54 protein-coding genes (2 of these 54 only partly in view) are annotated in these 55,170 nt (G+C 66.2%); 32 read left to right on the top strand and 22 right to left on the bottom strand.

Annotation, left to right across the window (positions count from 1 at the left end; all coding sequences use genetic code 11):
* Positions 1–705 carry the 5' portion of an MFS transporter gene (locus ACXAD2_RS10310; protein ID WP_475169572.1) on the bottom strand. Its footprint begins 534 nt before the window's first position, so the window shows 705 of its 1,239 coding nt (coding positions 1–705); it begins with the start codon at positions 703–705; the stop codon falls past the left edge of the window.
* Positions 706–868: 163 nt separating this feature from the next.
* Between ACXAD2_RS10310 and zapE the strand changes: the two genes are divergently transcribed.
* Positions 869–1,936, top strand: a complete 1,068-nt coding sequence (gene zapE / locus ACXAD2_RS10305; protein WP_475169570.1) for a cell division protein ZapE — start codon at positions 869–871, stop codon at positions 1,934–1,936.
* Positions 1,937–2,336: 400 nt separating this feature from the next.
* Here zapE and ACXAD2_RS10300 read toward each other — a convergent pair whose 3' ends face one another.
* From ACXAD2_RS10300 to ACXAD2_RS10290, 3 genes are all read right to left on the bottom strand, one after another.
* Positions 2,337–3,575, bottom strand: a complete 1,239-nt coding sequence (locus ACXAD2_RS10300; RefSeq protein WP_475174814.1) for a bifunctional folylpolyglutamate synthase/dihydrofolate synthase — start codon at positions 3,573–3,575, stop codon at positions 2,337–2,339.
* A gap of 44 nt (positions 3,576–3,619) precedes the next feature.
* Positions 3,620–4,573, bottom strand: coding sequence for an acetyl-CoA carboxylase, carboxyltransferase subunit beta (accD, locus tag ACXAD2_RS10295; protein WP_475169568.1), 954 nt, complete (start codon positions 4,571–4,573; stop codon positions 3,620–3,622).
* 144 nt (positions 4,574–4,717) lie between these two features.
* The gene (locus ACXAD2_RS10290; protein ID WP_475169565.1) at positions 4,718–5,605 is read right to left on the bottom strand and encodes a lysostaphin resistance A-like protein; all 888 of its coding nucleotides are present in this window, start codon (positions 5,603–5,605) and stop codon (positions 4,718–4,720) included.
* A 233-nt stretch (positions 5,606–5,838) separates the two neighbouring features.
* Between ACXAD2_RS10290 and ACXAD2_RS10285 the strand changes: the two genes are divergently transcribed.
* The 4 genes from ACXAD2_RS10285 (at position 5,839) to ACXAD2_RS10270 (ending at position 8,741) form a co-directional block, all read left to right on the top strand.
* Positions 5,839–6,441 (top strand): dihydroxy-acid dehydratase, encoded by a 603-nt coding sequence (locus tag ACXAD2_RS10285; RefSeq protein ID WP_475169563.1) that lies wholly within the window; start codon positions 5,839–5,841, stop codon positions 6,439–6,441.
* Between the two features lie 112 nt (positions 6,442–6,553).
* Positions 6,554–7,330, top strand: coding sequence for a DUF6478 family protein (locus ACXAD2_RS10280; RefSeq protein WP_475169561.1), 777 nt, complete (start codon positions 6,554–6,556; stop codon positions 7,328–7,330).
* A 13-nt stretch (positions 7,331–7,343) separates the two neighbouring features.
* Positions 7,344–7,718, top strand: coding sequence for a hypothetical protein (locus tag ACXAD2_RS10275; protein WP_475169559.1), 375 nt, complete (start codon positions 7,344–7,346; stop codon positions 7,716–7,718).
* 108 nt (positions 7,719–7,826) lie between these two features.
* The gene (locus ACXAD2_RS10270; protein ID WP_224901805.1) at positions 7,827–8,741 is read left to right on the top strand and encodes a DMT family transporter; all 915 of its coding nucleotides are present in this window, start codon (positions 7,827–7,829) and stop codon (positions 8,739–8,741) included.
* Positions 8,742–8,752: 11 nt separating this feature from the next.
* On the opposite strand, the gene ACXAD2_RS10265 is transcribed toward ACXAD2_RS10270, so the two are convergent.
* From ACXAD2_RS10265 to ACXAD2_RS10245, 5 genes are all read right to left on the bottom strand, one after another.
* Positions 8,753–9,466, bottom strand: coding sequence for a GntR family transcriptional regulator (locus ACXAD2_RS10265; protein WP_475169557.1), 714 nt, complete (start codon positions 9,464–9,466; stop codon positions 8,753–8,755).
* A gap of 31 nt (positions 9,467–9,497) precedes the next feature.
* Positions 9,498–10,607, bottom strand: a complete 1,110-nt coding sequence (modC, locus tag ACXAD2_RS10260; RefSeq protein ID WP_475169555.1) for a molybdenum ABC transporter ATP-binding protein — start codon at positions 10,605–10,607, stop codon at positions 9,498–9,500.
* Positions 10,604–11,296: a molybdate ABC transporter permease subunit gene (gene modB, locus ACXAD2_RS10255; RefSeq protein WP_164178718.1), complete on the bottom strand. Its 693-nt coding sequence runs from the start codon at positions 11,294–11,296 to the stop codon at positions 10,604–10,606. Before modB ends, modC begins: the two co-directional genes overlap by 4 nt.
* Entirely contained in the window at positions 11,297–12,085 is a 789-nt protein-coding gene (gene modA, locus ACXAD2_RS10250) for a molybdate ABC transporter substrate-binding protein (RefSeq protein ID WP_475169552.1), read from the bottom strand.
* A gap of 69 nt (positions 12,086–12,154) precedes the next feature.
* Complete coding sequence (locus tag ACXAD2_RS10245; RefSeq protein WP_475169551.1) at positions 12,155–12,550, bottom strand: winged helix-turn-helix domain-containing protein; 396 nt, start codon at positions 12,548–12,550, stop codon at positions 12,155–12,157.
* Positions 12,551–12,770: 220 nt separating this feature from the next.
* Here ACXAD2_RS10245 and ACXAD2_RS10240 point away from each other — a divergent pair, with 220 nt between their 5' ends.
* The 5 genes from ACXAD2_RS10240 (at position 12,771) to ACXAD2_RS10220 (ending at position 17,348) form a co-directional block, all read left to right on the top strand.
* Positions 12,771–13,901, top strand: coding sequence for an ABC transporter substrate-binding protein (locus tag ACXAD2_RS10240; protein ID WP_203595259.1), 1,131 nt, complete (start codon positions 12,771–12,773; stop codon positions 13,899–13,901).
* A gap of 121 nt (positions 13,902–14,022) precedes the next feature.
* Complete coding sequence (locus ACXAD2_RS10235; protein WP_475169548.1) at positions 14,023–14,943, top strand: branched-chain amino acid ABC transporter permease; 921 nt, start codon at positions 14,023–14,025, stop codon at positions 14,941–14,943.
* A complete protein-coding gene (locus ACXAD2_RS10230) occupies positions 14,940–15,923 on the top strand; it encodes a branched-chain amino acid ABC transporter permease (protein WP_475169546.1) in 984 nt (327 codons plus the stop codon). The genes ACXAD2_RS10235 and ACXAD2_RS10230 overlap by 4 nt, the downstream gene beginning before the upstream one ends.
* Positions 15,916–16,665 (top strand): ABC transporter ATP-binding protein, encoded by a 750-nt coding sequence (locus ACXAD2_RS10225; protein WP_475169543.1) that lies wholly within the window; start codon positions 15,916–15,918, stop codon positions 16,663–16,665. Before ACXAD2_RS10230 ends, ACXAD2_RS10225 begins: the two co-directional genes overlap by 8 nt.
* Positions 16,662–17,348 (top strand): ABC transporter ATP-binding protein, encoded by a 687-nt coding sequence (locus ACXAD2_RS10220; protein WP_475169539.1) that lies wholly within the window; start codon positions 16,662–16,664, stop codon positions 17,346–17,348. Before ACXAD2_RS10225 ends, ACXAD2_RS10220 begins: the two co-directional genes overlap by 4 nt.
* A 232-nt stretch (positions 17,349–17,580) precedes the next feature.
* Here ACXAD2_RS10220 and carB read toward each other — a convergent pair whose 3' ends face one another.
* Complete coding sequence (carB, locus tag ACXAD2_RS10215; protein WP_475169537.1) at positions 17,581–20,913, bottom strand: carbamoyl-phosphate synthase large subunit; 3,333 nt, start codon at positions 20,911–20,913, stop codon at positions 17,581–17,583.
* 286 nt (positions 20,914–21,199) lie between these two features.
* Positions 21,200–22,432, bottom strand: coding sequence for a class I SAM-dependent methyltransferase (locus ACXAD2_RS10210; RefSeq protein WP_475169535.1), 1,233 nt, complete (start codon positions 22,430–22,432; stop codon positions 21,200–21,202).
* A gap of 183 nt (positions 22,433–22,615) precedes the next feature.
* Here ACXAD2_RS10210 and aspS point away from each other — a divergent pair, with 183 nt between their 5' ends.
* Together aspS and ACXAD2_RS10200 are read left to right on the top strand one after the other, a co-directional pair.
* Positions 22,616–24,397, top strand: a complete 1,782-nt coding sequence (gene aspS, locus ACXAD2_RS10205; RefSeq protein ID WP_224901776.1) for an aspartate--tRNA ligase — start codon at positions 22,616–22,618, stop codon at positions 24,395–24,397.
* A 5-nt stretch (positions 24,398–24,402) separates the two neighbouring features.
* A complete protein-coding gene (locus ACXAD2_RS10200) occupies positions 24,403–25,134 on the top strand; it encodes a BglII/BstYI family type II restriction endonuclease (protein WP_475169532.1) in 732 nt (243 codons plus the stop codon).
* Positions 25,135–25,348: 214 nt separating this feature from the next.
* Here the strand turns inward: ACXAD2_RS10200 and ACXAD2_RS10195 are convergent, their stop codons facing one another.
* From ACXAD2_RS10195 to ACXAD2_RS10185, 3 genes are all read right to left on the bottom strand, one after another.
* Positions 25,349–25,981 (bottom strand): MT-A70 family methyltransferase, encoded by a 633-nt coding sequence (locus ACXAD2_RS10195; RefSeq protein ID WP_066103008.1) that lies wholly within the window; start codon positions 25,979–25,981, stop codon positions 25,349–25,351.
* Between the two features lie 180 nt (positions 25,982–26,161).
* Positions 26,162–26,638, bottom strand: a complete 477-nt coding sequence (locus ACXAD2_RS10190) for a hemerythrin domain-containing protein (RefSeq protein ID WP_066103005.1) — start codon at positions 26,636–26,638, stop codon at positions 26,162–26,164.
* Between the two features lie 97 nt (positions 26,639–26,735).
* On the bottom strand, positions 26,736–27,455 hold the full coding sequence (locus ACXAD2_RS10185; protein WP_475169526.1) for a response regulator: 720 nt from the start codon (positions 27,453–27,455) through the stop codon (positions 26,736–26,738).
* Positions 27,456–27,654: 199 nt separating this feature from the next.
* On the opposite strand from ACXAD2_RS10185, the gene mce reads away from it, so the two are divergent.
* Positions 27,655–28,059 carry a methylmalonyl-CoA epimerase gene (mce, locus tag ACXAD2_RS10180; RefSeq protein WP_475169524.1) on the top strand — a complete coding sequence of 135 codons (405 nt, stop codon included), beginning with the start codon at positions 27,655–27,657 and terminating at the stop codon, positions 28,057–28,059.
* Positions 28,060–28,068: 9 nt separating this feature from the next.
* Entirely contained in the window at positions 28,069–28,362 is a 294-nt protein-coding gene (locus tag ACXAD2_RS10175; RefSeq protein WP_066102995.1) for a DUF1467 family protein, read from the top strand.
* Between the two features lie 23 nt (positions 28,363–28,385).
* Here ACXAD2_RS10175 and ACXAD2_RS10170 read toward each other — a convergent pair whose 3' ends face one another.
* On the bottom strand, positions 28,386–29,087 hold the full coding sequence (locus ACXAD2_RS10170; protein WP_224901768.1) for an EI24 domain-containing protein: 702 nt from the start codon (positions 29,085–29,087) through the stop codon (positions 28,386–28,388).
* On the bottom strand, positions 29,084–29,662 hold the full coding sequence (locus ACXAD2_RS10165; RefSeq protein ID WP_475169522.1) for a nitroreductase family protein: 579 nt from the start codon (positions 29,660–29,662) through the stop codon (positions 29,084–29,086). Before ACXAD2_RS10165 ends, ACXAD2_RS10170 begins: the two co-directional genes overlap by 4 nt.
* 151 nt (positions 29,663–29,813) lie before the next feature.
* On the opposite strand from ACXAD2_RS10165, the gene ACXAD2_RS10160 reads away from it, so the two are divergent.
* On the top strand, positions 29,814–30,071 hold the full coding sequence (locus ACXAD2_RS10160) for a DUF167 domain-containing protein (protein ID WP_164178759.1): 258 nt from the start codon (positions 29,814–29,816) through the stop codon (positions 30,069–30,071).
* On the opposite strand, the gene ACXAD2_RS10155 is transcribed toward ACXAD2_RS10160, so the two are convergent.
* Positions 30,072–30,317 carry a hypothetical protein gene (locus tag ACXAD2_RS10155; RefSeq protein WP_224901761.1) on the bottom strand — a complete coding sequence of 82 codons (246 nt, stop codon included), beginning with the start codon at positions 30,315–30,317 and terminating at the stop codon, positions 30,072–30,074.
* 242 nt (positions 30,318–30,559) lie between these two features.
* On the opposite strand from ACXAD2_RS10155, the gene ACXAD2_RS10150 reads away from it, so the two are divergent.
* From ACXAD2_RS10150 to ACXAD2_RS10095, 12 genes are all read left to right on the top strand, one after another.
* Positions 30,560–31,270, top strand: a complete 711-nt coding sequence (locus ACXAD2_RS10150; RefSeq protein ID WP_475169519.1) for a M48 family metalloprotease — start codon at positions 30,560–30,562, stop codon at positions 31,268–31,270.
* A gap of 91 nt (positions 31,271–31,361) precedes the next feature.
* A complete protein-coding gene (locus tag ACXAD2_RS10145; protein ID WP_066102981.1) occupies positions 31,362–31,619 on the top strand; it encodes a DUF6455 family protein in 258 nt (85 codons plus the stop codon).
* Positions 31,620–31,623: 4 nt separating this feature from the next.
* A complete protein-coding gene (locus ACXAD2_RS10140; protein ID WP_237220205.1) occupies positions 31,624–31,953 on the top strand; it encodes a DUF6455 family protein in 330 nt (109 codons plus the stop codon).
* Positions 31,954–31,956: 3 nt separating this feature from the next.
* Positions 31,957–32,211, top strand: coding sequence for a DUF6455 family protein (locus ACXAD2_RS10135; RefSeq protein ID WP_224901753.1), 255 nt, complete (start codon positions 31,957–31,959; stop codon positions 32,209–32,211).
* 238 nt (positions 32,212–32,449) lie between these two features.
* Positions 32,450–33,454 (top strand): TRAP transporter substrate-binding protein, encoded by a 1,005-nt coding sequence (locus ACXAD2_RS10130; RefSeq protein ID WP_475169511.1) that lies wholly within the window; start codon positions 32,450–32,452, stop codon positions 33,452–33,454.
* Positions 33,455–33,555: 101 nt separating this feature from the next.
* On the top strand, positions 33,556–34,053 hold the full coding sequence (locus ACXAD2_RS10125; RefSeq protein WP_475169510.1) for a TRAP transporter small permease: 498 nt from the start codon (positions 33,556–33,558) through the stop codon (positions 34,051–34,053).
* The gene (locus ACXAD2_RS10120) at positions 34,053–35,333 is read left to right on the top strand and encodes a TRAP transporter large permease (RefSeq protein WP_475169509.1); all 1,281 of its coding nucleotides are present in this window, start codon (positions 34,053–34,055) and stop codon (positions 35,331–35,333) included. The genes ACXAD2_RS10125 and ACXAD2_RS10120 overlap by 1 nt, the downstream gene beginning before the upstream one ends.
* Before the next feature lie 83 nt (positions 35,334–35,416).
* Positions 35,417–36,934: a 2,3-bisphosphoglycerate-independent phosphoglycerate mutase gene (gpmI, locus tag ACXAD2_RS10115; RefSeq protein WP_475169507.1), complete on the top strand. Its 1,518-nt coding sequence runs from the start codon at positions 35,417–35,419 to the stop codon at positions 36,932–36,934.
* Positions 36,931–38,043 carry a murein hydrolase activator EnvC family protein gene (locus tag ACXAD2_RS10110; protein ID WP_475169506.1) on the top strand — a complete coding sequence of 371 codons (1,113 nt, stop codon included), beginning with the start codon at positions 36,931–36,933 and terminating at the stop codon, positions 38,041–38,043. Before gpmI ends, ACXAD2_RS10110 begins: the two co-directional genes overlap by 4 nt.
* A gap of 7 nt (positions 38,044–38,050) precedes the next feature.
* Positions 38,051–39,415 carry a S41 family peptidase gene (locus tag ACXAD2_RS10105; protein WP_475169505.1) on the top strand — a complete coding sequence of 455 codons (1,365 nt, stop codon included), beginning with the start codon at positions 38,051–38,053 and terminating at the stop codon, positions 39,413–39,415.
* Between the two features lie 151 nt (positions 39,416–39,566).
* Entirely contained in the window at positions 39,567–40,049 is a 483-nt protein-coding gene (locus tag ACXAD2_RS10100; protein ID WP_164178882.1) for an RNA pyrophosphohydrolase, read from the top strand.
* Positions 40,046–40,483, top strand: a complete 438-nt coding sequence (locus ACXAD2_RS10095; RefSeq protein ID WP_475169503.1) for a hypothetical protein — start codon at positions 40,046–40,048, stop codon at positions 40,481–40,483. The genes ACXAD2_RS10100 and ACXAD2_RS10095 overlap by 4 nt, the downstream gene beginning before the upstream one ends.
* Before the next feature lies 1 nt (position 40,484).
* On the opposite strand, the gene ACXAD2_RS10090 is transcribed toward ACXAD2_RS10095, so the two are convergent.
* The 3 genes from ACXAD2_RS10090 to ACXAD2_RS10080 form a co-directional block, all read right to left on the bottom strand.
* On the bottom strand, positions 40,485–41,621 hold the full coding sequence (locus ACXAD2_RS10090) for a lytic murein transglycosylase (protein ID WP_475169500.1): 1,137 nt from the start codon (positions 41,619–41,621) through the stop codon (positions 40,485–40,487).
* Positions 41,622–41,921: 300 nt separating this feature from the next.
* Entirely contained in the window at positions 41,922–44,252 is a 2,331-nt protein-coding gene (rnr, locus tag ACXAD2_RS10085) for a ribonuclease R (RefSeq protein WP_475169497.1), read from the bottom strand.
* A 168-nt stretch (positions 44,253–44,420) separates the two neighbouring features.
* Entirely contained in the window at positions 44,421–45,494 is a 1,074-nt protein-coding gene (locus tag ACXAD2_RS10080) for a Hint domain-containing protein (RefSeq protein ID WP_475169495.1), read from the bottom strand.
* A 217-nt stretch (positions 45,495–45,711) separates the two neighbouring features.
* Between ACXAD2_RS10080 and dapE the strand changes: the two genes are divergently transcribed.
* Positions 45,712–46,869: a succinyl-diaminopimelate desuccinylase gene (gene dapE, locus ACXAD2_RS10075; protein ID WP_475169493.1), complete on the top strand. Its 1,158-nt coding sequence runs from the start codon at positions 45,712–45,714 to the stop codon at positions 46,867–46,869.
* Positions 46,870–46,902: 33 nt separating this feature from the next.
* Here the strand turns inward: dapE and ACXAD2_RS10070 are convergent, their stop codons facing one another.
* On the bottom strand, positions 46,903–48,309 hold the full coding sequence (locus ACXAD2_RS10070) for an SLC13 family permease (protein ID WP_475169490.1): 1,407 nt from the start codon (positions 48,307–48,309) through the stop codon (positions 46,903–46,905).
* A gap of 305 nt (positions 48,310–48,614) precedes the next feature.
* On the opposite strand from ACXAD2_RS10070, the gene ACXAD2_RS10065 reads away from it, so the two are divergent.
* The 3 genes from ACXAD2_RS10065 (at position 48,615) to ACXAD2_RS10055 (ending at position 54,221) form a co-directional block, all read left to right on the top strand.
* Entirely contained in the window at positions 48,615–49,796 is a 1,182-nt protein-coding gene (locus ACXAD2_RS10065) for an aminotransferase class I/II-fold pyridoxal phosphate-dependent enzyme (RefSeq protein ID WP_475169488.1), read from the top strand.
* A gap of 22 nt (positions 49,797–49,818) precedes the next feature.
* Positions 49,819–53,268, top strand: coding sequence for a DNA translocase FtsK (locus ACXAD2_RS10060; RefSeq protein ID WP_475169487.1), 3,450 nt, complete (start codon positions 49,819–49,821; stop codon positions 53,266–53,268).
* 371 nt (positions 53,269–53,639) lie between these two features.
* Positions 53,640–54,221: a LolA family protein gene (locus ACXAD2_RS10055; protein ID WP_066102936.1), complete on the top strand. Its 582-nt coding sequence runs from the start codon at positions 53,640–53,642 to the stop codon at positions 54,219–54,221.
* Positions 54,222–54,279: 58 nt separating this feature from the next.
* Here the strand turns inward: ACXAD2_RS10055 and ACXAD2_RS10050 are convergent, their stop codons facing one another.
* Positions 54,280–54,876 (bottom strand): transglycosylase SLT domain-containing protein, encoded by a 597-nt coding sequence (locus ACXAD2_RS10050; protein ID WP_066102933.1) that lies wholly within the window; start codon positions 54,874–54,876, stop codon positions 54,280–54,282.
* Between the two features lie 251 nt (positions 54,877–55,127).
* Here ACXAD2_RS10050 and hspQ point away from each other — a divergent pair, with 251 nt between their 5' ends.
* Positions 55,128–55,170, top strand: partial view of a heat shock protein HspQ gene (gene hspQ, locus ACXAD2_RS10045; protein WP_066102928.1) — the start only. It continues 284 nt past the right edge of the window; the window shows 43 of its 327 coding nt (coding positions 1–43); its start codon is at positions 55,128–55,130; the stop codon falls past the right edge of the window.

Below are 55,170 nucleotides of genomic sequence, written 5' to 3'. Positions count from 1 at the left end.
GAAGGCCGGGAAATGCGCGGTGACGAAGGCCAGCTGATAGCCGCAGGAGAAGAAGCCGAGGAAGATCAGCGAGAACGAGGGGTCGCGGAATGCACGGTTCAGGATGGTGCCCATGCTCTCTTCGATTTCGGCCTTGCTGGCCGCGGGCGCGCGCATCAGCGGCAGGAACAGCAGCACCGCAAGGATCGCGGCGGTGAACACGAGGAACACTTCCTGCCAGCTCATCAGGCCGAGCATCCATTCCGCAACCGGCGCGCCAAAGATCTGCCCGGCGCTGCCTGCCGCGGTGGCGATGGCAAGGCTCATCGAGCGGTTATCGTCCGAGGAGGCGCGGCCCACAACGGCGAGGATCACGCCAAAGCCGGTGCCCGCGACGCCAAAGCCTACCAGCACTTCGTACATCTGGTGCTGCAGCGGGCTGACCGCAAAGCTCGACAGCACGAGGCCCGCGGCATAGATCACCGCGCCCATGATGATGGCCTTGCGGTCGCCGATCTTCTCGGCCAGCGCGCCAAAGATTGGCTGGCCGATGCCCCAAGCAAGGTTCTGGATGGCGATGGCCAGCGAGAACTCGGCGCGCGGCCAGTGGAACTCTTCGGCGATCGGGATCTGGAACACGCCAAAGCTGGCGCGGATCGCGAAAGAGATCAGAATGATCAGGCAGCCCACCACGAGGACGGGCGTGAAAAGAGGGGTGCGGGTCATGTGGGGAGGCTCCTGCTGCACCGCCGCACCCTCGCGGCATTTGAACGCAGGGTCAATTCGGCTTTCGTGATTTGTGGCATCACGTTGCCTGATGTGTGGGCAATGGGTTGGCAGGGTTGCGCGGCCTCTACACAATCGCGCTGCGGCGCGCTATGGCGCTTCTATGACCACGCTGATGGACCTCTACGACGAGCGTGTGGCGGATGGCCACCTTCTGCGCGACCCGGCGCAGGAAGAGGCGTTGCCGCACTTCGAGCGCATCCGTGCCGAGCTTGCCAAGCCGGTGAAGAAATCGCTGTTCCGCCGCAAGGAGCCGGAGCCGCCCAAGGGGCTCTACCTTTGGGGCGGGGTCGGACGCGGCAAGTCGATGCTGATGGACCTCTTCGTCGACAGCCTGCATGTGCCGGTGCGCCGGGTGCACTTCCATGCCTTCATGCAGGAGATGCAGAGCGAGCTGCACCGCTTGCGCGAGCAGGGGGTCGAGGATCCGGTGGTGCCGATGGCCAAGAAGGTCTCGGACGCGGTGAAGGTTCTGGCCTTCGACGAGATGCAGATCACCGACATTGCCGATGCGATGCTGGTGGGTCGGCTGTTCGAGCAGCTTTTCGCGGCGGGGACCGTGGTGGTGACCACCTCGAACCGGGTGCCCGACGATCTTTATAAGGACGGGCTCAACCGGCAGCTCTTCCTGCCGTTCATCAAGCTGATCAAAGAGCGGCTCGAGGTGCGCGAGCTTGCCTCCGAGAAAGACCACCGGCAGGACCGGCTGAAAGGCGCGCAGGTCTATTTCTGCCCCGTCACCCCGGAAACCCGCGCCGAGATCGACCGCGTCTGGCATGAGCTGACCCATGGCAACGAAGAGGCGCTGACACTGCACATCAAGACCCGCAAGGTAGAACTGCCGCGCTATTGGAACGGCGTCGCGCGGGCGCGGTTCTACGATCTCTGCGGCCAGCCGCTTGGCCCGGCGGATTATCTGGCGCTGGCCGATGCGGTGCGGGTGCTGGTGATCGAGGACATCCCGCGGCTCGGGCGCGGCAACTTCAACGAGGCGAAACGCTTCGTCACGCTGATCGATGCGCTCTATGAGGCCAAGGTGAAACTGATCGTCAGTGCAGTGGACGAGCCCGAAAGCCTCTATGTCGAGGGCGCGGGCGCGTTCGAGTTCGAGCGTACCGCAAGCCGCCTGCGCGAGATGCAGGATGCGGATTGGGGCAAGCCGATCGACTGAAGCGGGCGGAACGGTCGCTTCCTAGCGCGTCGCTTCCTAGCGCAACGCAAAAAGAAGGGTCCCGAAGGACCCTTCAATACTGCTCGTTTTATAAAGTCTTCTGCCTGCGATAGAAATTCCACTTCCGGCCCAAGTAAGGGGCCGTGGGCAAGGCAGAGGTGTCGGTGGTAAGCCGCATCAGATGGTCGATGCCGCCAGTCCTGTCCCTGTAGCGCTGGCTTGGATCAGCGCCGTCCCGTAACGCTCTGTCTGTCCCGTCGCTCGCACCGCGCAGATTGTGGTGAAGCTAAACCTTGTACCCTAATCCTAGGGGAGCGGGAAACAATTCGTCAAGATATAGTTGGTTAAACGAACCCTAAGAGTCCATTTTTCTCGCACCGCCACCAATGGTGCCCCTACGTCAGCCGTTTTCGCGCAGAACCGTGCCCGCGAGGTAGAGAGATCCGCAGATCAGGATGCGCGCGCGGGGCTCTTCGGCGGTGATCGCAGCAAGGGCGGCGGGCACATCCGCAGCGGCATGGGCGCGCAGCCCGGAGGCGCGTGCGGCGCGTGCGGTCTCTTCGGCCTCCAGCGTCGCCGGGGCGTCGGGGATCGACACGGCGGTGAGACTGTCGGCCACGCGCGCCAGCGGACGCAGGTACCCGCCCACATCCTTGGTGTTCAGCATGCCGCAGATCAGATGCGTGGGCCGCCGCGGCATCCGCGTCAGGTGCTCGGCCAGAGCCTCGCCAGCCGCCGGGTTGTGCCCGCCGTCGAGCCAGAGCTCCGCCAGCGGTGCCGCCTTCAGCAGAGGGCCATGGGCGAGGCGCTGCATGCGTGCGGGCCAATCCGCCGAGGTGACGGCGGCCTCGCAGGCCTCTTCGCCGAAGCCGAGGTGGCGCAGTGCCGCCAGCGCCGCACCGGCGTTGGCCAATTGATGGCGTCCGGGCAGGTTCGGCAGCGGCAGATCCAGAAGACCGGTCTCGTCCTGATAGACCAGCCGCCCGCGTTCCTCGGTCACATGCCAGTGCTGGCCATGCGCCAGCAGCGGCACGCCAAGCTTGGCGGCGCGGGCCTCGATCACCTCCATCGCTGCCTCGGGCTGCGGGCCGACGACGCAGGGCACGCCGCGCTTGAGGATACCGGCTTTCTCACCGGCGATCTCGGCGAGGGTCTCGCCAAGGTACTGCTGGTGGTCGAGCGAGATCGGCGTCAGGATCGTCAGCGCGGGCTTTTCCACCACATTGGTGGCGTCGAGCCGCCCGCCAAGGCCGGTTTCCAGCAGCGTGTAATCCGCAGGCGTGCGGGCAAAAGCCAGCAGCGCGGCGCAGGTGGTGATCTCGAAGTAAGTGATCTGCGCGCGCTGGTTCTTCTCCCAGCATTCGTCGAGCACGGCGCTCAGCGCGTCTTCGGAGATCAGCTCGCCGGCCAGCCGGATCCGTTCGTGGAACCGCACGAGATGCGGCGAGACATAGGCGTGTACGCGCTTGCCCTGCGCCTCCAGCCCGGCGCGGATCATCGCCTGCGTCGAACCCTTGCCGTTGGTTCCGGCAAGGTGGATCACCGGAGGCAGCGCGCGCTCGGGATGGTCCAGCGCCTCGAGCAGCCGCCAAACGCGGTCGAGCGTGAGGTCGATGATCTTGGGGTGCAGCGACATCATCCGGTCGAGGATGGCGTCGGAACTGGCGGCGCTGCTCACGCTGGTCACTTGGCAGATTTCTTCTTCTTGTCAGCTTTGGCCTCTGCCTTGGGCGCGGCTTCGGCAGGCGCGTCAGCAGCGGGCGAGGGCAGATCACCCGCGACGGCGGGCGGCATGCCCATCAGCATGCGCAGGATGGTGGTCAGCTCGCCGCGCAGTTCGCGGCGGTCGGTCACCCGGTCGAGCATGCCGTGCTCGAGCAGGTACTCGGCGCGCTGGAAGCCCTCGGGCAGCTTTTCACGGATGGTCTGCTCGATCACCCGCGGACCGGCGAAGCAGATCAATGCGCCCGGCTCGGAGATTTGCACGTCGCCCAGCATCGCGTAAGAGGCGGTGACGCCGCCCGTGGTCGGATGGGTCAGCACGACGATATAAGGCAGGCCCGCCTCGCGCAGCATCTGGATCGCCACGGTCGAGCGCGGCATCTGCATCAGCGACAGGATGCCTTCCTGCATCCGCGCGCCACCGGCGGCAGAGAACAGGATCAGCGGGCGCTTGAGCTTCACCGCTTCTTCGGCTGCGGCGACGATGGCGTTGCCGACATACATGCCCATGGAGCCGCCCATGAAGGTGAAGTCCTGCGCGCAGGCCACCACCGGAGTGCGGTTGATCTCGCCGGAGGCGACGAGCATCGCGTCCTTCTCGCCGGTCGAGCGCTGTGCGGCCTTCATCCGGTCGGGGTATTTCTTCTGGTCGCGGAACTGCAGCGGATCGGCGATCGGCTCGGGCACGGCGACCTCGTTGAACACACCGCCATCGAACAGCGCGTCGAAGCGCGCGCGCGGGGTGATGTTCATGTGGTGGCTGCAGTTGGTGCAGACGCCGAGATTGTCCGTCACCTCGCGGTGAAACAGCATCGTCCCGCAGGAATTGCATTTGGTCCACAGATTGTCGGGGACCTCGCGGCGCGAGAAGATCGAGTTGATCCGGGGACGGACGTAGTTGGTGATCCAGTTCATTGCGGTGCTGCCCTTGTTTTCCGAGCGTGCCCTGCGGCGTCAGGGGCTTTGGGTTGGCGCTGACTTAAGCAAGCGGCAAGGGAAATGCAATCACGGCCTGCTTTCCGCTCGGGTCGGGCCGCAGGTCGGGGTGAGCCGGGGGCTTCAGCGGCGCAGCGCCAACCGCGCGGCAAGCCAGGTGATCAGCAGGGTGATCAGATCGAGCGGCAGCATCCGCATCAGCATTGTGGTGTCATCCAGCGCGAAGGGCCAGCGCATCAGCGCTAGGCCCGACATCTGCCCTTCGGGCGCAACCAGCGCCAGTGCCACAAGATTGTTGGCAAAATGCAGCGCCATCGCCGGACCCAGCGTGCCCGAACGCGCCGTCAGATCGGCGGCGGCAAGGCCAAAGAGAAAGGCCCAGAGCGCCACATAGATCGCCGCGCTGCCATAGGTTCCGGGCGCGTAGTGCCCCAAGGCAAACAGCGCCGAAGGCAGGCTGAGCCAGACCCAAGGCTGCGGCAGCCGCGCGGCAAGCTGGGTTTGCAGATAGCCACGAAAGAACACTTCCTCGCTGGCGGTCTGCAACAGGATCGCCGGAAGCGTCAGCGGCAGAAGCGCCAGCCAGCGCAGCGGCGCGAGCCCCGGGGTCAATGGTGTGCTCTGCGCCCAGATGGTGACCGCCGCCGCGACAAGCGCCGCCACGCCCGCCGCCAGCCCGACACGGATGAACTGATGAAGCGCCACGGGCGGCGGGCCGACAAGAGTGATCGCGCTGCGCCCGTGCAGCGCGCGCGCTGCGGCGATGGCCCCAACGCCCATAGTGACCATCGAGGCCAGCAGCAAAAGCATTCCCGCCGGCGCATCGGCGCGGCGGATCGCATCGGCCAGCGCGCTGTTGCTGCCCGGCGGCAGGAAAAGCGTGACGATGGCAAAGAGCATCTGGCCCAGCACAAAGCTCACCGCGATCGCGACGCACAGTCCGAGGGCGAGGCGCCAAAGTTCGGGGCGGCGGGCGGTGGCGGTCAGCATGACGAAAGGGCGATAGCTCATCGCTGCGATCCGTGCCGCGATCTATGTCGCGGCGCGTCATTGTCGGTGAGCGAGCCCAATATCGTGGCTCTGGTTGCAAAAATGGTCGAGCGAAACACTTTGGTTGTCCGATTTTTGCCAAGTTTCCAGCGCGCGGCGGATTCTGTCAATTCCCGGGCGCGTGACGGGAAGGTGAACTCCGGGCTTTCATTCTTGTGCACTCGCAGGGGCTTCGCTAACCCAAGGGGATGATTTTGAGCCCCGCAAAACCCCGCGCCCGGCGCTGGCGATCCTCTGTGCTGCTGCTGGCGGCGGGTCTTCTGACTGCCTGCGAGGGGCAGCTCGGCACCCCGCCGACGCCGCTCCGGCAGGCGCAGTTCGAGGGCGGCGCCATCGTTGTCGCCGGGCCCGAAGGCTATTGCATCGACCCGGTCACGCTCGAGCGGCGCGCGGGGCAGGGCTTTGCGCTGCTTGCCTCGTGCCAGATCCTGAGCGGCGGCGAAGGCGCGGTGGTCGAGCCGATGATGCTGACGGTGACCATCGGCTCGGCGGGCGCGGGGCGCCGCCTGCCATCGCCCGAGGTCATGGCCGCCGAGGCGGGCCAGTCAGAGATTTCCGGTGGCGGTGTGCGGGACGGTCTGTCGCTGGTGCATCTTGCGGCAGGCGGCAACCGGGTGCTCGACGCGGGCGATCCGCGTTACTGGCGCGGGGCTTTCCATCAGAACGGTCGCCTGGTGATCCTCGCACTTTATGCGCCGAAGGGCAGCGCCTTGGCGGGCTCGGACGGCGCGGGGATGCTGCAGGCGGTTCGGGCCCGGATCGCCGCGCTCAGCCCCGAGGCGACCGCGCAACGCTGAGCCGGTCACGCGCAGCGCCCCCGTTTATTCGATCTTCGGGATTTGCCATAACAACGCGGGCAGTTGCCCCGGTATCGGGGCCAAGGAGACGCGACGCTATGGGACAGGGCAGATGAGCGAGAAGACCAGCAGCCGCTTGGCGCGCCGCGCGCTGCAGGCGATCGTTCTGCGCCGCTGGACACGGGCCGCCGCCGCCGCGCCGGACACGCCGCTGCCCGAATTGCGCAACCTGCGTGGCGCGGCCCGCCGCCTGCGCCAGCAACTCGACAGGCTGCTTTATGTGGCCGAGGAACGGCTGGCGCTGCCGCTGATCGGCAATCAGAGCTTTCCGCGCCCGGCGGATGCCGATTGGGCATGGCGGCCCGAGCTTTGGCGCGGCCCGCTGCCGCAGCCCGGCATCGCCTCGGTGCCCGGCAAGGCGCCGCTTGGCGAAGAGGCAACGCTGTTTCACGATTGCCCGCGTTCAGAGATCACGCTGCGCCAGATCCGCAACCTGCGCGAATCCGATCTTGCGCCCTACGGGCTGCGGCTCGACGTGTTCCGCTTTCGTGGCTCGTATCTGTCGCTGGCGGTGACCCTGCCGCAGGAGGCCTGCGAGGGGCTCACCCGGCGGCATCTGCTCCGGGTCGAGACCATCGCCGAGATGGAAAAGCCGCTGGAGCTTTTTGCGCGGCTGAACATCCGCCACGGGCCGAACACCGAGCAGGTCGTGCGGGAGCTGCCGCTGAACGCCGAAGAGATCAACGTCGAGTTCGACCTTGCCTATACGCGGCTGAACGAGAAGCGGGTCGATGCCATGTGGCTTGACCTGATCTTCGAGGGGCCGGAGATGAACGAGGTGATCCTGCGGGACCTCACCTTCAGCCGACGCCCGCGGGCGGACCTATGAGCCGGGGATGCAGATGAGCGACTACACGCTGACCAAGACGCGCTTTCGCGAGGGGATATGGCAAGGGCTGCTGAGCGGTCCGGCGGACGGCCAGCCCGAGATCTCGGTCACCCTCGAAGGGGCGGCGGTGCGCGGCGTGACGCTGGCCGCCATGGGCGCGCCCGGACAATGGGCGCTGGATGTGCCAGTGCCGGTCGAGGCGGTGGGTGACGGGGTGCAGACCTTCATGATCCGCGAGGCCAACTCGGACCAGATGCTCGACAGTTTCACGCTGATCGCCGGCGAGGCTTTGGGCAGCGACTTCCGGGCCGAGATGTCGCTGTTGCGGGCGGAACTCGACATGCTCAAGCGGGCGTTCCGGCGCCATTGCCTCGAGACCGGTGGATAAGACCTTACTAAACGGGTCTGCGGGCCCGTCCGTAGGTTGACCTTCCGGGCGCCAGTGGCCAGTCTGCGCGGGATTTTATCCTTTCGGCGCGTCGCCGCGGAGTCCTTCATGTCCCCCTTGCGCGGCATTGCGCTGAAACTCACCTCCGTGGTGCTCTTTGTCATCATGTCCGCACTTATCAAGGCCGCCTCGGAGCAGGTGCCCACGGGCGAGGCGGTGTTCTTCCGCTCGTTCTTCGCCATTCCGGTGATCCTCGGCTGGCTGATGTGGCGCGGAGATCTGGGTTCGGGGCTGCGGGTCGCGAGCCCAATGGCGCATTTTTTGCGCGGCATCGTCGGCGTCGGCGCCATGGGCTGTACCTTCGCCGCACTGGGGCTGCTGCCGCTGCCCGAAGTGACCGCGCTCGGCTATGCCGCATCGCCGCTCACCGTGCTTTTCGCGGCGCTGCTACTGGGCGAGAAGATCCGGCTTTTCCGTACCTCGGCGGTTCTCATCGGCTTGCTGGGCGTGACCATCGTCATGGCGCCGCTGCTGACGGTCTCCGAAGTGAGCCCGGCGGTGCTTTGGGGGATCGGCTTTGTGATGACCGCGGCGGTGCTGCGGGCGCTGGTGCAGATCCACATTCGCCGCATGGTGCAGAGCGAACAGACCTCGGCCATCGTGTTCTATTTCTCGCTGACCGCGACGGGGCTGTCGCTGCTGACCCTGCCGTTCGGCTGGGTGATGCCAAGCCCGACCGAGGCCGCCATGCTGATCGGCGCGGGGCTGTTGGGCGGGGTGGCGCAGATCTGCCTGACCTCGGCCTATAAGGGCGCCGAAGCGGCGCTTCTGGCACCGTTCGACTATGCGTCGATCCTCTTTGCCATTCTCATCGGTTACGCGGTCTTTGGCGAGGTGCCGACGCCGCTGATGCTGCTGGGCTCGGCGGTGGTGATCGCCTCGGGCATCGCCATCATCCTGCGCGAGCGCGCGCTTGGGCTGAAGCGTTTCAAGGCGCGCCCGGGGATGACGCCGCAGGGCTAGGGAGGTGCAGTTTAAGCGGGGTCGGGTCGGGGCGGCGCTTCGCGCAAGAGTTCCGCCAGCAGCCGCAGCGCGTCTTGCAAATGGTAGCGCATCGCCGCCGCCGCGCCGTCGCCATCGCGCATGGCGAGGCAGTTGACGATGGCGGCGTGCTGCCCGATCGCGGCCTCGGGAGAGGAATTATAGGTGCCCATGGTGAAATGCACCCGGTCTGTGCAGCGCTTCCAGCGCTCCAGTTGCGGCCAGAGACTGCCATAGCCAGCGGCCTCGCACAGCGTCAGGTGAAACCGGTCGTCGAGGCGCAGCAGGTCCTGCGGCCCGCGGGCGCTGACCAGCTTTTGCCGCATGATCTGCTCGCGCAGGTCGGTCAGCAGCGCCGTGTCGGCGATCTCGGCCACCCGGCGCAGGATCGCGACCTCGGTTTGCTCGCGCAAAAAATGGGCGTTGCGCACGTGGATTTCCGAAATCGCCCGCACCCGGACGTCGGTCGCGGTAAGGCGGGCCACAAGCCCTTCGTCCTCGAGCAGCAGCGCCGCGGCTTCGATTGATTCACGTGAAAAACTGGTGGTCTCGGCAAGCTCGGTCAGGTTCAGCCGCAAACCGGGGCTGAACCGATTTCGCGAGATCGCATCCCGCAGGGCCCGGACCAACTCATGCGCAGAGGAAAGCGCGCAGGCGTCACCCGGGGAGAACTCCACCCGGAAATCCATCATTACAAAATCACCCATTACACGGCTCGATGCTAACCTGAGGTAAGCATTACGACAATGGTGTTCGCTTTCGTGCCGGGCCGCCGATGTCTTCGGGCGCGACAGCGACGCTTTTCATCACCGCGTGGCAGGGTACACCCGGCGCCAGACCGAGCGCTTCGGCAGAGCGGCGGGTGATCCGGGCCAGGATGCGTCCGGCGCCGGTGTCGAGCGAGACCATCATGCCCGGCCCGTCGCCGGGACGGATCTCATGCACCCGGCCACTGACGATATTGAGCGCCGAAAGCCCCTCTGGGCGCTGCCGGGACAGGATCACCTCATGCGCCGCGATGCGCACCCGCACCCGCGTGCCCGGCGCGGCAGCAAGGCGCGGGATCAGCAGCGGCGTGTCGCCCGCGCGCAGTTCGGTCAGCCCGTCCTCGTGGTGACAGGCCACATGGGCGGTGAGCAGCGCGCCGGCGGCCCGCGCCCCGAGCGGCGTGACCGCCGGATCGCCCAGCACTTCGGCGGCGGGGCCTTGCCGCGTCACCCGGCCCTTTTCCAGCGCCACGACGGTGGTGGCCAGCCGTGCGACCTCGGCGGCGGAATGACTGACGAAAAGGATGGGCACCGAGGCGGCGTCGCGCAGCCGCTCGAAATAGGGCAGGATCTCGGATTTGCGCGCCTCGTCGAGCGAGGCCAGCGGCTCGTCGGCAAGGATCATGCGCGGCGCTGACAGCAGCGCGCGCCCGATGGCGACGCGCTGTTTCTCGCCGCCCGAGAGCGCGCCGGGGCGGCGCGACAGCAGCGGCCCGATGCCCAGCATCTCGACCACACGCTCGAAGCTGGCCGGGGAGGCGCCCCGCGGCGCGAACCACTGGCCGTAGCGCAGGTTCTGCCGCGCCGTGAGATGCGGAAACAGCCGCCCTTCCTGAAACACGTAACCGATGCGGCGGCGGTGCGGCGGCAGCCACAGGCCCTGCGCGCTGTCCATCAGCACCAGATCGCCCGACGCCACGCGCCCGGCCTCGGGGCGCAGCAGCCCGGCGACGGCGTTGACGATGGTGGTCTTGCCCGACCCCGAGCGCCCGAACAGCACGGTGATGCCCGGCGGCGCCTCGAACCGCGCGTCAAGCTCGAACCCCTCGAACCGGTGCTGCAAGGCGACCGACAGCGTCATGCGCCCGCCACCCGCCGCTGGGCCCGCCGCGCCAGCCATTCCGACAGCAGCAGCGCTGACATCGCCACGGCGACCGAGACCGCCACCAGCCGCAGCGCCGCGCCCTCGCCGCCGGGCACCTGCAGAAACGCATAGATCGCCGAGGGCAGGGTTTGGGTCTGGCCCGGGATGTTCGACACGAAGGTGATCGTCGCGCCGAACTCACCCATCGCTTTGGCAAAACCGAGTACCGCTCCGGCGATGATACCCGGGGCGATCAGCGGCAGGGTGACGGTGACAAAGACCCACGCGCGCGGCGCGCCCAGCGTTGCCGCCGCCTGTTCGAGCTTGGGATCCACCGCCTCCAGCGACAGGCGGATGGCGCGCACCAGCAGCGGAAAGGCCATCACACCGGCAGCCAGCGCCGCACCGGTCCAGCGGAAGGCAAAGACCACGCCGATCTCTTTCAGCACCGAGCCCACCGGCCCCTGCGTGCCGAAGGTCAGCAGCAGCAGATAGCCTGTCACCACGGGCGGCAGGATCAGCGGCAGATGCACCAGCCCGTTGAGCAACTGGCGGCCCGGAAAGCGCCAGCGCGCCAGCGCGTAGGCGGTGAACACCGCCAGCGGCAGCCCGCCCAGCGTGGCCCAGAAGGAGACCCGCAGCGAAAGCTGCACCGCCTGCCATTCCTCGGGGCCGAGCCAATCCATTCAGCCGCCCGTCTTTGCAGGACCGGCCATGACAAAGCCCTGCCGTTCAAAGGCGGCGCGGGCCTCGGGGCCGTGCAGATAGTCGAGGAAGGCCGCCTCGGCGGGCGTATCGCGGGTGGCGATATCGGCGACCGGGTAGATGATCGGGGGATGGCTGTCTTCGGGAAAGGTGCCGATCACGCTGACGGTGTCGTCGGCGGCGGCATCGGTGGCATAGACAATCCCGAGCGGCGCCTCGCCGGTCGAGACCAGCGCCAGCGCGGCGCGCACATTGTCGGCCTGTGCCACGGCGGGGGCGGTCTGCTGCCACAGCCCGAGGCTCTCGAGCGCGGCCTTGCCGTAGATGCCTGCGGGCACCGCATCGACCAGCGCCATCGCCAGCCGCCCGCCCTCAAGCAGCGCTTGCAGGTCGAGGCCCGGGCCGATCTCGACCGGGGCGGTGTCATGTCCATGCGCGATCAGCACGATGGAATTGCGCAGCAGGTCGCTGCGCGTCTCCGGCTCGAGCAGCCCTTCGGCCTCCAGCTTGTCCATCCACTGCTCATTGGCCGAGATGAAGATATCCGCGGGCGCGCCCTGTTGAATTTGCCGGGCCAGCGCCGAGGACCCGGCGAGGGAAACGGTGATCTTATCGTCTGATCCGGCCTCATAGGCGGCTTTGATCTCGTCCATCGCGTTCTTCAGGCTGGCGGCGGCAAAAACCGTCACCTCATCCGCCTGCGCGGTAAAGGGCAGGCTGGCAAACAGGGCAGACCCCACGAGGCGGGCAAAAAAGCGGGAAAAGGGCATAGGGGGAAATCCTGAGGGCCTGATATGTTTGGCAAAACATATCGCAATCAAGGACCGCCCGGGCAAGCGTTATTTCCCCTCGGGAATATCGGGCGGACCGTCTTGCCCACGCAGCAGGCTTTGCAGCGTCTCGATCCGGTCGGCCCCGGCTTCGGCAATGGTCTCTTCGAGCGCGCGGTAGTTGGCCAGCACCTCCTCGCCGGTCTCGGTAAGATGCGCGCCGCCGCCCTTGGTGCCGCCGCGGCTGCTGGCCACAAGCGGGTCTCGGAACGCATGGTTCATTTCCTCGACAAGGCTCCACGCGCGCTTGTAGCTCATGGCCATGGCGCGGCCCGCGGCGGCGATGGATCCGGTCGAGCGAATATGTTCCAGCAGGTCGGCCTTGCCGGGGCCGAGCATGGCGTCGGTGCCGAAGAGGATGCGCAGCCGCAGGCGCGGCGCGCTGTCTGGAGGTGTCTCGCTCATGCGCAAGTCATCCCGCATCCAAACGAAGCTGGCAAGCGGCGGATCGGGCTGCGCTTCAGGGTATTTCGGGCGTTTCGGGCGCGCCGGTGCAACGATCCCGCCTTGACGCGCGCGCCGCGTTCACGCGCACTTGTCTTTCCCCGACGTCTGTCCAAGACTGGCCGCAATCAAGAACGGCAGCCCGCAAGAGGCCGCCCGAAGGGACAACAGGGAGATACCCATGCTCAAACAGCTTCTCGCCTCGGCGGCGCTTGTCGCCTGCGCGACGGCAGGTTCCGCCGAGACCAAGGTCGGGCTCATCACCACGCTTTCGGGCGGCGGCGCGGGCCTTGGCATCGACACGCGCGACGGCTTCATGCTCGCGATCGAGGAAGCGGGCCGCGACGATCTGGAAGTGGTGGTCGAGGACGACCAGCAGAAACCCGATGTGGCGGTGCAGATCGCCGACCGGATGATCCAGTCGGACAAGGTCGACGTTCTGACCGGCATCGTCTGGTCGAACCTTGCCATGGCGGTGGTGCCCTCGGCGACGGCGCAGGGGCTGTTCTACCTCTCGACCAACGCCGCGCCGGCGCAGCTGGCGGGCCGTGGCTGTAACCCGAACTATTTCTCGGTGTCGTACCAGAACGACAACCTGCACGAGGCGGCGGGGGCCTATGCCACCAGCGCCGAGTTCAAGAACACTTTCATTCTCGCGCCCAACTACCCGGCGGGGAAGGATTCGCTCAACGGCTTCAAGCGCTTCTACGAGGGTGAACTGGCGGGCGAGATCTATACCAAGCTCGGCCAGACCGACTATGCCGCCGAGATCGCGCAGATCCGCGCCTCGGGCGCCGACAGCGTGTTCTTCTTCCTGCCCGGCGGCATGGGGATCTCTTTCCTCAAGCAATATGCCGACAGTGGTGTGGATCTGCCGCTGGTTGGCCCCGCGTTTTCCTTCGACCAGAACATCCTGCAGGCGGTGGGCGACGCGGCGCTTGGCGTGAAGAACACCTCTTCGTGGAACAAGGACCTCGAGAACGAGAGCAACGCGCATTTCGTCGAGGCCTATCTGGCCAAATACGACCGCCTGCCGTCGCTCTATTCGGCGCAGGGCTATGACACCGCGCTGCTGCTGCTCTCGGCGCTGGATAAGGCCGAGGTCAGCGACAAGGACGCCTTCCGCGCGGCGCTGGAAGAGGCCGATTTCGCCTCGGTCCGCGGTGAGTTCGAGTTCTCGGCCAGCCATCACCCGATTCAGGACATCTATGTCCGCGAGGTGGTGAAGGAAGGCGATATCCTCACCAACAAGATCGTCGGCACGGCGATCGAGGATCGCGGCCACGCCTATGAGGATGAGTGCAAGATGTGACCCTGCCGGGCGCGGCCCCTCGGAGCGATCCGGGGCAGGCCGCGTTCGACCTTGGTACATCTCGGTACATATGCCGGGCGCGCGGACCACGGCCCGCCGCCGACCTGAGACGGACTATAGAATGACCCCCATCCTCATCGCCGAGCAGGTGCTGAACGGGCTGCAATCCGGCGTCATGCTGTTTCTCATGGCCGCCGGGCTGACGCTGATCTTCGGCGTCATGGGGCTGATCAACCTCGCCCATGGCTCGCTCTACATGGTCGGCGCTTTCGCCGCTGCCGCGACCGCCGCCGCCACAGGCTCGTTCGTGCTGGCGCTGGTTGCCGCGCTGGCCGCCGCCGCTGCTGCGGGCGCATTGGTCGAGCGGCTGGTGATCCGGCGGCTCTATGATCGCGACCATCTTGATCAGGTGCTGGCCACCTTCGCGCTGATCCTGATCTTCTCGGAAGGCACGCGCTGGATTTTCGGATCCTTCCCGCTCTATCTCGATATCCCCGAGGCGCTTTCGGGGCCGGTCACCCTGCCGGGCGGCATCCAATACCCGCTTTACCGGCTGTTCATCATCGGCATGGGCCTTGTGGTGGCGGCGCTGCTGTTCTGGCTGATCGCGCGCACGCGGCTCGGCATCCGCATCCGCGCCGGTGAGAACGACCGCGAGATGATCGCCGCGCTCGGCGTCGACATCGCCCGGCTCTACACGCTGGTCTTTGCCCTCGGCGCGGCGCTCGCCGGACTGGCGGGCGCGCTGGTCGGGGCGATCCAGTCGGTGCAGGTGGGTATGGGCGAGCCGGTGCTGATCCTAGCCTTTGTGGTGATCGTGATCGGCGGCATCGGCTCGATCGAAGGGGCGCTGGTCGGCGCGATCCTCGTGGGGCTGACCGACACGCTGGGCGGCATCTTCCTGCCGCAGATCTTCGGGCTGTTCATGGACCCCGCCGCCGCCACGCAGACCGGGGCGGCGCTGGCCTCGATGGCGATCTACGTGCTGATGGCGGCGGTGCTGGTCTGGAAACCCACCGGCCTCTTCGGAGCGAAATCATGAGTCGCGAACGTATCCTTGGCGCGGTGGTGCTGCTGGCGCTCGGCCTCGTGCCGCTGGCGGCGCATGTCATGGGCGAGCCCTTCACCATCACGCTGGCGACCCGCGCGGCGATCCTCGCGCTGGCCGCGGTGGGGCTGAACAACGCGCTGGGGATCGGCGGTCTGGTGAGCCTTGGCCACGCCACCTTCTTCGGCATCGGCGGCTATGCCATGGGCATCCTCGCCAGCCATGTGCAGAACTACGAGCCGATGTTCGAATGGCCGTTCCTGTTCGAAGGCTCCACTTCCATGCCCTTCATCTGGCTGGCGGCGGTTCTGGCCTCGGCGCTGGCGGCATGGCTCATTGGCCTCTTGGCGCTGCGCACCTCGGGCGTCTACTTCATCATGATCACGCTGGCCTTCGGGCAGATGTTCTACTTCTTCTCGATCTCGTGGAGCGCCTATGGCGGCGAGGACGGGCTGTCGATCTATGTGCGCAACGGCTTTCCGGGGCTGAACACGCTCGATCCGATCCAGTTCTTCGGCCTGTGCTACGCGGTGCTCTGCACGGTGCTGTTGGGCGCGCATCTGGTGGCGCGCAGCCCCTTCGGCCTCGCGCTCGGCGCGGCGCGGCAGAGCCCCGAGCGGGTGCGTGCGGTGGGCCTCGACCCGAAACGCCTGCGGCTGGTGGGCTTCGTCATCTCCGGCGCGATCACCGGTCTGGCGGGGGCGCTGTTCGCCGATCTCAACCGCTTCGTCAGCCCGACGATGTTCAGCTGGCAAACCAGCGGCGAGATCATGGTGTTCATCATCCTCGGCGGCGTCGGGCGGCTCTTCGGCCCGGTGGTAGGCGCGGCGGTCTTTGTGATGCTGGAACATTTCCTCGGCGATATGTCCGAGTTCTGGCACATCTGGCTGGGCATCCTGCTGCTGGCGGTGGTTCTCTTTGCGCGCGGCGGTCTGGTCGGGCTGCTGGTCGGGCGGGGGAAGGCGCATGACTGAGCCGGTTCTGGAAACCCGCGGGCTGGTGAAAGCCTTCGGCGCGCTGCGCGCTTCGGACGGCATCACGCTCGACCTGCGCCCCGGCGAGATCCACGCGGTGATCGGCCCCAATGGCGCGGGCAAATCGACGATGATCAAGCAGCTCTCGGGCAATATCGCGCCCGATGAGGGCACGGTGCAGTTCCTCGGGCGCGATGTCACCGGGCTCAGCACCATGGCCCGCGCGCGCATGGGGCTGGCGCGGACCTTTCAGGTCTCGGCGCTGGCGATGGAGGATACGGTGCTGCAGAACGCGCTCTTGGGCGCGCTGGGGGCGACGGGCTCGCCCTACCGGTTCTTTCGTCCTGCGCTGAAACGGGCCGAGCTTAGGGACCGCGCCATGGCCGCGCTCGAGCGCATGGGGCTGGCCGATCACGCCGCCACCGTGGTCAGCGAGCTGAGCCACGGCCAGCGCCGCCAGCTTGAGGTCGCGGTGGCGCTGACCCTGCAGCCCAAGGCCTTTTTGATGGACGAGCCGATGGCGGGGCTGGGCGGTGAAGGCTCCAAGGAATTGACCGGCGTGCTCTCGGCCCTGCGCGCCGAGGCGCCGATCCTGCTGATTGAACATGACATGGACGCGGTGTTTGCCCTCGCCGACCGCATCTCGGTGCTGGTCTACGGGCGCATCATCGCCACCGGCACGGTCGATGAGATCCGCCGCAGCCCCGAGGTGCGTGACGCCTATCTGGGGGATGCCACATGAGCCTGCTGGAACTGCACGACATCACCGCCTCTTACGGGGCTTCGCAGGCGCTCTTTGGGGTGTCGCTGGAGATCGAAGAGGGCGAGGTGCTCGCGCTCATGGGTCGCAATGGCATGGGCAAAAGCACCACGGTGCGCTGCCTGTGCGGGATGATGCCCGCCGGGGGCACGCGCCGCTTTGCCGGGCAGGACATCGCGAAACTGCCCTCGCACCGGGTCGCGCGGCTGGGGGTGGGGCTGGTGCCCGAGGGGCGGCGCTGTTTCCGCGATCTTTCGGTGACCGAGAACCTCATCGCCGCGGCGCGCCCCGGCGCATGGGATCAGGCGCGCGTCGAGGCGCTGTTCCCCCGGCTTGCCGAACGGCGCGGGCAGGTGGCGGGGACGCTTTCGGGGGGCGAGCAACAAATGCTGGCGATCGGGCGCGCGCTGATGACCAACCCGCGGCTCTTGGTGTTGGATGAGGCGACCGAAGGGCTTGCGCCACTGGTACGGCAGGAAATCTGGGACGCGCTGGCGGTGCTCAAGCGCGACAGCGGGCTGTCGATCCTCGTGGTGGACAAGGCGCTGGCGGAACTGGCGCAAGTGGCCGACCGCGCGGTGATCCTCGAGCGCGGGAAATCCGTCTGGGACGGGGTGTTCGCCGAGGTGAAAGGCGAGGTCGCGGAGCGCTATCTCGGGGTGTGAGGACGCCCGGAATCAAGGCCGAAGGCCGCCGGGCGAGCGCCTGCCCGTCCCGGCGGGCTGGCGCTTCTTCATCGTCAAGCAACGCTCGCATGTCGTCCGGATGCGGCTGACATAAAGCGCGCAACTCCGGCCTTGCAGCGCCACCCCACGGGCAGGCGCTCGCCCGGCTGCGGTGGGACAAAAAAAGGGGCGGGAAAACTCCCGCCCCTTTCAGAACCTTGATCCCGCTGGCTTATGCCTGCAGCGACTTCACGACCAGCTCGCCTTCTTCGCGGGCCTTCATCGCCAGCGCAGCAGCGTGGGCACCTGCGGCGGTGGTGTAGTAGGGGATCTTGTCATAGAGCGCGACCGAGCGGATTTCGCGCGAGTCCGAGATCGACGCCGCGCCTTCGGTGGTGTTGAGCACCAGCTGCACGCCGCCATCCTTCAGCAGATCGACCACATTCGGACGGCCCTCGTAGACCTTCTTGACCACCTCGCAGGTGATGCCCGCTTCTTTGAGGAAGCTGGCGGTGCCAACGGTGGCGAGGATCTTGAAGCCGAGCCCGGCGAGCGTCTGCGCGGTCTCGATCATCTGCGGGGTCTTGTCCTCGTCGCGGATCGAGATGAACACCGCGCCGCCGGTCGGCAGATGCGTGCCTGCGCCCATCTGCGCCTTGAGGAAGGCGCGCGGGAACGAGCGGTCCCAGCCCATGACTTCGCCGGTCGAGCGCATTTCCGGCCCGAGGATCGTATCGACGCCGGGGAAGCGAGCGAAGGGCAGCACCGCTTCCTTCACCGAGAACCACGGCATGTTCGGGTCGGCCAGCGTCATCGGATCGGCCAGCGGCAGCGCCGTGTCGTAATCGGCATCCGCCGGATAGGCTTCGCGCAGCGGGAAGGCCGAGAGCTTCTCGCCCGCCATGATGCGCGCGGCGATCGAGGCGATGGCGCTGTCGGTTGCCTTGGCGACGAAAGGCACGGTCCGCGAGGCGCGCGGGTTCACCTCGATGAGGTAAATCTCGCCGCCCTTGATGGCGAACTGCACGTTCATCAGGCCCACGACGTTGAGCGCCTTGGCCAGTGCCTCGGTCTGACGCTTGATCTCGTCGATGGTTTCGGCCGAGAGCGAGAAGGGCGGCAGCGAGCAGGCGCTGTCACCCGAGTGCACGCCAGCCTCTTCGATGTGCTGCATGATGCCTGCCACATGCACACCCTCGCCGTCGCAGAGCGCGTCGACGTCAAGCTCGATGGCGCCCGACAGGTAGCTGTCGAGCAGCACCGGGCTGTCGCCGGAAACCACCACGGCCTCGGCGATGTAGCGCTCGAGGTGTGCCATGTCGCGGACGATTTCCATCGCGCGGCCACCCAGCACGTAGGAGGGGCGGATCACCAGCGGGAAGCCGATCTCGTCGGCGATGGCCAGCGCCTGTGCGTCGGTCGAGGCGATGCCGTTGCGCGGCTGCTTGAGGCCAAGCTGGTTGACCAGAGCCTGGAAGCGCTCGCGGTCTTCGGCGAGGTCGATGGCGTCGGGCGTGGTGCCGAGGATCGGGATGCCCTCTGCCTCGAGCGCATTGGCCAGCTTCAGCGGGGTCTGGCCGCCGAACTGCACGATGACGCCATGCAGCGTGCCATTGTCCTGCTCGACGCGAAGGATTTCCATCACGTGCTCGAAGGTCAGCGGCTCGAAATACAGGCGGTCCGAGGTGTCGTAGTCGGTCGACACGGTCTCGGGGTTGCAGTTGACCATGATGGTCTCATAGCCCGCGTCGGTCAGCGCAAAGCAGGCGTGGCAGCAGCAATAGTCGAACTCGATGCCCTGACCGATGCGGTTGGGACCGCCGCCGAGGATCACAACCTTCTTGCGGTCCGAGGGGCGCGCCTCGCATTCCACCTCGCCCATCATGGGCATCTCGTAGGTCGAATACATATAGGGCGTCTGCGCCTCGAACTCGGCGGCGCAGGTGTCGATGCGCTTGAAGCTGGCGACGACGCCAAGCTCGGTGCGGCGCTTGCGCACATCCTTCTCGGCAAAGCCGGTGAGCGCGGCGAGACGGGCATCGGTGAAGCCCATGATCTTCAGCGCGCGCAGGCCTTCGGCATCGGTCGGCAGACCGTTCTGACGCACCTGCTCTTCGGCCTCGACGATCTCGCGGATACGGGCGAGGAACCACGGGTCGAACATGGTCACGCCGTGGATCTCGTCATCCGACAGGCCGTGACGCATCGCCTGCGCGATGGTGCGCATGCGGTCGGGGGTCTGCTGGCTGATCGCCTTGATCACGGCCGATTTCTCGGGGGCGCCGGGGATGTCCACCTCGTCAAAGCCCGAAAGGCCCAATTCCATCGAGGTCAGTGCCTTTTGCAGCAATTCGTGGATGGTCCGGCCGATCGCCATCGCCTCGCCCACCGATTTCATCGCGGTGGTGAGATAGGGTTCGGATCCGGGGAACTTCTCGAAGGCGAATTTCGGGATCTTGGTGACCACATAGTCGATGGTCGGCTCGAAGGAGGCCGGGGTCACCTTGGTGATGTCGTTGTCCAGCTCGTCGAGCGTATAGCCCACGGCCAGCTTCGCGGCGATCTTGGCGATCGGGAAGCCGGTGGCCTTGGACGCCAGAGCCGAGGAGCGCGACACGCGCGGGTTCATCTCGATCACAACCATGCGGCCATTCTCGGGGTTCACCGCCCACTGCACGTTGGAGCCGCCGGTCTCGACGCCGATCTCGCGCAGCACGGCGATCGAGCCGTTGCGCATGATCTGATATTCCTTGTCGGTCAGCGTCAGCGCCGGGGCCACGGTGATCGAATCGCCGGTGTGGACGCCCATGGGATCGACGTTCTCGATGGCGCAGACGATGATCGCGTTGTCCGCCTTGTCGCGGACGACCTCCATCTCAAACTCTTTCCAGCCCAGCAGCGACTCGTCGACGAGGATCTGGTTCACCGGCGAGGCATCCATGCCCGAGCGGCAATAGTGCATGTAATCTTCGCGGTTATACGCAACGCCGCCGCCGGTGCCGCCGAGGGTGAAGGCGGGGCGGATGATCGCGGGCAGGCCGACGGTTTCAAGCGCCTCGAGCGCGATCTGCACGCCAGCGTCGAGATCGGCCTTGCCGTCGGGCTTGGTGGGGGCGGTGACGATGGTCGCCGCCGGGTTTTCAAGGCCGATGCGGTCCATCGCTTCGCGGAACAGCGCGCGGTCTTCGGCCATCTCGATGGCTTCGCGCTTGGCGCCGATCATTTCGACGCCGAATTTTTCGAGGACACCCATTTCCTCGAGCTTGAGCGAGGTGTTGAGGCCGGTCTGGCCGCCCATGGTGGGTAGCAGCGCGTCGGGGCGCTCTTTCTCGATGATCTTGGCGACGACCTCGGGGGTGATCGGCTCGATGTAGGTGGCATCGGCGAGCCCGGGGTCGGTCATGATCGTGGCCGGGTTCGAGTTTACCAGAATGACCCGGTAACCCTCTTCGCGCAGCGCCTTACAAGCCTGAGCACCGGAGTAGTCGAATTCGCAGGCTTGCCCGATGATGATGGGCCCCGCTCCGATGATCATGATGGATTTGATATCGGTTCTTTTAGGCATGGGGGCACCTTTATGTCATGTCGATCACGGTCGGGCAGGGGGCAGCACGCGACGGAGTCGCCGCTCCCCGCAAATTGTCGTGCGTTATAGACAGAAGCTTTGCCCACGCAACCCCAGATCCGCCTTGTTTTCCTCCTCAGAGCAAAACTCGGTGACAGCCGCGCGACATCACAGGTGTCGCGGCGTCATGCCCTCCGCTTTTCAGGGGCGGGGTCTGGTGCACGGAATCAGCGAGACGTCCCGCCCGGTTAGGCAAGATGTTCCCAAGGCCGAAGACGGCGCGGACTCACTGCGCGGCGTGCAGCAGTTCCTGCGCGTCGTGGCCGTAAAGATAGTCGCGGGTCGTCGGCACGGCATACTGCTTATGCGCGATCTGCAGGTGGAAGACGCCCTGCCGGGTTTCCTCGAAGGCCGCCTCGCAGACCGCAAGGTAAAAGCGCCACATGCGGATGAAGCGCTCGTCATAGCCCATCTCGCGCACCTTCGGCAGCGCCGCTTCGAAACGCCGCCGCCAGTGGTTGAGCGTCGGGCCATAGTGGCCGCGCAGCACCTCGACATCGGCCGCCCAAAGACCGGATTTTTCGATCGAGGCAGACACCTCCGACAGGCTGGGGATATAGCCGCCCGGGAAAATATACTTGTCGATCCACGGAGAAGTGGGCGCCGGCGGCGCGGTGTGGCCGATGGTGTGGATCAGCGCCACGCCCTCGGGCTTCAGCACGTCCTGCACTTTCGCGAAATAGTCCTGCAGATGCGGGAAGCCCACGTGCTCCAGCATGCCGACCGACACCACGCGGTCGAATTTGTCTTCGATCTTACGGTAATCGAGCAAGCGGAAGTCGGTCTTATCGGCCAGTCCCGCCGCTTCGGCGCGTTGCTTGGCGGTGGCCAATTGGTTCTCTGACAGGGTGACGCCGGTGACATGCACGCCGTAGTCGCGGGCCAGCGTCAGCGCCATGCCGCCCCAGCCGCAGCCGATATCCAGCACCTTCATGCCCGGCTTGAGCAGCAGCTTATGGGCGATGTGGTCTTTCTTGGCGCGCTGCGCGTCTTCAAGGCTCATGTCTGGGTCGCGGAAATAGGCGCAGGAGTACTGCATATCCTCATCGAGAAAGAGCCGGTAGAGGTCATCCGAGATATCATAATGGTGCTGAACGTTCGATTGCGAACGCAGCGGGTTGTTCCGCTGTTCGAGACCGCGCAGTCCCACACGCATCCTGTCCATCGCAACGAACCACGTTGGCATCTGTCCGGATTGCTGATTGCGGATCAAAAGCGCGAGGAAATCGTAGAGCTTATGCGGCGGACAGTCGATGCGGCCATCCATATAGCCCTCGCCAAGCGCCATCACCGGATGCTGGCACAGATCCTTGATGATCGAGGTATCGGTGATCGTGACTTCGGCTTCTGGGCCGCCTCCCGGTCCGAACTCATGCAGCGCTCCGTCGGGGGCCGTGATCTTCAGCCGACCCTCAACGATCAGCCGTTTCAACATTCTTTCGAGTATGGATACCCACATGATCAGACCCCCTTAACTCGGATTTGTTTGAAAACGGTTGAAAACGTTTGGAATCGAAAAAAGGTTCCCAGACGTTACAACACGAACGAAATATGGCAAATCCAAGTGGCGTCCCTTGACTTCCCCACGCTCTAGCGGTGTATCGGCGCCTAACTTTCCAGCAGTTTCCGAAGGGCAAGACCCATGCATGCCTATCGCAGCCATACCTGCGCAGATCTGACCAACGCCAACGTCGGCGAAACCGTCCGCCTCTCCGGTTGGGTGAACCGCATTCGCGATCACGGCGGCATCCTGTTCATCGACCTGCGCGATACCTACGGGATCACGCAGGTGCTCTGTGACCCCGACAGCGCCGCCTTCGCGGATGTCGAGAAGGTCCGCGCCGAATATTGCATCCGTATCGACGGCGAGGTGAAAGCCCGCGATCCCGAGCTGGTGAACCCCAAGCTGCCCACCGGCGAGATCGAGGTGTTCATCCGCGAGATCGAAGTGCTGGGCGCCTCGAACGAACTGCCGCTGATGGTGTTCGGCGAGCAGGAGTACCCGGAAGAGACGCGCCTGCGCTATCGCTACCTCGACCTGCGCCGCGAGAGCATGCAGCGCAACATGACCCTGCGCTCGGATGTGGTCGCCTCGATCCGCCGCCGCATGTGGGACAAGAACTTCCGCGAGTTCCAGACGCCGATCATCACCGCGTCCTCGCCCGAAGGCGCGCGCGACTTCCTCGTGCCGTCGCGTCTGCATCCGGGCAAGTTCTACGCGCTGCCGCAGGCACCGCAGCAGTTCAAGCAGCTGATCATGGTGTCGGGCTACGACAAATACTTCCAGATCGCGCCCTGCTTCCGCGACGAAGACCCGCGCGCCGACCGCTCGCCCACCGACTTCTACCAGCTCGACATGGAGATGAGCTTTGTCACCCAGCAGGACGTGTTTGACACGATCTCGCCGGTGATCGCGGGCATCTTCGAAGAGTTCGGCGGTGGCCGGAACGTCGACGCGCCCGGTGAGTGGCCGCAGATCTCCTACCGGGACGCGGCGCTGTGGTACGGCACCGACAAGCCCGACCTGCGCAACCCGATCAAGATGCAGGACTGCTCCGAGCACTTCCGCGGCTCGGGCTTTGCGATCTTCGCCAAACTGCTCGAGCAGGAAGGCACCGAGGTCCGCGCCATCCCCGCGCCCACCGGCGGCTCGCGCAAGTTCTGCGACCGGATGAACGCCTTTGCCCAGAAAGAGGGTCTGCCCGGCATGGGCTACATCTTCTGGCGCGATCAGGGCGAAGGCATCGAGGCTGCAGGCCCGCTCGCCAAGAACATCGGCCCCGAGCGCACCGAGGCGATCCGCCAGCAGCTTGGTCTGGATGTCGGCGACGCGGCCTTCTTCCTCGGCGGCAAGCCCTCGAGCTTCGAGCGTGTGGCGGGCAAAGCGCGCGACGTGATCGGTGCCGAGCTGAAGCTGACCGACGAGAACCGCTTCGCCTTTGCTTGGATCGTCGACTTCCCGATCTACGAGAAGGACGAGGAGAGCGGCGAGATCGACTTCGAGCACAACCCGTTCTCGATGCCGCAGGGCGGGATGGACGCGCTCAACGGCGATCCGCTCGACGTGCGCGGCTTCCAGTACGACCTTGCGTGCAACGGCTACGAGCTTGTCTCGGGCGCGATCCGGAATCACAAACCGGACGTCATGCTGAAGGCTTTTGAGATCGCGGGCTACGGCGAGGAAGAAGTGAAGAGCCGCTTCGGCGCGCTCTATCAGGCCTTCCACTACGGCGCGCCGCCGCACGGTGGCTGCGCCGCGGGCATCGACCGGATCGTGATGCTGCTGGCGGATGAACAGAACATCCGCGAGGTCATCATGTTCCCGATGAACCAGCGCGCCGAAGACCTGATGATGCAGGCGCCCTCCGAGCCCAGCTCGGACCAGCTGATGGAACTGTCGCTGCGGGTCATCCCGCAGGAGTGATCCAGATGCTCGAGACGCTCAGATCCCGCGGCTTCGATGTCGAAGTGCGCAACCACGCCGCGGCGATTCTGAGCGTCGACTTCCCCGAAGAAACCGCCGAACTGGTCGAGACGCTCTCGGAGTTCAGCATCGAACTTTCCGAGCTGATCGCCGGTGGCGGTGGCGAGTCGGGGCAGACCCAGCGCTTGCGGCGCGCGCTCAGCGCCCGCGGCTGGGAAAAGCACAACTTCCTTGTCCAGACCATCGTCGACGGCGTGGAGCGCAATTCGATCTCGCATGAGATCGACCACGTGCGTCGCGCCGGGGCGGGGCGGCTGGCGCTCGAGATCGAGTGGAACAACAAGGATCCGTTTTTTGACCGCGATCTCGAGAATTTCCAGCGCCTGCACGCGCAGTCGGCGATCTCGCTGGGCATCGTGGTGACGCGCGGCTCGACGTTGCAGGACCGCATGCTGCCGCGCATCCGCAGCTGGCTGGAAGCGAACGGGTTGCAGTCGGAAGAAGACCTGCAGCGGCTCGGCATCGGCGATCGCACCGCCAAGCAGCGCGCCGCGGTTGAGGCGCAGGTGGCCAAAGGCATGACGTTCCCCGAAGCCTTTGCGCGCAAGTTCGTCGCCGATAAATTCGGCACCGCCACCACCCATTGGTCCAAGCTCGAAGAACGCGTGCGCCGCGGCGTCGGCAATCCCTGCCCGCTGGTGCTGATCGGTCTGCCGGACGCGATTCTTCAGGGCTAGGGGCCGGATTTTTCTAAGATCGAAGTGCTGATCCGCCCGGAACAAGGCCGAAGGCCGCCGGGCGAGCGCTGGCCCGTCCCCACGGGCTGGCGCTTTGTCATTTCAGCACGGCGTTCGGGGGGTGCACGGACTTGGCTGGAATAAAGCGCAGATCACAGCCGTCGCAGCGCCACCCCACGGGCCAGCGCTCGCCCGGCTCGCGTTGCGCCGCGGATTACTCCGCCGCGACGCCCGAGTTGTAGGAATAGGTCTTCCATGTCGGCTTGTAGTCGGCGTCGGCCTGATTGCCCCAGACCGTCCAACCCTCACGCACACCGCGGCCGAACATCTCCAGATACGGCCCTTTCGAGCAGCTCTCGATGACTTCGTACTGCTCGTCCGGCTTGCGCGAATGTTCGCGCTTGCGGGTCTGGATCATGTTGACCTGACGGCGGCCCGGCGCTTCGGTCCGCGCGTTCTTGCCGCGGGTGCCGAAGAGCAACAGCTCGGTCACATTGCGGAAGTAGAAGCCCACGCCGCGCCCGTCAGAGCCGCCATCCTTGCGGATTTTGTGCCAGACGATGTTCGACTTATACTCGAAGCCCCAGGAACTCAGCACCTGCAGGCCTTCGGGCAGCAGCGCGTTCGGCACCCAAAGATAGCAATGCGCCATATCCTGCAGGTGGTCGGCCACCGGCAGCGCGCAGATATCCTCGAGCGTCATCGTGGGGTAACGCGCAAGGCGCTTGTGTTCGGGGGCGACTTTTCCGGTGCGATTGGTGAAACGCCACGGCGGATCCGCCATGACGGTCCCAAACCGATCATCCCCCAGAAACTCGGACAAATGTTGCGCTGCGCTTTGTGTCATTACCGAAATATAGCCTTCCAGACGCCCCCTTGTCACGCGGCTTTCGTGCCTCGCATGGCGCATTTGCGCGTTGTGCGGCATTGCGAACAAAAATGGAACGGCTTGAGCCGGGGTTGGGCATGAAAAAGGGGCGCGACGCCGCAGCGTCGCACCCCCGAATGGCGCCGCAAAAGCTTGCGTTCAGTCTTCGAGGTGATCGGCCTTTTTCTTCTCGATGAGGCCAAGTTCCTTTTCCTTGCGGGTGAGGAACCGCTTGCCGTAGGCGTCGTTCTCCTCCTCGCCGACGACCTTGCGGGCGCGGGTGAAAACCTCGTCCTCTTCTTCTTCCATATGATGCTCGTAGTCGTGTTTGAGCGTGCGGAAGCGGGTGAGCCAGCCCGAAGACGACATATCCATCTCGTTCAGCTCTTCGAGGATTTCATCCATCTCGGCATGTTCATGCACCGAGTGGCGCGCGGCGTCCTGACCCCAGGTCTCTTTCATCAGAGCCGAGTAGAACTCTTCCTCTTCGGCGGCGGAATGGGATTTGATCTCGCGGTAGAACTCTCCCCAAGCTTCGCGCCGCTCGGGGCTGTCGCCCTCGGTCTTGTCGATGCGGTCCAGCAGAGTGCGATGGTGTTCATGGTCCTTGGTGATGGCGTCGTAGATCGAGGTCATGTGGCTCTCCGCGTGCAGGTGGCTGAGTGACTAGCTGGGTGACTAGGTGTTCGGCCCAGCAACGCGGAAAGAGGGGCGGGGGTTCCCCGCGATCACCTCAGATCGCCATGCGCCTGTCGAGCCGTTCGCGCAGCACCTGCGCCAAATGGGCCAAAGCGCTCTCCATGGGGCGCTCTTCTGAGCGGGCCTCGGCAAGATGCGCCGCGGCACTCTCGAGCGCGGCATCCCCCGCGCTGCGGGCGAGACCACCGAGAAATTGCGCCAGATAATCGGCAAGCTGCGGCGTTGGCGTCCCGTCGAGCAGGCTTGCCGCATGGGCGATATCGTCTTGATACGCCAGCGGATCCGGGCGAATCGGATCATCGGGCACCAGCCTGATGCCGCCAGGGCGGCGACCGGGCGGCAGCGCCGCGATGATGGCATTTTGAAAGTGCAGCAGGCTGTGCAGGGGCTTGTCGAGGAACCCGTCGGCGCCCGCAGCCTCGACCAAGGGTTCGGCGAAAGGATCGCCACTGGTGCCCAGCAGCACCGGCAGGCGCGGGCTTTGTTCTGCGAGGTCTTTGATAAGCTCGGCGCCCGACCCGTCCGGCAGGCCAAGATCGACCACCGCGATGGTCGGCCTGTAGAGCGACAGGTGCCGGCGCGCGGCCTGCAGGCAATCGGCGCGGCGGATGCGGGCTCCGCTGCGCAGCGCCATCAGGCGCAAGGCGTCGCAGGCATAGCGGCTGTCCTCCACCGCCAGCAGCGTCATCCCCAGCAACGGTCGGGTCGCGGTGGGGCGAGGAGGTTGAGGCGGGAGGCGGTCACTGTCACTCATGGCTGGCACTCATGGTTGTCGCTCATAGTCACTGTCCCTCTAGGTCACGCTCGCTGCTGGCACTGTCGCAGATACTCACTGGTGGTCTTTGCCATCCTCACCCGCCGTAGCTAATGGGCGGTTAATGGACGCACCCGCTTGCGGCAGGGGGCTCGGGCGCGCGATAACCGGGCGACGCGAAGATTCGAGGGAGAGTGTCATGATCGGTCGTCTCAACCATGTCGCCATTGCCGTGCCCGATCTGGAGGCGGCCTCGGCGATGTACCGCGACACGCTGGGTGCAAAGGTCGGCGCGCCGCAGGATGAGCCGGACCACGGCGTGACGGTGGTGTTCATCGAACTGCCCAACACCAAGATCGAATTGCTCTATCCGCTGGGAGACGAGTTGCCGATCAAGGGGTTCCTCGACAAGAACCCCTCGGGCGGCATTCACCATGTCTGCTACGAGGTGGAGGACATCCTTGCGGCGCGCGATCACCTGAAAGCGCAGGGCGCGCGGGTGCTGGGCAATGGCGAGCCGAAGATCGGCGCGCATGGCAAGCCGGTGCTGTTCCTGCACCCCAAGGATTTTCAGGGCACGCTGGTCGAACTGGAACAGGTCTGAGGGCGCATCATGGCGATCACATCGGGCATCGTTCTCTTCGCGGTCATCTGGTTCATGACCTTCCTGTGCGTGATTCCCCTGCGGCTGAAGACCCAAGGCGACGTCGGCGAGGTGGTGCCGGGCACCCACGCGGGCAGCCCGGAGGTGCATAACCTCAAGCGCAAGGCATGGATCACCACGGGGATCTCTGCCGTGCTATGGGCGATCTTCGCCTCGATCATCCTCAGCGGGATGATCAGCGTGCGCGACATCGACAGCTGGATGTTCAACCGCATGGGGCCGCCGGTGACGGCTGGCGACTGAGCCGCCAGCCCTCAGACGAGCCCTCAGCCCACGGGCCGTTCGCCGTGGATCCGGTGATAGATGTGGGTGAATGTCGCCGCCCCTAGGATCGGGATCAGCAGGTTCACCAGCGGCACCGAAAGCGGCAGCGCCATCAGCACGCCCGCGACCCAGATCGTCGGCAGATGGCGGCGGCGCAGCACGGCGGCCTGTTCGCGCCCGACCCGGCGCATGGCGGCCAGCGTGAAATATTCCCGCCCCAGCAAAAAGCCGTTCAGCCCCCAGAAAATGAAGGGCGCGAAGGGCGCAAACAGCACGTAGAGCACCAGCGCCACGAGGTTGGCGGCGATCATCACACCGAGAAAGCTGAGCGTGTCGCGCAGCGCTTCGCCCCAACTCACTTCCATGGCGGGGCCGAGCGCGGGGTAATGCCGGTCTTCGACCGCCTGCGCCACGTCGTCGAGAAAGAACGAGGTGATGGCCGAGGCCACCGGCACCATCAGCACGACCGACAGCAGCAGCATCAGCGGCACCGCGCCCCAGCTGATCGCGGTGTCGACCCATGTCACATCGCCGATCCACGGCAGGGTGACGGTGTCGCCGACCAGCCAGCCCACGACGGTGACGAAGACGAAATAGATCAACACGAAGAGCCCGACCGTCAGGCCGAGCCCCTTGATCAGCACCGAGCGAAAGCGCGCGTCGCCGATCTGTCCTATGGCGGCGAGGAAAGACGCCGGGATCATGCGTCCATCCACGTGGTGATCGTGTCTAGGTCGGGGCGCGGGCGTTCCGGCGGGGCCGAGGTTTCGGTGCCGATATGGATGAAGCCCGCGACGCTTTCGTTTGCGGCGAGCCCCAGCGTTTCCTCAATAAATCCGCGGTCATGCGACGCCCAGCCGGTCAGCCAGTTGGCCCCCCAGCCCGAAGCCAGCGCGGCATTGAGCAGCGCGAGGCAGACGGCACCGGCGGAATAGGTCTGTTCAAGCGGCGGGATCTTCGGGCTTTCTTTCTGCACCTCGATTACCGCCACGCAGAGCGGGCTGTCGGCGAAGGCGGCGCGTGCCTTCGCGGCCTGGTCCGGGTCCACGCCGAGCGCCTCTGCGCGCAGGCCGACGGCAGCTGCCAGCCGGTCGAGCGCGCCGCGCTCCAGCACGATGAAGCGCCACGGCTCCAGCTTGCCGTGATCCGGCGTGCGCGCGGCGGCGGTGAGCAGCGGCAGCAGCGCCTCGCGGTCGGGGGCGGGGCCGGTCAGGGTCTTGGCCGGGCGCGAGCGCCGGCTGAGCAGGAACTCCATGGCCTGCGGATTGGGGGTGGGCATCGCCGTCTCCTCGTTCAGTCGCCTCCTATGTCTGCCTTTGGCGGCGCGGTTTCAACCGGTTGCGATGCGTGCCGACCCCAGGTGTGGCGGGGGATGCGCCGGGCGCGATGACTTGATAGGAAGAGCGGAAAAGCTGCGAGGAGCCCCCGTCATGGCCAAACCCGACCTCACCCATCTCGCCGCGCCCGGGGCGGTGCTGGAGGTCCGCGTGACCCCAAAGGCCTCGCGCAACGAGATCCGCGAGGAGGATGGGCAGATCCGCATCTATGTCACCACCGTGCCGGAGAACGGCAAGGCGAATGACGCCGTGGTCAAGCTGCTGTCAAAGGCGCTGGGGGTGCCGAAATCCCGGCTGACGCTGATCCGCGGCGCGACGTCGCGCGACAAGGCTTTCCGGGTCGAGGGTTGATCACTCGTCGGTGTCGCTGCCCTGCCTTGTATAGACGCCCTCGGGAAGGCTGATCGCGGCGGCGAGGTCGCGCATCTGCGTCATCGAAAGGGTGATTTTATTCACTTTGTCGGTGCGCGGGTCATATTGCTCGACCGTGACGCATTCCTCAAAGCTCGAGACGACCACGTCTTCCTGAAGATGCGGATCGCCCTCGTCCACGAGGGTTACAACGGTGGCGTCGAATTCGTGCTCGATACTGAACATGGTCTCAGCCTAGACGCGTAATGCACCGGCAGACAATCCGGAATTTTGGTCGCGTCACGGAAACTTGCGCAGGCGGGGCCGGGTGGGCCTTTGAACGGCGCAGCGCCCAGCTTGCATGGGTCCGGCGGCGTTGGGGAGATACGTTTAAGGCACAATGCTGCCATCTGTTGACGGCCGCACTGGCGCGCCTCGCCGCTGGCCCCTATCGTGACCCTATGTCCAGACCCGGAGCGAGCCGCCACATGCGCCGAATTCTGCCCCTTCTGTTTGTCCTGATCTCTGCCTGTACGGCGGTGCCGATCTCGTCGGTGCCGGGGGGCGGCGATCCGCTTGCCGGGACCGGATCGCGCGCGGCGCAGCAATTCGTCGACGTGGTGGATCGGGTCGAGCCGGTGGCCGAGCAGCAGTGCCGGTCGATCTCTTACAAAGGGTCGAACTGCGATTTCCTGATCGTGGTCGACGACCGCCCCGGCGAAGAGCCCAACGCCTTTCAGACCCGCGACAGTCAGGGCCGCCCGGTGCTGGCGTTCAACCTTGCGCTGATCCGCGATGCGCAGAACGCGGACGAGCTTGCCTTCGTCATGGGGCATGAGGCGTCGCATCATATTCTTGGCCATCTCGATCGGGTGCAGGAAGATGCCGCCATCGGCGCGATCATCTTTTCGGGCATCGCCGCGATGACCGGAGCCGACGAGGCCTCGGTGCGCAGCGCCGAAGAGTTCGGCGCCTCTGTCGGCGCACGCACCTTCACCAAGAACTACGAGCTGGAAGCGGACGAGTTGGGCACGGTGATCACCATGCGCGCGGGCTTCGATCCGATCCGCGGTGCGCGGTTCTTCGAGCGTCTGCCCGATCCCGGCAACCGCTTCCTCGGCACCCATCCGCCGAATGCCGCGCAAATCGACGCCGTGCGCCGCACCGTCGCGGCGGTTCAGGCCGGCGGCGGGGTCTGACGTTGATGTGCATCAAGGGCGGCAGCGGCAGTCTTTGATAGGATCACCCCGAGGAAACGGCCATCAGGGCCGAACAACGGGGAGATATGCCATGCCCGGAGCAAGGGATTTCAAACGCCACGCCGCGCTGGTCGACCATATGGCAAGCGCTGTGGGGGTCGATCTTGAAGAGCAGATGATGCGCGGCAAGCTCAGCTTCAGCGCGCTGGAGGATGCGGTGTTTGCCTGCACAGGCTGCACCCATCCCGATACCTGCGAACATTGGATCGCGGCACAGAAGGGCAAGGCCGAGGCCACGCCCTCTTATTGCCGCAACGCCGATCTCTTCCAGCAGCTTGCAGGGAGGTAAGGCGATGATCTCTGCCTGCATGAAACGCGGTCCGCGCCCGATGCCGCTGGGTGATGAGCGCGCGCATTTCTGGCGCGTGCAGCGGATGGCCCGCGCCACCGGCGTCGATCTGGTGGCGGCGCAGGATCATGGGCTGCTGCCGCAGAGCGACTGGGCCGCGATGGTCGGGCGCTGCCGGGGCTGCCTCTGGGCCGAGGGCTGTGACCGCTGGCTTGGTCATCTCGAACCGATGGAGGCCGGATCCGAGGGCGATGCGCCGCGGGCCTGCCCCGAGGACTGCGTGAACAGCCGCACTTTCGCGGCGCTGCAGGGTGAACTCGTCCAAGAGGTGTGAGCGATGCTTGGAGACACGGCGCGGCATTTCTGGATGACCCGCAGCGTGGCACGGGTCATGGGCGTCAACCTCAGCGCGGCGCTGCGCGAGGGACGCCTGAGGGCCGAGGATTACGAGGTTATGGTGGCCGCCTGCCGCGGCTGCGCGCTGGTCGAGCAATGCGAGAAGTGGCTGGCCGTCCAGCATAATGTTGCAAAGGCGCCGCCTCCGGGCTGCCGCATCGCAGGACCGCTGTCGCGGCTGAGGCGCCTTCACTGAGCTAGGTGCACTTTTTTGAGAGGGGAGTGCATCCGACTGCGGCCCGTTTCCTGGCAAGCGGGCCGCTTTTTTGTGGCCGGGGGATGAGTGGGCTTCTCTCGGCGCGAAAACTCTGCCCAAAAACTGCCCACCGCCGACCTGCTGCGCGCCGCCGCTGCCGCTCACAGCGCGTTCACTTTGACTTGCGCCCGCTCCGCCCGGTAGCTAGTGCCGTCGAAAATTTCTGGAGAACACCCGTATGGTCACGACCCGCTTTGCCGGCGCCGCGCTCGCGCTCGCCCTTTCGCTTGTTTCCGGTGCCGCCTCGGCGCAGGAATTCGTGGCCAAGATCGGCCATCTCGAGAGCCCGGCGCAGAGCCGTCACGTGCACCTCGAGAAGGTGGCGGAACTGGTCAAAGAGCGGACCGGTGGCGCGGTCGAGCTGCAGATCTTCCCGCAGGGCCAGCTGGGCAACCAGCGCCAGATGAACGAGGGCGTGCAGCTTGGCACCATCGAGGGCACCGTGGCCCCCGCCGCCTTCCTTGGCGGTTTCAACCCGGCGGTCTCGATCCTCGATATCCCCTATCTGCTGCCCGAGGGTGCCGCCGAGGCGCAGGCCCTGCGCGACGGTCCCTTTGGTCAGGCGCTGCTCGATACCTTCGCCGACAAGGGCATGGTGGCACTGATGCTCTGGCCCAACGGCAAGAAGCAGTTCACCTCGAACAAGCCGCTCGACAACATCGCCGATTTTGCCGACCAGAAGTTCCGCGTGATGGACAGCTCGATCCTCATCGAGCAGTTCAATGCGCTTGGCGCTTCGGCCATCGCGCTGCCCTTCGGCGAGCTTTACACCTCGCTGCAGACCGGCGTCGTCGACGGCGAAGAGAACCCGCTCGACACCATCAAGAACATGAAGTTCTACGAGGTGCAAAAGAACCTCGTCGTCTCGGATCACGGCGCGATGGAAGATGTGGTGCTGTTCAACCCGATGTTCTGGGAGAGCCTGACGCCCGAGTATCAGGACGTGATCAAGGGCGCCTTCGCCGAGGTCATCCCCGAGCTGACCGCGCATAAGGCCGCCGCCGTGGAAGAGGCGCTGCAGGTGATCAAGGATGCGGGCACCAACGTGCGCGTGGCCTCGCCCGAAGAGCGCGCCGAACTGCGCGAGCTGACCTGGGGCCCGGCGTCCGAGGCATATCTCGCCAAGGCCGGTGACGCAGGCAAGGCGCTGCTGACAGCCTATGAGGACGCCACCGCTGAATAAGCCCGTGCCCCGCACGTAAATTTATCAAGACCTTCAAAGGCGCCCGGATCTCCGGGCGCCTCTTTGCAAGCCGCCGCCCGAAAAAGTCCCGGAGACCGCCCATGACATTCCTCAACCTGCTGCGAAGGGTCGAGCGCACGATCCTCGTGGTGCTGTTCCTGACCATGGTGGCGCTGTTCTTCGGCTCGGTGGTGATGCGCGAGTTTGGCGGCACCATGGCCAGCCGCTTTGCCTGGATCGAGGAAGCGGTGCGGCTGATGAACCTCTTTCTGGTGTTCCTCGCGCTCGGTCTCGCGCTGGAGCGGGGCAAGCATGTGGGCATCACCAACCTGCGCGACAAGCTGCCCGAGGGCGCGCGGCGCTGGCTGCTGCGCCTGATCGACACGGTGGGGCTGCTGTTCTCGCTCTATGTGGCGTGGCTGGGCGTGCAGATGGTTGAGTTCGTGCTCAAATCCGGCCAGACCTCGCCGACGCTCGGCATTCCCATGGGGCTGATCTACCTCGCGCCGGTCATCGGCTTTCTGCTGCTGGCGCTGCGCTACGGGCTGAGCCTCTTTGGCGTAATCGACCGCTTCGCGGCGCAGGCGGAGGCTGAGTGATGCTGATCCTGATCATCCTCCTTGCGGTCGCGCTGCTGCTGACCGGGTTCGAGATGCTGCTGGTGCTGGGTGTGCCCGCGCTGGCCTACAAAGAGATGTTCTACGCGCGCCTGCCTGACCCGGCGATCGTGCAGAAGATCGTCGGCGGCATCGACCATACCACGCTGCTGGCTATTCCCTTCTTCATCTTCGCCGCCAACCTGATGGGCGCCGGGCAGATCGCCGCGCAGCTGGTGAATGTGGTGAAGGCCCTCGTTGGCCACACGCGCGGCGGCATCGGCCATGTGGTGGTTGGCGGCTCAATGGCCTTCGGCGCGGTCTCGGGCTCGGCCCCGGCCACCGTCGCGGCCATGGGCCGGATGGTCTACCCCGAGATGAAGCGGGCGGGCTACTCCGACAAGTTCAGCCTTGGCCTGCTGGTCGCCAGCGCCGAGACCTCGCTGCTGATCCCGCCCTCGATCACCCTCATCGTCTACGGCTGGATGACCGGCACCTCGATCTCGCGGCTGTTCGCGGGCGGGCTGGCGGTGGGCATCGTGCTTGGCCTCGCCTTCGCGCTCTTCGTCTGGCTGGAAGCGGGCAAGGGCGGCGTCACCCGCGAGCCGCGCGTGCCGTGGTCCGAGCGGTTCTGCTCCATCTGGCAGGCGAAATGGGCGCTGGGGATGCCGGTGATCATTCTGGGCGGCATCTACTCAGGCATCATCACCCCGACCGAGGCGGCAGCGGTCAGCGTGGTCTATGCCATCGTGGTCGAGGCGGTCATCCTGCGCAGCCTGACGTGGAGCGATCTGTTCAAGATCACCGAACGCAGCGCGATCAACACCGCGATCATCTTCGTGCTGCTGGCGATGGGCGGGCTGATCTCTTTCTTCGTGACGCTGGCGCAGGTGCCGAACGGGATCATCTCGCTGCTCAACTCGGTGGACGCGGGCTGGATCACTTTCCTGATGGTCGCCAACCTGTGCTTCTTCATCGCGGGCATGTTCATCGACCCGAACTCGGCCATGCTGATCCTTGTGCCGCCGCTCTTTCCCGTGGCGCAATCGCTGGGGATCGACCCGGTGCATTTCGGCATGATCGTCACGCTGAACATTTCGCTGGGGATGATCACGCCGCCCTTTGGGCTCGACATCTTCGTGGCCTCCTCGACGTTGGGCAAACCGGTGACACAGATCATCGCCGGGGTCTGGCCCTTCGTGGTGGTCAACGTGATCGTGCTGCTGTTGATCACCTACCTGCCGCAGATCTCGCTCTTCGTGCCGAAACTGATCTTCGGCTGAGCCTCTCGGCGCGGCGGCTCTCCACATCGCCGCGCCGGGCTGCTACACCGCTCGTGACATTGAGAGCATGAGGGCGTTGCAGCATGACCACTCCGAAACCCGTTGTCCTGACCATCCTCGACGGCTGGGGCCTGCGCGACGAGACGGCGTATAACGCCCCGGCGCTGGCCAAGACGCCGACCATGGACAAGCTCTATGCAACTTGCCCGCATGCCACGCTGATCACCTTCGGGCCGGACGTGGGCCTGCCGTCGGGCCAGATGGGCAACTCGGAAGTGGGTCATACCAACATCGGCGCGGGCCGGGTGGTGGCGATGGATCTGGGCCAGATCGACCTGTCGATCGAGGATGGGTCCTTCTTCAAGAACGAGGCCATTCTGGACTTCGCCGCCAAGGTGAAAGACGCGGGCGGGCGCGCGCATCTGATGGGCGTGGTCTCGGATGGCGGCGTGCACGGCCATATCGAGCACATCAAGGCGGCGGTGAAGCTGCTGGTGGATCAGGGGCTCGAGGTGGTGCTGCACGCGATCACCGATGGCCGCGACGTGGCACCGAAGTCGGGCGAGGGGTTCATGAAGGACCTTGCGGGTAGCCTGCCCGAAGGCGCCAGCATCGGCAGCGTGATCGGCCGCTACTACGCCATGGACCGCGACAACCGCTGGGAGCGGGTCGAGACGGCCTATGACGCGATGATCAAGGGCGAGGGCGAGAGGGCGCCCGATGCTGTGACCGCCGTCAGCCAGAGCTACGCCAAGGACAAGACCGACGAGTTCATCCCCGCCACCGTCGTGGGCGGCTATGAGGGGCTGAAGGCGGGCGACGGTTTCTTCTGCCTCAACTTCCGTGCCGACCGCGCGCGCGAGATCCTCGCCGCCATCGCTGCGCCCGACTTCGACGGGTTCGAGCGTGAGACACCCGAGCTTTCGGCGCTGCTCGGCATGGTCGAATATTCCGACAAGCACAACGCATACATGACCACCGCCTTCCCCAAGCGGGTGATCGTCAACACGCTGGGCGAATGGGTGGCCAAGCAGGGGCTGAAACAGTTCCGCCTCGCCGAGACCGAGAAATACCCGCATGTCACCTTCTTCCTCAACGGCGGCAAGGAGACCCCGGAGGAGGGCGAGGACCGTTTCATGCCCAAATCGCCGAAAGTGGCGACCTATGATCTGCAGCCCGAGATGTCCGAGCCCGAGGTGGCCGAACGCTTCGTCGATGCGATCGAGAAGGGCTATGACCTGATCGTCACCAATTTCGCCAACCCCGACATGGTCGGCCACACCGGCGATCTCGATGCGGCGATCAAGGCCTGCGAGGCGGTGGACGAGGGTCTTGGCAAGGTGGTCGCGGCGCTCGAGAAGGTCGGCGGCGCGATGGTGGTCATCGCCGACCACGGCAACTGCGAGACCATGTGGGACGACGCGACCGATGGGCCGCACACGGCGCATACAACCAACCCGGTGCCGGTGATCCTCTTCGGCGGACCCGAGGGCGCGACGGTGCATGACGGCATCCTTGCCGATGTCGCCCCGACGCTGCTGCAGCTGATGAACCTGCCGCAGCCCGAGGAGATGACCGGGACGAGCCTGATCGACAAATGAGAGCCGCCGCGCTGATCCTCTGCCTTCTGGCGGGCCCTGCGCTGGCGCAGGCCCCCGGTGATGCCGCACGGGCGGCGGCGCGGGCGCTCGAAGAAGCCTCGGTGCAGCTTGATGCCGCCGAGGGCTCGCGCGACCGGGTGCGGGCGCTGACCCAGACCGTCACCGCCTATGAGGACGGGCTCGCCGCACTGCGTGACGGGCTGCGCGAGGCCGCCGTGCGCGAGACCGAACTGAGCCGCCGTCTTGCGGCGCAGGACGAAGAGATCGCGCAACTTCTCGGCGCGCTGTCGAGCCTTGGCAGCACCGTCGCCCCCGAGGCGCTGCTGCATCCGGCGGGGCCGGTGGGCTCGGCGCGGGCAGGGATGCTGCTGGCCTCGGTGACGCCGGGACTGGCGCAGGAGGCCAAGGCGCTGCGCTCTGATCTCAACGAGGTCGCCGAGTTGCGCGCGCTGCAGGAAAACGCGGCGCAGACGCTGCGCGAGGGGTTGGCCGGAGTGCAGCAGGCCCGCACCGAGCTTAGTCAGGCGGTGGCCGACCGCACCGATCTGCCGAAACGCTTCACCGAGGATCCGGTGCGCACCGCGATCCTGATCTCGGCCACCGAGACGCTCGACGGGTTCGCCTCTGGTCTGGCGCAGATCACCTCGGACGAGGCGCCGAACTCGCTGCCGCCGGTGGATGAGCAGAAGGGCGCGCTGGAACTGCCGGTGCGCGGGCAGGTGCTGCGCGGCGCGAATGAGGCGGATGCGGCGGGGGTCAAACGCCCCGGCATCGTGATCGCGACGCTGCCGCAGGCGCTGGTCACCACACCCACCGCCGCCACCGTGCGCTACTCTGGCCCGCTGCTCGATTACGGGCTGGTGACCATTCTCGAGCCGCAGCCCGACCTGCTGTTCGTGCTGGCCGGGCTGGACGAGAGCTATGCCGAAACCGGCGAGATCCTGCCCGAGGGCGCGCCGGTGGGGTTGATGGGCGATGCGGCATCTGACAGCGCGTCACTGTCACGTGAAGGTTCCGGCGCTGGACGCACGGAAACCCTGTATATAGAGGTAAGAGAGGGCGACGCCCCCGTGGACCCGCTAGAATGGTTCGCCAGCGACAAGGGATGATCTGAGGATGAACAAGTTTCTGATGGCCGCAGTGGGCGGCACCGTGGCAGGCGTTGTGGCGACGACGCAATTTGTCGGCCCGCTGCTTGCACAGGAGGCCGAAAAGAACACCTCCGTCTATGAGCAGCTCGACCTCTTCGGCGACATCTTCGAGCGCATCCGTGCGCAATATGTGACCGAGGTGGACGACAAAAAGCTGATCGAGGCGGCGATCAACGGCATGCTCACCTCGCTCGACCCGCACTCCAGCTACCTGCCGCCGGACGATGCCGCCGACATGCGCGTGCAGACGCGCGGCGAGTTTGGCGGTCTGGGCATCGAGGTGACGCAGGAAGACGGCTTCGTGAAGGTCGTCTCGCCGATGGACGGCACGCCGGCGGACGAGGCTGGCGTCGAAGCGGGCGACTTCATCACCCATGTGGACGGCAAGTCGGTTCTGGGCCTGTCGCTCGACGAGGCGGTGGACAAGATGCGCGGGCCGGTCGGCTCCGAGATCGTCATCACCGTGGTGCGTGAGGGCGAAGAAGAGCCCATGGATATCTCGATCATCCGCGACACCATCACCCTGACCGCCGTGCGCTCGCGCCTCGAAGGCGACACCGTGGTGCTGCGCATCACCACCTTCAACGATCAGACCTATCCCAACCTCGCCGAGGGGCTGGCCAAAGAGGTCGAGGCCGCTGGCGGCATGGACAAGGTCAACGGCATCGTCGTCGATCTGCGCAACAACCCCGGTGGTCTGCTGACGCAGGCGATCAAAGTGGCCGATGCCTTCCTCGACAAGGGCGAGATCGTCTCGACCCGTGGCCGCAACGCCTCCGACGGCGACCGCTACAACGCCACCGAGGGCGACCTCTCGGAAGGCAAGCCGATCGTGGTGCTGATCAACGGCGGCTCGGCTTCGGCATCCGAGATCGTGGCTGGCGCGCTGAAGGATCACCGCCGCGCTGTGGTCGTCGGCACCAAGAGCTTCGGCAAGGGCTCGGTCCAGACGGTCATGCCGCTGCGTGGCGATGGCGCCATGCGCCTGACCACCGCGCGCTATTACACGCCGTCGGGTCGCTCGATCCAAGCGCTTGGCGTCTCGCCCGACATCGTCGTCGAGCAGCGTCCGCCCGAGCCGGAGAGCGATGAGGACGGCCCCGCAGTCTTTGGCCGCTCCGAGGCCGACCTGCGCGGCGCGCTGGACAACGACAGCCTGACCGAGGACGAGATCCGTCAGATCGAAGAAGATCGTGCCAAGGCCGAGAAAGCGGCGCAGCTGCGTCAGGACGACTATCAGCTGGCCTATGCGATCGACATCCTCAAGGGCCTCAGCGTTCTGGGCGACGAAGCCGCGCTGATGCAGCAGGCGCAGGCCGCCGACAAGTAAGCCGCCCTCTTGGGCGAGATGAAAGGCGCGTCCCTTGGGGCGCGCCTTTTGCTTTGGCTCTTCGGTGCATGTGCGCGCCCGGCTGCCCTTTCAAAACGCTTTGTCCGGCGATAGCGTGCCGCCACACACCAAGGAGTTGCCGATGAAGACCATGAGCCCCGAAGAGATCGCCGCGCTGCCCTACCGCCGCAATGTCGGGGTCATGCTCGCCAATGCTGCGGGGCATGTCTTCGTCGGCCAGCGCATCGACAGCGAGGTTCCGGCTTGGCAGATGCCGCAGGGCGGCATCGACAAGGGCGAGGAGCCGCGCGAGGCGGCGCTGCGCGAGCTCGAAGAAGAGATCGGCGTCAGCCCCTCGCTGGTCACGGTCGAGGCCGAGACCGACGGCTGGATCGCCTATGATCTGCCGCATGACATCGTGCCGCGCATCTGGAAGGGCCGCTACAAGGGGCAAGAGCAGAAATGGTATCTGCTGCGCTTTCAGGGCAGCGACGATCAGGTGAATATCGCCACCGAACATCCCGAGTTCTCGCAATGGTGCTGGCTGCCCGCCGATGAGGTGCTGGAGCAGATCGTGCCGTTCAAACGCGCGGTCTATGAGCAGGTCATCGCCGCCTTCAAGGATAAGCTGTGATCCGCACGCTGCTGCTGGCGCTGATGTGCTGCGCCGCCAGCCCCGCGCTGGCGCTGAAATGCCTGTCGCCGGATGTGGCCCGCGACGTGCGCGCGGCGGCGGAGGGCAAGTCGTCCTGGCTGGCCGTCAATGGCATGCTGGAGACCGGCCCGGTGCCGCGTCATGGCGGCGAGGTTCCGGCGCGCATCTGGGGCTGGGCCTTGGGTGAAGAGGGGTTCACGCGGCCCTTCGACAGCCGCATCACACTCCGATCCCTGTGTTTCGGCCCTTGGTGCGGCAAGGCCGCCAGCGGCAAGTTGGCGGCGCTGCTGAAGCGCGAGGGTGACCGCTATGTGCTGATCACCGATCCCTGCGGTGCCAATCTCTGGCCCGAGCCGCGCAAGCGCCAGATCGAGACCCTGCGCCGGGCCTGCCTCAAGGCGGGCTGCAACTGACCTAGCGCAGCCGCCGCAGCACCTCGAGCGAGGCGTAGCCGTCGGGCACCACACCCACCGCGCGCTGATAGTCGCGCAGCGCCTTGATGGTCATCGGGCCGATCCGCCCGTCGACGCCCGAAGGATCAAAGCCCGCCTGCTTGAGCCGCATCTGCAACTCCTTGCGCTCGCCGCTGGTCAGCGCGCGCTCGTCATCCGGCCAGTCCGACAGGATCGGCGCGCCGCCCATGATCCGGTCCGCCAGATGGCCGACGCCGATCACATAGGCATCGGCGGCGTTGTAGCGCGAGATCACCTTGAAGTTCTTGAAGGTCAGAAAGGCCGCGCCTTTGTGCCCGGCGGGCAAAAGCAGCCGCGCCGTGCCAAAGTCGCGCACCGGCTGGCCGTCCATGCCGACCACGCCGAGCCGCGCCCAATCCGAAGGCATCCGCGCGGCGTCGCCATCGGCAAGCCCGTAGTCGAAGCCCTGCGGCAGCTGCACCTCTACACCCCACGGCTGGCCGTGGATCCAGCCGCTCTCGGCGAGGTAATTGGCGGTGGAGGCAAGCGCATCGGCGGGATCGTCCGACCAGATGTCGCGTCGCCCGTCGCCGGTCCAGTCCACCGCAAGCGCGCGATAGGACGAGGGGATGAACTGCGTGTGCCCCATCGCCCCGGCCCAGCTGCCGGTCATTTTCTCGGGCGTGGTGTCGCCGTGTTGGATGATGCGCAGCGCGTCAATCAGCTGGCCTTCGAAGAACTTGCCGCGGCGCGAGCCATAGGCCAGCGTCGCCAGCGCCGGGATCACCGGATGCGTGCCGCGGTGGCTGCCATAGGCGCTTTCCATGCCCCAGATCGCCACCACCACCTGCCGGTCGACGCCGTAGCGCGCCTCGATCTGCCGCAGCAACTGGTCATGGGCGATCATCGCGGCGCGGCCATTCTCGATCCGGCTCTCGGAGACGGCGGACTCCAGATAACTCCACAGCGTCTTGGTGAACTCGGCCTGATTGTTGATCTTCGCCAGCGCGTCGGTGTCGAGATGCGGCGCGCGGAAGGCGGCGTTCAGCGTGGCGTCCGAGATCCCCTCGGCGCGGGCGCGGCTGCGGAACCCGTCGAGCCAGTGCAGATACTCGCGGTCGACCGTGGCCTTGGGCACCACCTGCACCGTATCAAAGGCGGCGGGGCGCGGCGCGGGACGCTGCGAGGCAAGGGGGGCGGAAAAGTCGGCAAGACGGTCGGCGGCGGCCTAACTCGCCGTCAGGCACAGCGCGAGGCCGAAGAGGCTCGGTTTCATGGGGTCACCTGCTGCTCGTTTTTTATGAGCAGAAGGCTACCGCGAAATGCATGATTTGCGAAGCGGGCAAAGGCGCGGCGGGCATGATCCCGCCTTTGCTGGGATGCAGGCCGCCGCGCCCTTACGTCAGCGTTCAGTCTTACGTCAGCGTTCAGTCGTGCGTCAGCGCTCGGTCTTGCGCGTGCGGCTGACCTTGCGCGCGGTCTTGGCGGTCTTCTTGCGCTCGGCCACATCCTTGCGCCGCGCCGGTCCTTTGCCCTTGGGCCCTTTGCCGCTGCCTCTGCCACCGGGGGTCTTCTTGAACCGACCGTAGCCGGCGGGCTTGCGATGCCGCGGCGCCTCGACCGCCTCGCCAGCCAGTTCCAGCAGTTCCAGCCCGATGCCGCCGGTCACCGGCGTCACGTCCACCAGCTTCACCCGCACCCGTTGGCCCAGGGTGATCAGCGTGCCGGTGTCAGCGCCCATCAGCGTGCCGGCCACACGGTCGAAGTGGAAGAACTCGTTCCCGAGGTTGCGGATCGGCACCAGCCCGTCGGCGCCGCTTTCGTCGAGCTTCACGAAGACCCCGAATTTGGCGATGCCGCTGATCCGCCCGCCGAACTCTGCGCCCACCCGCTCCGACAGATAAGAGGCGAGATAGCGGTCGGTGGTGTCGCGCTCGGCCATCATCGAGCGCCGCTCGGTGTCCGAGATATGCTCGGCGGTCTGCTGCAGCCGCTCGATGTCGGTCTGCGACAGCCCATCATCGCCCCAGCCATGCGCCGTGATCAGCCCGCGGTGCACGATGAGGTCGGAATAGCGCCGGATCGGTGAGGTGAAATGCGCGTAGTTCATCAGCGCGAGGCCGAAGTGCCCGAAATTCTCGGGGTTGTAATAGGCCTGCGTCATCGAACGCAGCGTGGCGAGGTTGATCAGCTCCGCATCCTCGCGCCCTGCCGCGTCATGCAGCAGCTTGTTGAGATGCGCGGTCTTCAGCACCTGCCCCTTGGCAAGGTTGAGCCCCGCCGCCTGCGCCGTCTCGCGCAGCGCGTCGAGCTTTTCGACCGGCGGTTCTTCGTGCACGCGGAACAGCAGCGGCGTGCGCTTGGCGATCAGCGTCTCGGCGGCGGCCACATTGGCAAGCACCATGAACTCTTCGATCAGCTTATGCGCATCCAGCCGGTCAACGAAATTGACCGAGGTTACCGTGCCATCCTCGCCCAGCACGATCTTGCGCTCGGGCAGTTCCAGATCCAGCGGCTGGCGGCGGTTCCGGGCGTCGCGCAGCGCATGGTAGGCGGCATAGAGCGGGCGGATCACATCCTCAAGCAGCGGCCCGGTCTTGTCGTTGGGCTGGCCGTCCATGGCCTGCTGCACTTCGGCGTAGTTGAGCGAGGCGGGCGAGCGCATCAGCCCGCGCACGAAGCTGTGGCTGCGCTTGTTGCCCTCGGCGTCGATCACCATGCGCACGGCGATACAGGCGCGCGGCAGGCCCTCATGCAGCGAGCACAGATCGCCCGACAGGCGGTCCGGCAGCATCGGCACCACCCGGTCGGGGAAATAGCTGGAGTTGCCGCGCTTCTTGGCCTCGCGGTCCAGTTCCGAGCCGGGCAGCACGTAATGCGCCACATCGGCGATGGCGACCCAGATCACATGGCCGCCGGGGTTCTTCGGATCCTCGTCCGCTTCGGCGAAACAAGCGTCGTCATGGTCGCGCGCGTCGGCCGGGTCGATGGTCACCAGCGGCAGCTCGCGCAGGTCGGTGCGGCCCTTGAGGCCCGCGGGCTTCATCCGGTCGGCTTCCTCCAGCACCTTGGGCGGGAAGGCGTCGGGGATGCCATGCTGGTGGATGGCGATGAGCGAGACCGCCTTCGGCTCTGAAGGATCGCCAAGGCGCATGATGATGCGCGCCTTCGGCAGACCCATGCGCGAGGCGCGCGGCCCGGCCTGCTCGGCCTCGACCAGTTCGCCCTCCTGCGCGCCGGCCATGGCGTCGGGACCGACCAGCCATTCCTTGTCGGCCCCCTTGTCGATCGGCACGATGCGCCCGCCCTCGGGACCCTTGCGGAAGATGCCGACGATCTTGCGCGGGCTGACGCCGATCTTGCGGATGAGCCGCGCCTCGTAGTTGTGATCTTCCTCATGCACCACCTGCAGCTTGGCGAGGATGCGGTCGCCCTCTCCAAGCGCCGGGTCGGTGGCGCGCGGGACCAGCAGCACCGCGGGCTCGACGCCCTCGCCGTGCCACTCGAGCGGCTGCGCAAAAAGGTCGCCGTTCTCGTCGGGTGCCTTGACCTGCAGCACGGTCACCGGCGGCAGCCGGTCCGGGTCGCGGTAGGTCTTTTTGCGCTTTTCCAGATGCCCCTCGGCCTCAAGCTCCTTGAGGACGCGCTTGAGGTCGATCCGCGCAGCCCCTTTGATGCCAAAGGCTTTGGCAATGTCACGTTTCGCGGTCTGGGTCGGGTGCGCCATGATCCAGTCGAGGATCTCGGCTTTCGAAGGCAGTTTGCTCATGCCGCAGCCGTAGCACGCGCCGCGGCCAGCGTCATCGCCATTCTGCGCCGTTCCAAGCCTGCGTGCGCGCCCGCCCGCCGCTTCGTCTAGATGGAAATATCCCGGGGGAGCCGCGCGTTGCGCGGCGGGGGCAGCGCCCCCATAAACCGCATCCCCGCAAGGCGCCTCTCAGGCCGCGCGCGCCTCGACCAGCGTCACCGCCTCGAAGGGGCCAAGCACCTGATGCCCGGCGCGGTGCTGCTCGGGGATGGCATCGCGCGGCATCCCCGCCAACAGCGAGGCCGCCAGCCGCGCCGGATCGCGGCGCAGCCTGCCCACGTAAAGGCTTTCGGCGGCCAGCCCGGCGGCGAGCAGCGTGTCATGCGCGGGCAGCAAAAGCTGGTGGTAGCACCGCAGCGGCCCGCTGTCCTCGGCCTGCCCGGCAAAGCCGTGGGTCAGACTGTGCGCGGGCACCAGAACCGCTTCACGTCCGAACAGATATTCCACCTCCGAGCCGCCGATCAGCAGGCGCTGGTGCGGCGCCACGAGGATGTCGCGCTGCAGCCCAAGATAGGGCGCGCGCAGACGCACCGGGCTGAAAGAGCCGCGCGCGGGCACCAGCCGGTGCACGGTTTCCAGCACCGGCACCGCGCGGCCGTCGCCGGTCAGCACCCTGTCGCCGCGGCGGATGCTTTCGAGCCGGCGATAGCCGTTCGGCGTCGCGATCGGGGTCGAGCCCGCCAGCGTCGGCAGCGGGCCCACCGGCTCGATCTCGTCAGAGAGGGCGAAGAACAGCAGGTCCGGCGCGATGGCGCAAAGCTCGGGATGCAGCGTCAGCGCCTTCAGGTCCTCATAGAAGGGCGGTGGGGGCGGTGCCAGTTCGCGCAGCTCGATCGTGCCGCTTTCCGGGCGCTCGACGCTCAGCCGGGCCCAGCGGCGCGGCGCGTCCCATGCCAGCGTCAGCCGCAGCGTTTCGGCGCGGCCATCGCCGGGGTGGGCGATCACCGTGTGGAATATCTCGCCTTCCCGGCTGGCCACCAGAACGATGCTGCCGCCGGGCAGGACCTGTACCGAAAGGCTTGCCGCCAGCGGGAAGCCGCGTTCATAAGACATCAGGATCTGCGGCTTGGCCTGTGGCGAAAGCCGTGTTTCGAGCAGCAGCGTGCCGCGCTCCATGCGCCCGCCGGGCACGTCCAGCGCGGCGGCGAAGGCCGGTCTGTCGATCCAGCGCGCCTCGTCCGAGGCGATGGCGATCCAGCTCATCCGGGGCTGCTCATGCTTGGGGGTGCCTCGCAATCTTGTCCCCGCGGGGCCGCCGCAAGCGACCATGCCAAAGGGGCTTTTGGCCCAAGCTAGCACCGCTGCCGCCGCGCCGTCAGCCGCCCGCTGCCGGCGCCGTGGCGCGCTGCGGCCTTTTCATCACATTTGCACGCGCCGCGACCTCGGGGTAGCCAGAGGCAAATTGCCCGGAGATGCGCCCATGACCACCGACCCCAAGCCCCTTGATCCCGTCCAGTTGACCGCCGATCTGATCCGCTGCCCGACGGTCACCCCCGAAGAGGGCGGCGCGCTGGTGCTACTGCAGGGCCTGCTGGAGGATGCGGGCTTTGCCTGCACCCGCGTCGACCGGGGCGGCGTCGCCAACCTCTTCGCGCGCTGGGGTGAGAAGGGGCATGCCAAGAGCTTTGGCTTCAACGGCCATACCGACGTGGTGCCGGTGGGTGATCTCGCCGCTTGGACCGTCGATCCCTTCGGCGCCGAGGTGAAGGACGGTGTGATGTATGGGCGCGGCGCCACCGATATGAAATCGGGGGTCGCCGCCTTTGCCGCCGCCGCCGTGGATTTCGTGAAAGAGACCCCGCCCGAGGGCGCCATCGTTCTGGCGATCACCGGCGACGAGGAGGGCGATGCGGTCGACGGCACGACGGCGCTGCTCGACTACATGGCCGCCGAGGACGAGCGCATGTCGATCTGCATCGTTGGCGAGCCGACCTGTCCCGAAGAGATGGGCGACATGATGAAGATCGGCCGCCGCGGCTCGATGAACGCCTTCTTCACCGTGACCGGCAAGCAGGGGCATTCGGCCTATCTGCACCGCGCGCTGAACCCGATGCCCGCCATGGCGCGGCTGATGGACCGGCTGTCGAGCCATGTGCTCGACGAGGGCACCGACCATTTTGACCCGACCACGCTGGCGGTGGTGACCATCGACACCGGCAACCCCGCAACCAATGTGGTGCCCGCGCAGACCCGCGCCACGCTCAACATCCGCTTCAACGACACCCACACCGGCGCGTCGCTGTCGGAGTGGCTGCGCGAGGAGGCGGCCAAGGTCGATGCCGAGTTCGGCACCAGCACCGAGGTCGCGATCAAGATCTCGGGCGAGGCGTTCCTCACCCCGCCGGGGGCTCTGTCGGATCTTGTGGCGAAGGCCGTGGAGGCCGAGACCGGCCGCACGCCGGAACTGTCGACCACGGGCGGCACCTCGGATGCGCGCTTCATGCGGCATCATTGCCCGGTGGTCGAGTTCGGCCTCGTGGGCAAGACGCTGCATCAGGTGGATGAGAACGTCGAGGTGGCGCAGATCGGTCAGTTGAAGGCGATCTACACGCGGATGCTGCGCGATTATTTCGCCTGACGAGGCTCCTGACGCGCCTTTTCGCGGGCGGGCTCAGAACCAGCCCAGCAGGCGCCACCACAGATAGTCGAGCGGCAGCAGCACCGCGATTGTGATCGCCGCCAGCGGCACGAGGAACCGGGCGAGATGCGACAGCTTCTCGCCCGAAAGCTGCATGGCGACCACCAGCGGCGCCACCTGATAGGCAAAGACCATCGTCGAAAAGCCGATCACCTGCGTCATCAGCACAGTGGTCAGCCCAAGCCCGCTGGCCTGCGCGAGATCTGGTGCCAGCGGCGTCAGCACCGCCGGGGCGCCGGGGTTGGTGGTCAGCATCGCGGTCAGGATCGCCATACCGCCCAGCGACAGGAAATTGAGGAAATCGCGCCCCGGCTGCAGCGGCAGAACCGATTGCAGCGCCGTGCCGATCACCGAGCCCAGCCCCGAACTGTTGACCACCGCGCCAAGCGCCAGCGCCCCGGCAACGAAAAGCAGCATGCCGAAATCCACCGCCTGTTTGAACGCGGGCGGGCTCACCACGCCGAGCTTGGGCAGCAGCAGCAGGATCGACGCGCCCATGCCCACCCATGCGGCGTTGACCCCATGCAGACGGTCGGTCATCCACAGCGCCAGCGTGGCCAGCAGCACCAGCGCCACGCGGATCTGCTGGCGGCGTTGGTCTTGGGTCGGCGCGAAGCCGATGTCGTCCGAGGTGCCCGCAAGGGCCATGCCGGTTCTTGCGGGAAAGAGCCTCAGCGCCAGCGTCACCACCACAGCGGATTTCACCAGCCCCAGCACCGGGTAGTGCAGGGCGACATACTTGAAATAGCCCAGATGCACCCCGAGGATCGTGTCAGCCGCTCCGGTCAGAACCATGTTCTGCAGGTTCGAGGGCAGGATGGCGAAACTGGGCAGGTTGCAGCCCGCGGTCAGCACCACCGCGATGCCGATCCGCCCGGTGGAGCCTTTGGCAAAGCCCGCGCGGTCAGCCAGCGCCATGCCGATCGGCACCAGCAGCACCGCCCGGCCCAGCGAGGAAGGCATGACAAAGCCCAGAGCCATGCAGATCAGCATCAGGCCGCTTAGCAGCCGCGCGTAGGACCCGGTGAGCGCGGGCGCCAGTCCCCGCGCCAGCCGCGCCGCTAGGCCAGAGGTGCTGATCGCCGCCCCGATGACAAAGCCCGAGACGATCAGCCAAGTGGCCGTCGAGGTGAAGCCCGAGAACACCAAATTGGGCGGCGCCAGTCCAAGGATCAGCAGCGCTGTGAAGAACACGAGGCTGGCCAGATATCCCGGCACCACCGAGGTGCCCCAGAGCGACAGGGTGATCAGGACGATGCCGAGGATGCGGCCTTGCTCGACTGTGAGCGCCTCCGGCGGCGCCAGTCCGAGCCAAACGGCGGCGACGATCGCGGCGCAGGGTATCGCCAGTTTGAACGCTGGTGTTCCCGCGGTGCTCATGCTGCTCTCCTGCCTGTGTCCCGCCGTTCGTAGCGCGGCTGCAGCGCGCATGTAAGACGCCGCGGCACATCCCGGCAGAGCCAGCGCAAGAGCAGAGCGGGCGGCGGGGCAGGGGGGCTAAGCTTTGGAACTCCCGATCGAAATCCCGGCAGCCCGAGACAGTCGCGAAAAATTTTGCTACGCTGCGGCATTCGCGCCACAGCGCTTTGACCACGTGGAGTTCCGGTAGACGAAGCGTACCGCCTTGCGTATCCTTACGGCAAAACGGGGCGTATACGATCCCGGACCATAGAGGCAGTACTGGCATGTTCCCCGAACGGTTTTCGAACCTTCCGGCTTACGCGTTCCCGCGCCTGCGGGCGCTCATCGACTCGTTCGAGCCGGGTGGTGAGGTCATTCACATGACCATCGGCGAGCCCAAGCACCCCTTTCCGGCCTTCGTCGGAGAGGTGCTGGCCGCGACCGTGCAGGAGTTCGGCAAATACCCGCCCAATGACGGCACCGCCGAACTGCGCGCGGCCATCGCCGCGTGGGTGGCGCGCCGCTATGGCGTGAGCATCGACCCCAACACCCAGCTTTCGCCGGTCAATGGCACGCGCGAGGGGCTCTATAACGCCGCCATGGCGCTCTGCCCCGAGACAAAGAACGGCCAGCAGCCGGTCGTGCTGATGCCGAACCCCTTCTATCAGGTCTACGCCGTGGCTGGGCTCTCGGTCGGCGCAGAGCCGGTCTATGTGAATGCCACCGCCGAAACCGGCCATCTGCCGAATATCGCGGGGCTGCCCGAGGATCTGCTGGCGCGCACGGCGCTGATCTACATCTGTTCCCCGGCCAACCCGCAGGGTGCAGTGGCGAGCCGTGAGTACTGGCAGGAGCTGATCGCGCTTGGCGAAAAGCACGACTTCCAGATTCTCGCCGACGAGTGCTATTCCGAGATCTACCGCGGCGAGGCGCCCGCTGGCGCGCTGCAGGTGGCGCATGAGATGGGCGCCGACCCCGAGCGGGTGGTGATCTTCCACTCGCTGTCCAAGCGTTCGAACCTGCCGGGCCTGCGCTCTGGTTTCGTGGCCGGTGGCCCCGAGAGCCTGCGCCGGATCAAGCAGCACCGCGCCTTTGCGGGCGCACCGCTGCCGCTGCCGGTGCAGCGCGTGTCGGAACAGGTTTGGGCCGACGAGGCGCATGTGGAAGAGAACCGCGCGCTCTATCTGGAAAAATTTGAGCTGGCGGACCGCATCTTTGGCAATGTGCCGGGCTATATGCCGCCGCAGGCAGGCTTTTTCCTGTGGCTGCCGGTCGAGGATGGCGAGGCGGCGGCGCTGAAGCTCTGGCAGGAAACCGGCGTGCGGGTTCTGCCCGGCGCCTATCTGTCGCGCGACACCGCGGATGGAAATCCGGGGAAGGGGTTCATCCGGGTCGCCCTTGTGGCGAGCCGTGACGAGACCGAACAGGGGCTGACCCGCATCCGGGACTGCCTGTACGGGCAATAAGAAAAAACGACGAGGCGAGGCAATGGCATATCAGGTGAAAGGGCGCGACCCGCTCTTCGACAGCAACATGCAGGCCGCAATCGAGAAGCGGGGCAAGGAGCTTGGCGGTTTGGCCCTGATTGTCCTTGGCCTACTGGCGGCGGCGATGATCGGGTCTTACACGCCCGATGATCCCTCGTGGCTGTCGGCCACCGATGCTCCGGTGCAGAACTGGCTGGGCCGTCTTGGCGCCTCGGTCTCGGCGCCGCTGTTCATGATCGTCGGTCTGGGCAGCTGGGGTCTCGCGCTGGTGCTGCTGGTCTGGGGCGTTCGCCTTGCCCTGCATCGCGGTGACGAGCGCGCGCTGCCGCGCGTGGTCTTTGCGCCGATCTGGATCGCGTTGGCTTCGATCTATGCCGCGGGGCTCGAAACCGGGCCGGAATGGACCCACAGCTTCGGCCTTGGCGGGCTGTTCGGCGACATGATGATGGGCACCGCGCTTGGCATCCTGCCGCTCAGCGCCGGTTTCGGTCTGAAGCTGCTGACGGTTCTGCTGGGCGTCGGTTTGCTGGCGCTTGGGGCCTTCGTTCTGGGCTTCACCAAGGACGAGTTGCAGAGCATCGGCCGCTTCCTTCTGGTCGGGCTGATCATGTCCTACGCCTCGCTGCTGAGCCTGCTCGGCCGGGGTGCGGGCGGGGCGATGCAGGCCGCGCAGCGCGCGCAGGCCGCGCATTCTGACCGCCGCGCCCGCCGCGCCGAAGAGGCTGCCGAGGCCGAGGCTTGGGCGGCTGCGCAGGATGGCTATGCCGAAGATGACCACGCGCTGCCCGAGCATGCCTATGCGCAGGACTATGTCGAAGAGCCCGTTCCGGCTCCGGCCCCGCAGCGCAGCAGCTCGCGGGTGCGCCGCGCCACGCCGCCGCCGCTGGAGCTCGAGCCCGAAGAGCCCGAGCTGCTCGACGAGGATGACGCCTATGCCTACGCGCAGATGCAGGCTTGGGAAGAGGCCGCCGCTCCGGCGCCCGCTCCGGTCGCGCCCGCCCCGGTTGCTCCTGTTGCGCCGCCGCGCGCGGCGCCCGAGCCCGCCAAAAAGCCCGGCCTTCTGGCGCGCATCACCCGCCGCGCCGAGCCCGAGCCCGACTATTATGACGACGAGGTGGAGCTGCTCCCCGTGGAACCCGACACCGGCGAAGACCGTATCCGTGCCAAGATCGCCCATGCGGTGAAGACCCGCCGCCGTGGCATCGCGCCGACCTTCGGCGCCAGCCGCTCCGAGGATCCCAGCAAGCCGCTGACCAAGGGCCGGGGCCGTGGCCCGCAGCCGCTGATCTACAAGCCGACGCAGATGCTGCGCGCCGAGCCGCCGCTCACCGCCGCGCAGGCCGCCGAGCAACTGCCGCCCGAGCCGCCGCTGACCGCCTCGCGCGCGGTGCCGCAGGCGCCCGAGCACCGGGCCGAGTACACGGCGCAGCCGCAGGGCTATGCGCAGCCCGCTGGCCCTGCGCCCTTTACCCATGCCGAAGACCCCTATGAGGCGGACGACTTCGACGACTACCGTGACTTCGACGATTACGGTGACGAGGCGCCTGCCGCGTTCGACGCGCAGCCCCAACCTCGCGCTGCCGCACCCGCCCAGCCGGCCCGTCAAGCCTATGCCGAGCCCAGCTACGCCGAAGATGACCACGGCGCCGAGAGCTACGGCGCGGACGACTACGCCGACGGCTTTGAGGCGCAGGACTACGATGCTGGCTATGATGCCTCCGCGCAGGACCAGTTCGACGGCGATGACGCGGATGACGACGGCTACGACGTGCAAAGCTGGTCGGCAGAGCCGGCGCAGATGCAGGCGCCGCGCCCCGCGATCCCGGTGATGCAGCCCAAGAAAGTGGTGCAGAAGGCCGATCCCAAGCCGATGCAGCCCTCGCGCCGCGCGCAGGAAGAGGCGCAGCCCGGTCTCGGCTTCGACGACAAGGCGGTGGATTACGAACTGCCGCCGCTGCACCTGCTGGCCAATCCCGAGAACATCGAGCGCCACGTTCTGTCCGACGAAGCGCTCGAAGAGAACGCGCGGATGCTGGAGACGGTGCTCGATGATTACGGCGTGAAGGGCGAGATCGTCTCGGTCCGTCCCGGCCCCGTGGTCACCATGTACGAGCTGGAACCGGCGCCGGGCCTCAAGGCCAGCCGCGTCATCGGGCTTGCCGACGACATCGCCCGCTCGATGTCGGCGCTGTCGGCGCGTGTCTCGACCGTGCCGGGCCGCTCGGTGATCGGCATCGAACTGCCGAACGACAAGCGCGAGATGGTGTCCTTCCGCGAGATCCTCTCGAGCCGCGATTATGGCGACGGCAACCAGCGCCTGCCGCTGGCGCTCGGCAAGGACATCGGCGGCGATGCGGTGGTCGCCAACCTCGCCAAGATGCCCCACCTGCTGATCGCCGGCACCACCGGCTCGGGCAAGTCGGTGGCGATCAACACGATGATCCTGTCGCTGCTCTACAAGCTCACCCCCGAGGATCTGCGGCTGGTGATGATCGATCCCAAGATGCTGGAACTTTCCGTCTATGACGGCATCCCGCATCTGCTCAGCCCCGTTGTGACCGACCCCAAGAAGGCCGTCGTGGCCCTCAAATGGGTGGTGGGCGAGATGGAAGACCGCTACCGCAAGATGTCGAAGATGGGCGTGCGCAACATCGACGGCTACAACGGCCGCGTCGCCGAGGCGCTCAGCAAGGGCGAGATGTTCAAGCGCACCGTGCAGACGGGCTTTGACGATGAGACTGGCGAGCCGGTGTTCGAGACCGAAGAGTTCGAGCCGCGCAAGATGCCCTATATCGTGGTCATCGTCGACGAGATGGCCGACCTGATGATGGTCGCGGGCAAGGAGATCGAGGCCTGCATCCAGCGCCTCGCGCAGATGGCGCGGGCGAGCGGCATCCACCTGATCATGGCGACGCAGCGCCCCTCGGTGGACGTGATCACCGGCACGATCAAAGCCAACTTCCCGACCCGGATCTCCTTCCAGGTGACCTCGAAGATCGACAGCCGCACCATCCTTGGCGAGATGGGCGCCGAACAGCTACTGGGCATGGGCGACATGCTCTATATGGCGGGCGGCGCGCGTATCACCCGCTGCCACGGCCCCTTCGTGTCGGACGAGGAAGTCGAGGAGGTGGTGAACCACCTCAAGGCCTTCGGCCCGCCGGAATATGTCTCGGGCGTGGTGCAGGGCCCCGACGAGGAGAAGGCCGACAATATCGACGCGGTCCTCGGGCTCAACACTGGCGGCAACACCGATGGCGAGGACGCGCTCTACGATCAGGCGGTGGGCATCGTCATCAAGGACCGCAAGTGCTCGACCTCCTACATCCAGCGCAAGCTCGGCATCGGCTACAACAAGGCCGCGCGGCTTGTGGAGCAGATGGAAGACGAAGGCGTGGTCTCGGCGGCGAACCACGTCGGCAAGCGCGAGATCCTCGTGCCCGAGCAATAAGCGGCGCTGCGCTGGCCCGGCTGGCGCGCCATGCGTATTTGAAAAGAGAAGAAGCCCGGGGGTGTGCGCTCCCGGGCTTCTTTCCTGGCCTTCTTTTCTGGGCTTCTTCTCTTCCAAAATAAGCCGGGGGAGCGTGGCCCGCAGGGGCGCGCGGGGGCGGAGCCCCTTTTCGGGCGCTCTGTTCGGGCCTGAGTGCGGGCCGGAGCGCGGGTTTGGGCGAAGTGACGCCGTTTCGGGGCGGCGGGGCACCGGCAAGCCTTTGATCGCGCGTCCGGGCGCCCTAGATAGGCTGCAACGCCTGCCTGCTATCGCATAACACCAAGGGGGCGTGCGATATGAATGGCAGACCCCGAGCAAGAGGACCAAACGGAATGATCCGCACTTTCATCGCCGCGCTCACGGCGCTTGTGCTCACCACGCTGCCGGCGGCGGCGCAGAAGCTCTCGCTAGGCGAGGTGTCGCAATATCTCAATTCGATCCAGTCGGCGCAGGGCCAGTTCACCCAGATCAATGGCGACGGCTCGATCTCTACCGGCACGATCTCGATCAAGCGGCCGGGCAAGGTGCGCTTTGAATACAAGCCGCCCGAGCAGGCGCTGGTTCTCGCCTGGGCGGGGGCGGTCTATGTCTTCGACAAGAAGCTGGGTGGCCAGCCCGAGACCTATCCGCTGAGCCAGACGCCGCTGTCGATCATTCTCGCCAAGAACGTCAACCTTGGCCGCGCGGGGATGGTGACCGGCCACAGCTATGACGGCACCGCCACCACGGTCACCGCGCAGGACCCCGAGCACCCCGACCGCGGCTCGATCCAGATGAAGTTCACCGGCAATCCGGTGCAGCTGCGGCAATGGGTGATCACCGATGGCAATGGCTCCAAGACCACTGTGGTGCTGGGCGCGCTGGCGGATAAGAACCTTCCCAACTCGGTATTCGACGTGAACCGAGTGAAATAAGCGAAAGGCCGGGCAGAGCGCCCGGCCTTTTCAGTTTCGGGGGGAGGGCCGCAGCCGCTTACCAGCGGCGCGCCTGCCGGCAGTTGGCCAGCTGCACCTCATAGACCACCGCCCGGTTGCCCACGTCCTCGGCCACGCGCATCAGCCAAGACTTGCCGTTGTAGGTGCCGCGGGCAAAGCCGGTGCGGCCCTCGTGATAGGCGAGATACTGGTTGCGCGCGTCGCGCAGGCTGATGCCCAGCCGGTCGCGGCTTCCGGACATGTACCAGCCCATGAAGTCGGTCGCGTCGCGGATGTCATCGCGGTCGGCGCGCCATTTGCCGGTGGCTTCCACATATTCGTCCCAGGTGCCGTCCAGCGCCTGACTGTAGCCATAGGCCGAGCTTTGCCGGCCATAGGGAATCACCCCGAGCGCATAGCGGAACGGAGTCCGCGCGTCCGAGATGAACTTGCTTTCCTGATAGATCGTCGCCATCTGCACATGTACCGGAACGCCCCATTTGCGTTCGGCGGCACGGAAGGCGCGGATGTAATTCGGGCGCTCACGGATGATGGCGCATGCGTCCTCGAGGTTGTTCGGGGCCCGTCCGGCACCGCCACCTCCGCAGGACGCGGCCAATAGAACCAGTGCCGCCGCGCGAAGCCATCTGCTCATCTGCCTCTCGCTTTTTCTGCTCTTGTGGTGTTTTTTGTCTTTTATTGACGATTATTTTAGCTCAAAGCCGGCCCCGTTGGAATCACAATTCCTTCAATCCCGGGAACTCCGGGACATGCGCGGGAATTGGCCACCACGGCGGTTTGCCGCCGAACTGTCGGCCCGCAGGCCACAGTGTGTTTCCGAGCAAATGGGGCTCGGCGTTGGACAAGTTGCCCAAAAAATGTCAAAAATTGTTCTCAGAGGTATCCATGCACACACAGCGCGCAAAATATCATCTGGGCCAGGTCGTCC

The organism is Salipiger sp. ABN3_019 (assembly GCF_056158605.1).
This window is presented reverse-complemented; position numbering and strand designations above follow the sequence as displayed.

Coding starts and splice junctions, on each gene's coding strand:
- zapE (WP_475169570.1), top strand. CDS start 869: ATGACCACGCTGATGGACCTCTACGACGAGCGTGTGGCGGATGGCCAC.
- ACXAD2_RS10300 (WP_475174814.1), bottom strand. CDS start 3,575: ATGATGTCGCTGCACCCCAAGATCATCGACCTCACGCTCGACCGCGTT.
- accD (WP_475169568.1), bottom strand. CDS start 4,573: ATGAACTGGATCACCAACTACGTCCGTCCCCGGATCAACTCGATCTTC.
- ACXAD2_RS10290 (WP_475169565.1), bottom strand. CDS start 5,605: ATGAGCTATCGCCCTTTCGTCATGCTGACCGCCACCGCCCGCCGCCCC.
- ACXAD2_RS10280 (WP_475169561.1), top strand. CDS start 6,554: ATGAGCGAGAAGACCAGCAGCCGCTTGGCGCGCCGCGCGCTGCAGGCG.
- ACXAD2_RS10275 (WP_475169559.1), top strand. CDS start 7,344: ATGAGCGACTACACGCTGACCAAGACGCGCTTTCGCGAGGGGATATGG.
- ACXAD2_RS10270 (WP_224901805.1), top strand. CDS start 7,827: ATGTCCCCCTTGCGCGGCATTGCGCTGAAACTCACCTCCGTGGTGCTC.
- ACXAD2_RS10265 (WP_475169557.1), bottom strand. CDS start 9,466: ATGGGTGATTTTGTAATGATGGATTTCCGGGTGGAGTTCTCCCCGGGT.
- modC (WP_475169555.1), bottom strand. CDS start 10,607: ATGACGCTGTCGGTCGCCTTGCAGCACCGGTTCGAGGGGTTCGAGCTT.
- modB (WP_164178718.1), bottom strand. CDS start 11,296: ATGGATTGGCTCGGCCCCGAGGAATGGCAGGCGGTGCAGCTTTCGCTG.
- modA (WP_475169552.1), bottom strand. CDS start 12,085: ATGCCCTTTTCCCGCTTTTTTGCCCGCCTCGTGGGGTCTGCCCTGTTT.
- ACXAD2_RS10245 (WP_475169551.1), bottom strand. CDS start 12,550: ATGAGCGAGACACCTCCAGACAGCGCGCCGCGCCTGCGGCTGCGCATC.
- ACXAD2_RS10240 (WP_203595259.1), top strand. CDS start 12,771: ATGCTCAAACAGCTTCTCGCCTCGGCGGCGCTTGTCGCCTGCGCGACG.
- ACXAD2_RS10235 (WP_475169548.1), top strand. CDS start 14,023: ATGACCCCCATCCTCATCGCCGAGCAGGTGCTGAACGGGCTGCAATCC.
- ACXAD2_RS10230 (WP_475169546.1), top strand. CDS start 14,940: ATGAGTCGCGAACGTATCCTTGGCGCGGTGGTGCTGCTGGCGCTCGGC.
- ACXAD2_RS10225 (WP_475169543.1), top strand. CDS start 15,916: ATGACTGAGCCGGTTCTGGAAACCCGCGGGCTGGTGAAAGCCTTCGGC.
- ACXAD2_RS10220 (WP_475169539.1), top strand. CDS start 16,662: ATGAGCCTGCTGGAACTGCACGACATCACCGCCTCTTACGGGGCTTCG.
- carB (WP_475169537.1), bottom strand. CDS start 20,913: ATGCCTAAAAGAACCGATATCAAATCCATCATGATCATCGGAGCGGGG.
- ACXAD2_RS10210 (WP_475169535.1), bottom strand. CDS start 22,432: ATGTGGGTATCCATACTCGAAAGAATGTTGAAACGGCTGATCGTTGAG.
- aspS (WP_224901776.1), top strand. CDS start 22,616: ATGCATGCCTATCGCAGCCATACCTGCGCAGATCTGACCAACGCCAAC.
- ACXAD2_RS10200 (WP_475169532.1), top strand. CDS start 24,403: ATGCTCGAGACGCTCAGATCCCGCGGCTTCGATGTCGAAGTGCGCAAC.
- ACXAD2_RS10195 (WP_066103008.1), bottom strand. CDS start 25,981: ATGACACAAAGCGCAGCGCAACATTTGTCCGAGTTTCTGGGGGATGAT.
- ACXAD2_RS10190 (WP_066103005.1), bottom strand. CDS start 26,638: ATGACCTCGATCTACGACGCCATCACCAAGGACCATGAACACCATCGC.
- ACXAD2_RS10185 (WP_475169526.1), bottom strand. CDS start 27,455: ATGAGTGACAGTGACCGCCTCCCGCCTCAACCTCCTCGCCCCACCGCG.
- mce (WP_475169524.1), top strand. CDS start 27,655: ATGATCGGTCGTCTCAACCATGTCGCCATTGCCGTGCCCGATCTGGAG.
- ACXAD2_RS10175 (WP_066102995.1), top strand. CDS start 28,069: ATGGCGATCACATCGGGCATCGTTCTCTTCGCGGTCATCTGGTTCATG.
- ACXAD2_RS10170 (WP_224901768.1), bottom strand. CDS start 29,087: ATGATCCCGGCGTCTTTCCTCGCCGCCATAGGACAGATCGGCGACGCG.
- ACXAD2_RS10165 (WP_475169522.1), bottom strand. CDS start 29,662: ATGCCCACCCCCAATCCGCAGGCCATGGAGTTCCTGCTCAGCCGGCGC.
- ACXAD2_RS10160 (WP_164178759.1), top strand. CDS start 29,814: ATGGCCAAACCCGACCTCACCCATCTCGCCGCGCCCGGGGCGGTGCTG.
- ACXAD2_RS10155 (WP_224901761.1), bottom strand. CDS start 30,317: ATGTTCAGTATCGAGCACGAATTCGACGCCACCGTTGTAACCCTCGTG.
- ACXAD2_RS10150 (WP_475169519.1), top strand. CDS start 30,560: ATGCGCCGAATTCTGCCCCTTCTGTTTGTCCTGATCTCTGCCTGTACG.
- ACXAD2_RS10145 (WP_066102981.1), top strand. CDS start 31,362: ATGCCCGGAGCAAGGGATTTCAAACGCCACGCCGCGCTGGTCGACCAT.
- ACXAD2_RS10140 (WP_237220205.1), top strand. CDS start 31,624: ATGATCTCTGCCTGCATGAAACGCGGTCCGCGCCCGATGCCGCTGGGT.
- ACXAD2_RS10135 (WP_224901753.1), top strand. CDS start 31,957: ATGCTTGGAGACACGGCGCGGCATTTCTGGATGACCCGCAGCGTGGCA.
- ACXAD2_RS10130 (WP_475169511.1), top strand. CDS start 32,450: ATGGTCACGACCCGCTTTGCCGGCGCCGCGCTCGCGCTCGCCCTTTCG.
- ACXAD2_RS10125 (WP_475169510.1), top strand. CDS start 33,556: ATGACATTCCTCAACCTGCTGCGAAGGGTCGAGCGCACGATCCTCGTG.
- ACXAD2_RS10120 (WP_475169509.1), top strand. CDS start 34,053: ATGCTGATCCTGATCATCCTCCTTGCGGTCGCGCTGCTGCTGACCGGG.
- gpmI (WP_475169507.1), top strand. CDS start 35,417: ATGACCACTCCGAAACCCGTTGTCCTGACCATCCTCGACGGCTGGGGC.
- ACXAD2_RS10110 (WP_475169506.1), top strand. CDS start 36,931: ATGAGAGCCGCCGCGCTGATCCTCTGCCTTCTGGCGGGCCCTGCGCTG.
- ACXAD2_RS10105 (WP_475169505.1), top strand. CDS start 38,051: ATGAACAAGTTTCTGATGGCCGCAGTGGGCGGCACCGTGGCAGGCGTT.
- ACXAD2_RS10100 (WP_164178882.1), top strand. CDS start 39,567: ATGAGCCCCGAAGAGATCGCCGCGCTGCCCTACCGCCGCAATGTCGGG.
- rnr (WP_475169497.1), bottom strand. CDS start 44,252: ATGAGCAAACTGCCTTCGAAAGCCGAGATCCTCGACTGGATCATGGCG.
- ACXAD2_RS10080 (WP_475169495.1), bottom strand. CDS start 45,494: ATGAGCTGGATCGCCATCGCCTCGGACGAGGCGCGCTGGATCGACAGA.
- dapE (WP_475169493.1), top strand. CDS start 45,712: ATGACCACCGACCCCAAGCCCCTTGATCCCGTCCAGTTGACCGCCGAT.
- ACXAD2_RS10070 (WP_475169490.1), bottom strand. CDS start 48,309: ATGAGCACCGCGGGAACACCAGCGTTCAAACTGGCGATACCCTGCGCC.
- ACXAD2_RS10065 (WP_475169488.1), top strand. CDS start 48,615: ATGTTCCCCGAACGGTTTTCGAACCTTCCGGCTTACGCGTTCCCGCGC.
- ACXAD2_RS10060 (WP_475169487.1), top strand. CDS start 49,819: ATGGCATATCAGGTGAAAGGGCGCGACCCGCTCTTCGACAGCAACATG.
- ACXAD2_RS10055 (WP_066102936.1), top strand. CDS start 53,640: ATGATCCGCACTTTCATCGCCGCGCTCACGGCGCTTGTGCTCACCACG.
- ACXAD2_RS10050 (WP_066102933.1), bottom strand. CDS start 54,876: ATGAGCAGATGGCTTCGCGCGGCGGCACTGGTTCTATTGGCCGCGTCC.